Source organism: Streptomyces resistomycificus (genome assembly GCF_001514265.1).
GTDB lineage: Bacteria > Actinomycetota > Actinomycetes > Streptomycetales > Streptomycetaceae > Streptomyces > Streptomyces resistomycificus.
In genome coordinates this window covers 1-57,027 of the sequence record NZ_KQ948988.1, presented here as the reverse complement: position 1 = coordinate 57,027, position 57,027 = coordinate 1, and the positions used below count along the sequence as shown (strand labels likewise).

46 protein-coding genes and 1 pseudogene (1 of these 47 only partly in view) are annotated in these 57,027 nt (G+C 71.6%); 19 read left to right on the top strand and 28 right to left on the bottom strand.

What is annotated here, in order from left to right; genetic code table 11:
- A protein-coding gene (argF, locus tag AQJ84_RS00225) for an ornithine carbamoyltransferase (RefSeq protein ID WP_030041145.1) crosses the window boundary here: on the bottom strand, positions 1–903 show its 5' portion. Its footprint begins 105 nt before the window's first position; the window shows 903 of its 1,008 coding nt (coding positions 1–903); it begins with the start codon at positions 901–903; its stop codon lies beyond the left edge, outside the window.
- 61 nt (positions 904–964) lie between these two features.
- Positions 965–2,188 (bottom strand): arginine deiminase, encoded by a 1,224-nt coding sequence (locus AQJ84_RS00220; RefSeq protein ID WP_030041144.1) that lies wholly within the window; start codon positions 2,186–2,188, stop codon positions 965–967.
- A 133-nt stretch (positions 2,189–2,321) separates the two neighbouring features.
- On the opposite strand from AQJ84_RS00220, the gene AQJ84_RS00215 reads away from it, so the two are divergent.
- Positions 2,322–3,359 carry an SPFH domain-containing protein gene (locus AQJ84_RS00215; protein ID WP_053192925.1) on the top strand — a complete coding sequence of 346 codons (1,038 nt, stop codon included), beginning with the start codon at positions 2,322–2,324 and terminating at the stop codon, positions 3,357–3,359.
- A complete protein-coding gene (locus tag AQJ84_RS00210) occupies positions 3,356–4,249 on the top strand; it encodes an NAD(+)/NADH kinase (protein ID WP_030041143.1) in 894 nt (297 codons plus the stop codon). The genes AQJ84_RS00215 and AQJ84_RS00210 overlap by 4 nt, the downstream gene beginning before the upstream one ends.
- A gap of 97 nt (positions 4,250–4,346) precedes the next feature.
- On the opposite strand, the gene AQJ84_RS00205 is transcribed toward AQJ84_RS00210, so the two are convergent.
- The 4 genes from AQJ84_RS00205 to AQJ84_RS00190 all read right to left on the bottom strand — a co-directional run bounded on the left by AQJ84_RS00205 (position 4,347) and on the right by AQJ84_RS00190 (position 10,400).
- Positions 4,347–6,890, bottom strand: a complete 2,544-nt coding sequence (locus AQJ84_RS00205) for a polynucleotide kinase-phosphatase (protein WP_053192923.1) — start codon at positions 6,888–6,890, stop codon at positions 4,347–4,349.
- The gene (locus AQJ84_RS00200; RefSeq protein ID WP_030041142.1) at positions 6,887–8,365 is read right to left on the bottom strand and encodes a 3' terminal RNA ribose 2'-O-methyltransferase Hen1; all 1,479 of its coding nucleotides are present in this window, start codon (positions 8,363–8,365) and stop codon (positions 6,887–6,889) included. Before AQJ84_RS00200 ends, AQJ84_RS00205 begins: the two co-directional genes overlap by 4 nt.
- Before the next feature lie 144 nt (positions 8,366–8,509).
- Positions 8,510–9,385 (bottom strand): DUF4232 domain-containing protein, encoded by an 876-nt coding sequence (locus AQJ84_RS00195; RefSeq protein WP_030041141.1) that lies wholly within the window; start codon positions 9,383–9,385, stop codon positions 8,510–8,512.
- Between the two features lie 91 nt (positions 9,386–9,476).
- Positions 9,477–10,400 (bottom strand): LLM class F420-dependent oxidoreductase, encoded by a 924-nt coding sequence (locus AQJ84_RS00190; protein ID WP_030041140.1) that lies wholly within the window; start codon positions 10,398–10,400, stop codon positions 9,477–9,479.
- Positions 10,401–10,644: 244 nt separating this feature from the next.
- Between AQJ84_RS00190 and AQJ84_RS43375 the strand changes: the two genes are divergently transcribed.
- Positions 10,645–10,818, top strand: coding sequence for a hypothetical protein (locus AQJ84_RS43375; RefSeq protein ID WP_164873085.1), 174 nt, complete (start codon positions 10,645–10,647; stop codon positions 10,816–10,818).
- A 683-nt stretch (positions 10,819–11,501) separates the two neighbouring features.
- Here the strand turns inward: AQJ84_RS43375 and AQJ84_RS00180 are convergent.
- The 4 genes from AQJ84_RS00180 to AQJ84_RS00165 all read right to left on the bottom strand — a co-directional run bounded on the left by AQJ84_RS00180 (position 11,502) and on the right by AQJ84_RS00165 (position 14,128).
- Positions 11,502–11,960, bottom strand: coding sequence for a DUF6099 family protein (locus AQJ84_RS00180; RefSeq protein ID WP_030044885.1), 459 nt, complete (start codon positions 11,958–11,960; stop codon positions 11,502–11,504).
- A gap of 187 nt (positions 11,961–12,147) precedes the next feature.
- Entirely contained in the window at positions 12,148–12,474 is a 327-nt protein-coding gene (locus AQJ84_RS00175) for a nucleotide pyrophosphohydrolase (protein ID WP_030044886.1), read from the bottom strand.
- The gene (locus AQJ84_RS00170) at positions 12,471–13,658 is read right to left on the bottom strand and encodes an AAA family ATPase (protein WP_053192768.1); all 1,188 of its coding nucleotides are present in this window, start codon (positions 13,656–13,658) and stop codon (positions 12,471–12,473) included. The genes AQJ84_RS00175 and AQJ84_RS00170 overlap by 4 nt, the downstream gene beginning before the upstream one ends.
- Positions 13,659–13,732: 74 nt before the next feature.
- Positions 13,733–14,128 (bottom strand): cell division protein SepF, encoded by a 396-nt coding sequence (locus AQJ84_RS00165; RefSeq protein WP_030044889.1) that lies wholly within the window; start codon positions 14,126–14,128, stop codon positions 13,733–13,735.
- A 186-nt stretch (positions 14,129–14,314) separates the two neighbouring features.
- Here AQJ84_RS00165 and AQJ84_RS00160 point away from each other — a divergent pair, with 186 nt between their 5' ends.
- Positions 14,315–18,385 carry a bifunctional nitrate reductase/sulfite reductase flavoprotein subunit alpha gene (locus AQJ84_RS00160; RefSeq protein WP_059198784.1) on the top strand — a complete coding sequence of 1,357 codons (4,071 nt, stop codon included), beginning with the start codon at positions 14,315–14,317 and terminating at the stop codon, positions 18,383–18,385.
- A 135-nt stretch (positions 18,386–18,520) separates the two neighbouring features.
- Positions 18,521–20,239: a hypothetical protein gene (locus AQJ84_RS00155; RefSeq protein WP_374935434.1), complete on the top strand. Its 1,719-nt coding sequence runs from the start codon at positions 18,521–18,523 to the stop codon at positions 20,237–20,239.
- Here AQJ84_RS00155 and AQJ84_RS00150 read toward each other — a convergent pair.
- Positions 20,220–20,735 carry a YceI family protein gene (locus tag AQJ84_RS00150; RefSeq protein ID WP_030044892.1) on the bottom strand — a complete coding sequence of 172 codons (516 nt, stop codon included), beginning with the start codon at positions 20,733–20,735 and terminating at the stop codon, positions 20,220–20,222. The genes AQJ84_RS00155 and AQJ84_RS00150 overlap by 20 nt on opposite strands.
- Before the next feature lie 111 nt (positions 20,736–20,846).
- Here AQJ84_RS00150 and AQJ84_RS00145 point away from each other — a divergent pair, with 111 nt between their 5' ends.
- The gene (locus AQJ84_RS00145) at positions 20,847–21,347 is read left to right on the top strand and encodes a MarR family winged helix-turn-helix transcriptional regulator (RefSeq protein WP_053192772.1); all 501 of its coding nucleotides are present in this window, start codon (positions 20,847–20,849) and stop codon (positions 21,345–21,347) included.
- 190 nt (positions 21,348–21,537) lie between these two features.
- Here the strand turns inward: AQJ84_RS00145 and AQJ84_RS00140 are convergent, their stop codons facing one another.
- A complete protein-coding gene (locus AQJ84_RS00140; protein ID WP_030044894.1) occupies positions 21,538–22,170 on the bottom strand; it encodes a sigma-70 family RNA polymerase sigma factor in 633 nt (210 codons plus the stop codon).
- 115 nt (positions 22,171–22,285) lie between these two features.
- Positions 22,286–23,053: a hypothetical protein gene (locus tag AQJ84_RS00135; protein ID WP_053192774.1), complete on the bottom strand. Its 768-nt coding sequence runs from the start codon at positions 23,051–23,053 to the stop codon at positions 22,286–22,288.
- Positions 23,054–23,242: 189 nt separating this feature from the next.
- Here AQJ84_RS00135 and AQJ84_RS00130 point away from each other — a divergent pair, with 189 nt between their 5' ends.
- Positions 23,243–23,734, top strand: a complete 492-nt coding sequence (locus AQJ84_RS00130) for a DUF4396 domain-containing protein (RefSeq protein ID WP_030044895.1) — start codon at positions 23,243–23,245, stop codon at positions 23,732–23,734.
- A gap of 51 nt (positions 23,735–23,785) precedes the next feature.
- On the opposite strand, the gene AQJ84_RS00125 is transcribed toward AQJ84_RS00130, so the two are convergent.
- Positions 23,786–25,096 (bottom strand): phytase, encoded by a 1,311-nt coding sequence (locus AQJ84_RS00125; RefSeq protein ID WP_053192776.1) that lies wholly within the window; start codon positions 25,094–25,096, stop codon positions 23,786–23,788.
- Between the two features lie 200 nt (positions 25,097–25,296).
- On the opposite strand from AQJ84_RS00125, the gene AQJ84_RS00120 reads away from it, so the two are divergent.
- Both AQJ84_RS00120 and katG read left to right on the top strand, forming a co-directional pair.
- Complete coding sequence (locus AQJ84_RS00120) at positions 25,297–25,734, top strand: Fur family transcriptional regulator (protein WP_030044897.1); 438 nt, start codon at positions 25,297–25,299, stop codon at positions 25,732–25,734.
- 34 nt (positions 25,735–25,768) lie between these two features.
- Positions 25,769–27,985 (top strand): catalase/peroxidase HPI, encoded by a 2,217-nt coding sequence (gene katG / locus AQJ84_RS00115; RefSeq protein ID WP_030044898.1) that lies wholly within the window; start codon positions 25,769–25,771, stop codon positions 27,983–27,985.
- A gap of 84 nt (positions 27,986–28,069) precedes the next feature.
- Here the strand turns inward: katG and AQJ84_RS00110 are convergent, their stop codons facing one another.
- Positions 28,070–29,176: an NAD(P)/FAD-dependent oxidoreductase gene (locus AQJ84_RS00110; RefSeq protein ID WP_053192778.1), complete on the bottom strand. Its 1,107-nt coding sequence runs from the start codon at positions 29,174–29,176 to the stop codon at positions 28,070–28,072.
- A gap of 234 nt (positions 29,177–29,410) precedes the next feature.
- On the opposite strand from AQJ84_RS00110, the gene AQJ84_RS00105 reads away from it, so the two are divergent.
- Both AQJ84_RS00105 and AQJ84_RS00100 read left to right on the top strand, forming a co-directional pair.
- Positions 29,411–30,880 (top strand): sugar porter family MFS transporter, encoded by a 1,470-nt coding sequence (locus AQJ84_RS00105; protein ID WP_051870279.1) that lies wholly within the window; start codon positions 29,411–29,413, stop codon positions 30,878–30,880.
- Between the two features lie 74 nt (positions 30,881–30,954).
- On the top strand, positions 30,955–31,332 hold the full coding sequence (locus AQJ84_RS00100) for a DUF952 domain-containing protein (protein WP_030044902.1): 378 nt from the start codon (positions 30,955–30,957) through the stop codon (positions 31,330–31,332).
- A gap of 130 nt (positions 31,333–31,462) precedes the next feature.
- On the opposite strand, the gene AQJ84_RS00095 is transcribed toward AQJ84_RS00100, so the two are convergent.
- Complete coding sequence (locus AQJ84_RS00095) at positions 31,463–32,350, bottom strand: NAD(P)-dependent oxidoreductase (RefSeq protein WP_030044903.1); 888 nt, start codon at positions 32,348–32,350, stop codon at positions 31,463–31,465.
- Between the two features lie 256 nt (positions 32,351–32,606).
- Between AQJ84_RS00095 and AQJ84_RS00090 the strand changes: the two genes are divergently transcribed.
- Entirely contained in the window at positions 32,607–35,846 is a 3,240-nt protein-coding gene (locus tag AQJ84_RS00090) for a BTAD domain-containing putative transcriptional regulator (protein ID WP_030044904.1), read from the top strand.
- Between the two features lie 92 nt (positions 35,847–35,938).
- Complete coding sequence (locus AQJ84_RS00085; protein ID WP_051870280.1) at positions 35,939–36,811, top strand: YihY/virulence factor BrkB family protein; 873 nt, start codon at positions 35,939–35,941, stop codon at positions 36,809–36,811.
- Here the strand turns inward: AQJ84_RS00085 and AQJ84_RS00080 are convergent.
- The 3 genes from AQJ84_RS00080 to AQJ84_RS00070 form a co-directional block, all read right to left on the bottom strand.
- Positions 36,798–37,640: an RNA polymerase sigma factor SigF gene (locus AQJ84_RS00080; protein WP_030044906.1), complete on the bottom strand. Its 843-nt coding sequence runs from the start codon at positions 37,638–37,640 to the stop codon at positions 36,798–36,800. The two genes, AQJ84_RS00085 and AQJ84_RS00080, sit on opposite strands and share 14 nt — an antisense overlap.
- A gap of 112 nt (positions 37,641–37,752) precedes the next feature.
- Positions 37,753–39,507: a thiamine pyrophosphate-dependent enzyme gene (locus tag AQJ84_RS00075; RefSeq protein WP_030044907.1), complete on the bottom strand. Its 1,755-nt coding sequence runs from the start codon at positions 39,505–39,507 to the stop codon at positions 37,753–37,755.
- 14 nt (positions 39,508–39,521) lie between these two features.
- Entirely contained in the window at positions 39,522–41,090 is a 1,569-nt protein-coding gene (locus AQJ84_RS00070; protein ID WP_374935435.1) for an FMN-binding glutamate synthase family protein, read from the bottom strand.
- A gap of 173 nt (positions 41,091–41,263) precedes the next feature.
- On the opposite strand from AQJ84_RS00070, the gene AQJ84_RS00065 reads away from it, so the two are divergent.
- The 4 genes from AQJ84_RS00065 to AQJ84_RS00050 all read left to right on the top strand — a co-directional run bounded on the left by AQJ84_RS00065 (position 41,264) and on the right by AQJ84_RS00050 (position 45,009).
- Positions 41,264–41,620 carry a hypothetical protein gene (locus AQJ84_RS00065; protein ID WP_030044910.1) on the top strand — a complete coding sequence of 119 codons (357 nt, stop codon included), beginning with the start codon at positions 41,264–41,266 and terminating at the stop codon, positions 41,618–41,620.
- Positions 41,621–41,808: 188 nt separating this feature from the next.
- Positions 41,809–43,494, top strand: coding sequence for a ribonuclease J (locus AQJ84_RS00060; RefSeq protein ID WP_030044911.1), 1,686 nt, complete (start codon positions 41,809–41,811; stop codon positions 43,492–43,494).
- Positions 43,495–43,596: 102 nt separating this feature from the next.
- Entirely contained in the window at positions 43,597–44,325 is a 729-nt protein-coding gene (locus AQJ84_RS00055) for a polyamine aminopropyltransferase (RefSeq protein WP_030044912.1), read from the top strand.
- Positions 44,326–44,475: 150 nt separating this feature from the next.
- Positions 44,476–45,009, top strand: a complete 534-nt coding sequence (locus tag AQJ84_RS00050) for a TerD family protein (protein WP_030044913.1) — start codon at positions 44,476–44,478, stop codon at positions 45,007–45,009.
- 192 nt (positions 45,010–45,201) lie between these two features.
- Here the strand turns inward: AQJ84_RS00050 and AQJ84_RS40365 are convergent, their stop codons facing one another.
- The 7 genes from AQJ84_RS40365 to AQJ84_RS00020 all read right to left on the bottom strand — a co-directional run bounded on the left by AQJ84_RS40365 (position 45,202) and on the right by AQJ84_RS00020 (position 51,562).
- Positions 45,202–45,363, bottom strand: coding sequence for an MmyB family transcriptional regulator (locus AQJ84_RS40365; RefSeq protein WP_374935433.1), 162 nt, complete (start codon positions 45,361–45,363; stop codon positions 45,202–45,204).
- A 171-nt stretch (positions 45,364–45,534) separates the two neighbouring features.
- Positions 45,535–46,875: an NtaA/DmoA family FMN-dependent monooxygenase gene (locus AQJ84_RS00045; protein ID WP_030044914.1), complete on the bottom strand. Its 1,341-nt coding sequence runs from the start codon at positions 46,873–46,875 to the stop codon at positions 45,535–45,537.
- Between the two features lie 119 nt (positions 46,876–46,994).
- The gene (locus AQJ84_RS00040) at positions 46,995–47,693 is read right to left on the bottom strand and encodes a nitroreductase (RefSeq protein WP_030044915.1); all 699 of its coding nucleotides are present in this window, start codon (positions 47,691–47,693) and stop codon (positions 46,995–46,997) included.
- 237 nt (positions 47,694–47,930) lie between these two features.
- The gene (locus tag AQJ84_RS00035) at positions 47,931–48,668 is read right to left on the bottom strand and encodes an NADPH-dependent F420 reductase (RefSeq protein ID WP_030044916.1); all 738 of its coding nucleotides are present in this window, start codon (positions 48,666–48,668) and stop codon (positions 47,931–47,933) included.
- 109 nt (positions 48,669–48,777) lie between these two features.
- The gene (locus AQJ84_RS00030; protein ID WP_053192780.1) at positions 48,778–49,371 is read right to left on the bottom strand and encodes a TetR/AcrR family transcriptional regulator; all 594 of its coding nucleotides are present in this window, start codon (positions 49,369–49,371) and stop codon (positions 48,778–48,780) included.
- A 246-nt stretch (positions 49,372–49,617) separates the two neighbouring features.
- Positions 49,618–50,457 (bottom strand): helix-turn-helix transcriptional regulator, encoded by an 840-nt coding sequence (locus tag AQJ84_RS00025; RefSeq protein ID WP_030044918.1) that lies wholly within the window; start codon positions 50,455–50,457, stop codon positions 49,618–49,620.
- A 355-nt stretch (positions 50,458–50,812) separates the two neighbouring features.
- Positions 50,813–51,562 (bottom strand): SDR family oxidoreductase, encoded by a 750-nt coding sequence (locus AQJ84_RS00020; protein WP_030044919.1) that lies wholly within the window; start codon positions 51,560–51,562, stop codon positions 50,813–50,815.
- Between the two features lie 318 nt (positions 51,563–51,880).
- Between AQJ84_RS00020 and AQJ84_RS45035 the strand changes: the two are divergent.
- Positions 51,881–52,000 (top strand): annotated as a pseudogene (locus AQJ84_RS45035) (hypothetical protein); the annotation flags it as partial.
- 250 nt (positions 52,001–52,250) lie between these two features.
- Here AQJ84_RS45035 and AQJ84_RS00015 read toward each other — a convergent pair.
- Together AQJ84_RS00015 and AQJ84_RS00010 are read right to left on the bottom strand one after the other, a co-directional pair.
- Positions 52,251–53,603 carry a class I SAM-dependent RNA methyltransferase gene (locus tag AQJ84_RS00015; RefSeq protein ID WP_053192782.1) on the bottom strand — a complete coding sequence of 451 codons (1,353 nt, stop codon included), beginning with the start codon at positions 53,601–53,603 and terminating at the stop codon, positions 52,251–52,253.
- A 57-nt stretch (positions 53,604–53,660) separates the two neighbouring features.
- A complete protein-coding gene (locus AQJ84_RS00010) occupies positions 53,661–55,709 on the bottom strand; it encodes an APC family permease (RefSeq protein ID WP_030044920.1) in 2,049 nt (682 codons plus the stop codon).
- A 455-nt stretch (positions 55,710–56,164) separates the two neighbouring features.
- On the opposite strand from AQJ84_RS00010, the gene AQJ84_RS00005 reads away from it, so the two are divergent.
- Positions 56,165–57,027, top strand: an 863-nt coding sequence (locus AQJ84_RS00005; protein ID WP_211276878.1) for a homocysteine S-methyltransferase family protein, incomplete at its 3' end; no start/stop codon positions are given.

Genomic DNA, 57,027 nt, shown 5'->3' with positions numbered 1-57,027 from the left:
CAGCGACCTCAGGCCGTGGCTCTCGAAGATCTCGCGCCCGACCTTGGTGCCCAGGTCGTGGAAGGCGGGCAGGCAGTGCAGGAACCGCACGTCCGGGTTGCCGGTGGCGCGCAGGACGTCCATGGTCACGGCGTACGGGGCGAGCGCGGCGATCCGCTCGGCCCAGACCTCCTTGGGCTCCCCCATGGAGACCCACACGTCGGTGGCGACGAAGTCGGCGCCGACGACCCCCTCGGCGAGCTTCTCGGTGAGGGTGATGCGGGCGCCACTGGTCTCGGCGAGCTTGTGGGCCTGCCCGATGATCTCCTCGGAGGGCCAGTACGCCTGGGGAGCGACGATCCTGACGTCCATGCCGAGCAACGCGCCGGTGATCAGGTAGGAGTTGCCCATGTTGAAGCGGGCGTCGCCGAGGTAGGCGAAGGCGATCTCCTTGACGGGCTTGGCACTGTGCTCGGTCATCGTCAGAACGTCGGCCAGCATCTGGGTGGGGTGCCAGTCGTCGGTGAGGCCGTTGTAGACCGGCACGCCCGCGTACGCGGCGAGCTCCTCGACGCCGGCCTGGCTGTCACCGCGGTACTCGATCGCGTCGAACATCCGGCCCAGCACCCGTGCGGTGTCCTTCACGGACTCCTTGTGGCCGATCTGCGAGCCCGACGGGTCGAGGTACGTCGTCGAGGCGCCCTGGTCGGCGGCGGCGACCTCGAACGCGCAGCGGGTGCGCGTCGAGGTCTTCTCGAAGATCAGCGCGATGTTCTTCCCCCGCAGGTGACGCGTCTCGTCCCCGGCCTTCTTGGCGGCCTTCAGCTCGGCGGCCAGCTCGATCAGACCGAGGAACTCCTGCTCGGTGAAGTCGAGCTCCTTGAGGAAGTGGCGCCCGGCGAGGGCGGTCGGGACTGTCGCCATGGGGGGCGCTCCAGGGATACGAGAACAAATACCCTGGAAGTCTATACGACGAGCAGCATTTCTATACGGCCGCCCGTTCGACCGGGCAGCTCATGCAGCGCGGCCCGCCCCGGCCCCGTCCCAGCTCGCTACCCGGGATCTCGATGACCTCGATGCCCTGCTTGCGCAGGTGGGTGTTGGTGGTGGCGTTGCGCTCGTAGGCGACGACGACTCCCGGCTCGACGGCCAGCACGTTGCAGCCGTCGTCCCACTGCTCGCGCTCGGCCGCGTGCACGTCCTGGGTGGCGGTCAGCACCCGGATCTCGCTGAGGCCGAGCGCGGCGGCGATCGCGCGGTGCATGTGCTCCGGCGGATGGTCGGTGACCTTGAGCTCCTTGTCGCCGACGCCCGGCTCGATGGTGTACGAGCGGAGCATGCCGAGCCCGGCGTACTGGGTGAAGGTGTCGCCGTCGACCATCGTCATCACGGTGTCGAGGTGCATGAAGGCCCGCCGCTTGGGCATGTCGAGGGCCACGATGGTCTCGGCCGAGCCCGCGGCGAACAGCTTGTGGGCGAGCATCTCGACGGCCTGGGGCGTGGTGCGTTCGCTCATGCCGATGAGGACCGCCCCGTTGCCGATGACGAGGACGTCGCCGCCCTCGATGGTGGACGGGTAGTCCGCCTGCCCCTCGGACCAGACGCGGAACGTCTCGTCACGGAACAGCGGATGGTGCCGGTAGATCGCCTCGAAGTGGACGGTCTCGCGCTGCCGGGCCGGCCAGCGCATCGCGTTGATGGAGACCCCGTCGTATATCCAGGCGGAGGTGTCACGGGTGAAGAGGTGGTTGGGCAGAGGGCCGAGCAGGAACTCGTCGAGTTCCATGACGTGGAAGCGCACGGAGGTCGGCTCCGCGTGCGCGTCGAGGAACTCCCGCTTGGTCATGCCGCCGACCAGCACCTCGGCCAGTTCACCGGCGGGCAGGGTCTCGAAGGCGGCCCGGAGGTGATCGGTGGCCAGTACTCCGTACTCCTTCTCGTCGAAGACCCGGTCCAGGACGAGCGTTCTCGCCGCGGGCACCTCCAGGGCCTCGGCGAGCAGGTCGCCGAAGAGGTGGACGTCGACGCCGCGGTCACGCAGCACGTCGGCGAACCCGTCGTGCTCGGCGCGCGCCCGGCGCACCCACAGCACGTCGTCGAAGAGGAGAGCGTCCTTGTTGCTGGGGGTGAGCCTTTTGAGCTCGAGATCCGGCCGGTGAAGGATGACGCGGCGCAGCCGCCCGGCCTCGGAGTCGACATGGAATCCCATGCCTCCATCCTGACCATCGACGGGCGTCTTGACCCGTCGCTCACGTGATTCCACCCCCTCTTGTTTTCGTCCCATTGACGTTAAGCACACTCCCCCCTTATCGTCGAACAGACGAAAAACGAGGGGATCTCTCATGGCCGACATCACCCGGCGCCTCGGCTGGCGCCATCTGCGCGGCGCGCCCACGGCCCACATCCGGCACCACCGCGCGGGCAGGCTGGTACACGACGGGCCGGGGCTGAGCTTCTGGTTCCGGTCGCTGACCGCCGCGCTGTCGGAGGTACCGGTGGACGACCGGGAGTTGGCGATGACCTTCCACGCCCGCACCGCCGACTTCCAGGACGTGGCGGTGCAGGCCACCGTCACCTACCGGATCAGCGACCCGGCTGTCGCCGCCGCCCGCCTCGACTTCTCCGTGGACCCGGACACCGGCGTGTGGCGTGGCGCCCCGCTGGAACAGCTCGGCACCCTGCTCACCGAGACGGCCCAGCAGCACGCGCTGGACGTCCTGGCGCGCACCCCGCTCGCGGCCGCGCTGGTCGACGGTGTCACCTCGGTGCGCGAGCGGATCGCGGCCGGACTGGCCGCCGAGCCGCGACTGCCCGCGACCGGCATCGAGGTGGTCGCCGTACGCGTGGTGGCGCTGCGTCCGGAGCCGGAGGTGGAACGCGCGCTGCGCACGCCGGCCCGCGAGCAGATCCAGCAGGAGGCGGACCGGGCGACCTACGAGCGCCGGGCGGTGGCGGTGGAGCGGGAACGGGCCATCGCCGAGAACGAGCTGGCCAGCCAGATCGAACTCGCCCGCCGCGAGGAGCAGTTGGTCGACCAGCGCGGCACCAACACCCGCCGGGAGGCCGAGGAACACGCGGCGGCGGACGCGGTGCGGGCCCAGGCGGAGGCGGACCGTGCGGTGAAGCTCGCTCAGGCGGAGGCGGCCCGTGCCGTACAGCTCTCCCGGGCCGAGGCGGAAGGGGCCCGGGAGGTCGGTGAGGCACGGGCTCAGGCGCAGGCCGCGTGGTTGCGGGTGCACGCGGAGGTCGACGTGGCGACGCTGCACGCGCTCACCGGGGCACGGGTCGCGGAGAACCTGCCGCGTATCGAGAGCGTGACCGTGTCGCCTGACGTGCTGACGGGCCTGCTGGCCAAGCTGGCCGCGCAGGAGCGGGCGTGAGCCTGGCGCCCCGGGTCGTGTTCGTCCGTCGCACCACGGAGTACGAGGAGTTGGTGGCCCGGCACGGCACTCACGGCCAGGCCGCGTTCTTCCTGTCCTCCCGGGGCCGGGACATCACGGAACTGGCCGAGCGGCACCGCCGCACCCGGCAGGCGCTGGCCGAGGTCGGCGCCGCGGTCCCGCTGACCTGGCGTCAAGCCCGGGTGGAGCGAACCGACCTGGACCGTTTCCTGTTCGCGCCCGAGGACGTGGTGGTCGTCGTCGGACAGGACGGGCTGGTGGCGAACGTGGCCAAGTACCTGGCGGGCCAACCGGTGATCGGCATCGACACGGATCCGGGGCGCAACCCGGGTGTGCTGGTAAGGCACCGTCCCGCCGACGCGAGCGCGCTGATCCCGGCGGCCCTGACCGGCCACGTGGACGAACTCACCATGGTCGAGGCCGTCGCCGACGACACCCAGCGGCTGGTCGCGCTCAACGAGATCTGTCTCGCGGCCGTCGGACATCAGACGGCCAGATACCGCCTGGGCCTGGAGGGCGACGGGGGTGTCGTCGAGGCCCAGGCCTCCTCCGGGGTGCTGGTGGGGACGGGGACCGGGGCGACCGGATGGATCCGGTCGGTGTGGCAGGAGCGGAACAGCACCCTGTCCCTGCCCCACCCCACGGAGGACCGCCTGCTCTGGTTCGTCCGCGAGGCCTGGCCGTCGCCGGCCACCGGTACCTCGCTGGTGTCCGGCGAACTCCCGGCCAACGCCTTCCTGCACCTCACCGTCGAGTCCGAGCACCTGATCGCCTTCGGCGACGGTATGGAGTCGGACGCGCTGGAACTGCGGTGGGGACAGTCGCTGCGGGTGGGTGTCCGCCGGGAGCGGTTGCGGTTGGTCGGATGAGAGGGGGAGTGTGCGGGCGGGGCGAACACCCCTCGCGCACAAGGCGGGTGGGCGGGCCTTCGCGTCGCCCACCCGCACGTGTCGCCGGCGGTTCGGCTCACAACCGAGGGTCCACCGGCTCCGACTCCAGCGCCAGCACCCCGAACACCGCCTCGTGCACCCGCCACAGCGGCTCGCCCTCGGCCAGACGGTCAAGCGCCTCCAGGCCGAGCGCGTACTCGCGGATCGCGAGGGACCGCTTGTGGTTCAGGAAGCGGCCGCGGAGCCTGCTGAGGTTGTCCGGGCGGGTGTACTCCGGGCCGTAGATGATCCGCAGGTACTCGCGGCCGCGGCACTTGATGCCGGGCTGGACCAGGCGGCCCTGCTCGGTGCGGACCACCGCGCCGACCGGCTTGACGACCATGCCCTCGCCGCCCCGGCCGGTCATCTCCAGCCACCAGTCGACGCCCGCCCGGACCGACTCCGGGTCGGCGGTGTCGACGTACAGGCGCCGGGTGGTCTGCAGCAGGCCGGTCGGGTCGTGCTCCACCAGGCGGTCCAGCAGTGCCAGTTGTTCGTCGTGCGGGAGACCGGCGAGGCTGCGGCCCTGCACGGCGAGGATCTGGAAGGGCGCCAGGCGGACGCCGTCGAGGCCGTCCGTGGTCCAGCAGTAGCGCCGGTAGGCGTCCGTGAACTTCGAGGCGGCGTCGGCCCGTTCGCGCTGGCGGGCCAGCAGGTCCGACACGTCGACGCCGCGTGCCACCGCGCCTTCCAGGGCGGCCAGCGCACCCGGGAACACCGCTCGGGAGGCGGCGCCCACGGCGGCGTACTGACTGCGCAGCAGACCGGCGGCCTTCAGCGACCACGGCATCAGTTCGGCGTCCAGCAGGACCCAGTCCGTGTCGAGTTCGGCCCACAGGCCCGCCTCGTCGATCGCCGACCGCAGGCGGTCGAGGATCTGTTCGGTCACCGACTCGTCGTCGAAGAACGGGCGGCCGGTGCGCGTGTAGAGCGAGCCGGTCGGGCCGTCCACGCCGAAGCGCTTGCGGGCCGCGTCCGCGTCCCGGCACACCAGGGCCACCGCCCGCGAGCCCATGTGCTTCTCCTCGCACACGACCCGCGCGACGCCGTCCTCCTGGTACTGCGCGAAGGCCTCGGCCGGGTGCTCCAGGTAACCCTCGACGTGGCTGGTGGCCGTCGGTGCCATGGTCGGCGGCAGGTACGGCAGCAGGCGCGGGTCCACCGCGAAACGGCTCATGACCTCGAGGGCCGCCGCGCCGTTCTCCTCCCGCACCGACACCCGGCCCGCGTGCCGTGTCTCCACGATCCGCCGCCCGTGCACGTCCGCGAGGTCGAGCGGGCGTCCGTCGTGCCCGCCCGGCGCCTCGCTGCGCAGCGGCTTCGTCGGCTCGTACCAGACCTGCTCGGCCGGTACGTCGACCAGTTCGCGCTCCGGGTAGCGCAGCGCGGTGAGCTTGCCGCCGAAGACGGCACCGGTGTCCAGGCAGATGGTGTTGTTCAGCCAGGTCGCCTCCGGCACCGGGGTGTGGCCGTAGACCACGGCGGCCCGGCCTCGGTAGTCCTCCGCCCACGGGTAGCGCACCGGCAGCCCGAACTCGTCGGTCTCGCCCGTGGTGTCGCCGTACAGCGCGTGCGAGCGGACCCGGCCGGAGGTACGGCCGTGGTACTTCTCCGGCAGACCGGCGTGGCACACCACGAGCCGGCCGCCGTCGAGGACGTAGTGGCTGACCAGTCCGTCGAGGAACTCCCGCACCTCGGCGCGGAACTCCTCGCTCTCGCCCTCCATCTGCTCGATGGTCTCGGCGAGGCCGTGGGTGTGCTGGACCTTGCGGCCGCGCAGGTGACGGCCGTACTTGTTCTCGTGGTTGCCGGGCACGCACAGGGCGTTGCCCGACTTCACCATGGACATCACGCGGCGCAGCACGCCCGGGCTGTCCGGGCCCCGGTCGACGAGGTCGCCGACGAAGACCGCGGTGCGGCCGTCCGGGTGGACGCCGTCGGCGTAGCCCAACTTGCCGAGCAGCGCCTCAAGTTCCAAGGCGCAGCCGTGGATGTCGCCGACGATGTCGAAGGGACCGGTGAGGTGGGTCAGGTCGTTGAAGCGCTTCTCGGTGACGACGGTGGCGTTCTCGGTGTCCTCGACGCCCCGCAGGACGTGCACCTTGCGGAAGCCCTCGCGCTCCAGGTGGCGCAGCGATCGCCGCAGTTCGCGGATGTGCCGACCGATCACCCGGCGCGGCATGTCGGCCCGGTCGGTGCGGGCCGCGTTGCGCTCGGCGCACACCTCCTCCGGCACGTCGAGCACGATGGCGATGGGCAGCACGTCGTGCTGCCTGGCGAGTTCGATCAACTGCCGACGGGACTCCTGCTGCACGCTGGTGGCGTCCACGACCGTACGGCGGCCCGCGGCCAGGCGCTTGCCCGCGATGTAGTGCAGGACGTCGAAGGCGTCCCGGGTGGCGCTCTGGTCGTTCTCGTCGTCGGAGACCAGCCCGCGGCAGAAGTCGGAGGAGATGATCTCGGTCGGCTTGAAGTGCCGTCGGGCGAAGGTGGACTTGCCGGACCCGGACGCGCCGATGAGCACGACGAGGGAGAGGTCGGTGACGGGCAGGACACGCCCCTTGGTCTGCGTCTCGGTCATGCCGCCTTCGCCTCCTTCTCGGTCGTGTGCGGGGCTGCGCTCAGGGAGAAGACAGCCATCTGGGTGGGCGGTCCCACCTCGGGGTCGTCGGGTCCCACGGGCACGAACTCCACGTCGTAGCCGTGCCGTTCGGCGACCGCGGCCGCCCAGGCGCCGAACTGCGCGCGGGTCCACTCGAAGCGGTGGTCGCTGTGCCGGACGTGTCCGGCCGGCAGGCTCTCCCACCGCACGTTGTACTCGACGTTCGGTGTGGTCACCAGCACCGTGCGCGGGCGGGCCGAGCCGAACACCGCGTACTCCAGGGCGGGCAGCCGCGGCAGGTCGAGGTGCTCGATCACCTCGCTGAGCACGGCGGCGTCGTACCCCTTGAGCCGGTTGTCGGTGTACGCCAGCGAGCTCTGGAACAGCCGGACACGCGAGGCCAGCCGCTCCCCCATGCGGTCCAGCTTCAGCCGCCGGGAGGCGATGGTGAGCGCCCGCATCGACACGTCGGTGCCGACGATCTCGGTGAACCGCGCGTCCTTGAGCAGCGCCTGGACCAACTGGCCCTGTCCACAGCCGAGGTCGAGCACCCGGGTGGCACCGGACGCCTGGAGCGCCGTGATGATCGCGTCCCGGCGCTGCACGGCGAGCGGGGTCGGCTTCTCCTCCGTCTCGGCCTCCGCCGCGACCGCGTTGTCGATCTCCTCGACCTCGCTGTCGTCGGCCTCGGCCAGCCGCACCAGTTCGAGCCGTTCCATCGCCTGCCGGGTCAGCGACCAGCGGCGTGAGAGATAGCGGCTGGTGATCAGCTTCTGCTCGGGGTGCTCGGACAGCCAGCCCTCACCGGCCCGCAGCAGCTTGTCGACCTCGTCGGAGGACACCCAGTAGTGCTTGGCGTCGTCGAGGACGGGGAGCAGGACGTACAGGTGACGCAGTGCCTCGGCGAGGGTGAGCCCGGTGGACTCCAGGACGAGACGGACGTAGCGCGAGTCGCCCCATTCCGGGAACTCGGCGTCCAGCGCCACCGGTTCGGCACCGACCGCCCAGCCGAGCGGCTCGAAGAGCTTGCGGACGAGTTCGGCGCCGCCGCGGGCCGGCAGTGCGGGCACCTCGATACGCAGCGGCCGGGTCTGCACGGCGGCCTCGGGCCTGGCGGTGCACACGCCGCGCATCGCACTGGAGAAGACGCCGCTCAGCGCCACGGCGAGCAGTGAGGAGGCGGCGTACGGGCGGTCGTTGACGTACTGCGCGAGCGCGGCGTCCGGGGCGCCGCCCCGGCCCTTGCCCTTGCCCCGCCGGACCAGTGCCACCGCGTCGACCTCCAGCAGCAGCGCCGCCGTGCAGCGCTCGGCGTCCGCCTCGGGGTAGAGGACGTGCGCCTTGCCGTAGGACGTGGAGAACGCCTGCGCCTTGTCGGGATGCTTGTGCAGCAGGAAACCGAGGTCGGTGGCGGGGCGTTCGGGGGTGCCGGTGGTACTGATCGTCAGGAACATGTGGAGGCCTCTCCGGCCGGTGGTCGTGATCGGGTGTCGTACACGCGGGAGCCCCCAGGGATGGTGATCCCGGGGGCTCGGCAGGATGACCGTCCTACGATCCCACAGCCCTGCCGACCGGCGCTTTCGTTTATTCGGGAGCCGCTACCGCCCCTCCGCCGTCCAGGGTCCGACCCCGAGCTTTCCGGTGCTCCCGAGGTCGAGGTGCGGTGTCACCAGCACCGGTGCGGCGCCGGACTTCGCCCGCACCCTGACGTAGGGGGCGTTGACGGCGGGGAGGCCGGCCTCGGTCGTGTTGCGCCACGTCAGTCCGGCCCGGGCGCGCTCGCCGGGCTTCAGGGTGACGGGCCGCGGCGGGTCGTCGGAGCCGGTGCCCGACAGCCCGCCGCCGCCTTTGAGGATCCGGACGCCGTCGACCGGCTTTCGGTCCTCGCCGAGGACGGTCAGCTGCGGGTAGCCCTCGACGCGGTAGTCGGCGGTACCGCAGTTCTCCAGCCACAGGCCGACGACCCGCAGCCCCATCGCGGCGTCCCCCTCGTCCGTCGTGATCCGGACCCCGGAGGACGGGCAGTCCCCCGGATCGGCCGGAGCCTCGGCGGCGGGGACGCTGGTGACCCGGGAGACCTTCACCCGCGTGACGTCGTGGACACCCGGCGCCAGGGGCGGCATCTCGACGGTCCGCCGCACGGTCCGGGCGGGGCCGACGTCACGCACGGTCTGCTCCAGGTTGGTCATCACCTCGCCCGCGGCCGTCGTGAAGTCGAACAGCACGGTGTACGTCAGGGTCTCGGCGCTGTCGTTGGCGACCTCGTAGGCGGCGGAGAGGCCGGAGGTGTCACCGGCCGGAGTGGGGCCGGTCAGACCGGTGACGCGTACGCCGTCCAGTCCCGGATCGGAGAACGTGGCCTGTGGCGACGCGCCGGCTCCGGTGTTTTGGGAACCGGCGCGTTCCGATCCGCAGCCGGTCGTCAGCACAACGGCGGCGACGAGGACCGGCAGCAAGGGGATGGCTCTTCGCATCGGGCCACCCCATCAGTACGCGGCCGTTCCGCCTGTGGCGGAGGTCACAGTTCCGGCCACAGGCCTGTCACAGCGTCTGCTGTGACGACGACTACGACAGCTGGGACTGGACCTGCGAGGAGATCAGCTCCAGGTGGTCCAGGTCGGACAGGTCGAGGATCTGGAGGTAGATCCGCTCCGAGCCGACCCCGGCGTAGCGGCCGATCTTGTCGACGACCTCGGAGGGGGTGCCGGCGAGGCCGTTGGTCTTCAGTTCCTCGACCTCACGGCCGATGGCGGCGGCGCGGCGGGCGACCTCCTGGTCGTCCTTGCCCACGCAGACGACGAGGGCGTTGGAGTAGGTGATCTCGTCGGCCCCGCGGCCGGCCGCCTCGGCGGCGTCGCGCACCCTGCCGAACTGGCGCTCGGCCTCCTCGATCGTGCCGAAGGGCATGTTGAACTCGTCGGCGTACCGCGCGGCCAGGCGCGGGGTACGGCTGGCACCGTGGCCGCCGATCAGCACCGGGACCTTGCCCTGCGCGGGCTTGGGCAGTGCGGGCGAGTCGGTGAGGTCGTAGTACGTGCCGTGGAAGTCGTAGGTCCGGCCGACCTCGGTCGCCCACAGACCGGTGACGATCTCCAGCTGCTCCTCCAGGCGCCCGAACTTCTCCTTCGGGAAGGGGATGCCGTACGCCGCGTGCTCCTCCTCGAACCAGCCCGCGCCCAGGCCCAGTTCGATCCGGCCGCCCGACATCTGGTCGACCTGGGCGACCTGGATGGCGAGTACGCCGGGCAGCCGGAAGGTTCCCGCCGTCATCAGCGTGCCGAGCCGGATGCGCTTGGTCTCGCGGGCCAGTCCGGCGAGGGTGATCCAGGCGTCGGTGGGGCCGGGCAGGCCGTCCACGTCGCCCATCTTCATGTAGTGGTCGGAGCGGAAGAATGCGTCGAAGCCCAGGTCTTCGGTGGCCTTGGCGACGGTGAGAAGAGTGTCGTACGTGGCGCCCTGCTGGGGCTCGGTGAAGATGCGCAGATCCATGTCTCCATCCTGCACGCCGGCATCCCGGTCAACCGCACCGGTCCCACCCGCCACACCGCTGCCCGCGCGGGTGAAATCCGTCAACGCCGGGCGCGGGGACCGATATCGCCAGTGACCCGGTACGGCGGTGATCGTTTCCCGGGCGGAGCCGGACCGCCCGGCGCCCGCACCGGACGGTCGCCGCCGGAGCGTCGTCCGTCGCCCGCGTCGGCCCCCTGTGGGGCCCTGGGCCGAGGAGGCCGTCATGTCCGAAGAGTTTGTGCCACCCCAAGCGGGGAGCGGGCAGCCCAAGGGCCTGCTCCAGCAGATGGAGGAGCTGATGGCGTCCCTGAACGCGGATCTGTCGGCACTGGACGCGGACATGCAGTCGGCGGGCGGCGCCGGCCGACTGCCGTTGGAGGACGGCGAGGCCGGCTGAGAGTCGGCACGGGCGGGACGGGCTCGGGGCGGGGCGTGGGCGGGGGCGGGTCGAGGGGCGGATGCCGGGCGTGGGCGGGGACGGGTCGAGGGCTGGACGCCGGGCGTGGGCGGGGACGGGTCGAGGGGCGGGCGCCGGGCGTGGGCGGGGACAGGTCGAGGGGCGGATGCCGGGCGTGGGCGGGGACAGGTCGAGGGGCGGATGCCGGGCGTGGGTTGGGGTGGGCCGAGGGCTGGACGCCGGGCGTGGGCGGGGGCGGGCGGGGTGGGTCGAGGGGCCGGACGCCGGGCAACGACACGGCCCGTCGAGGGGACCGCGGATGGACGCCGGGCCCGCCGGCACAGGCGGTCGGGGGGCCACGGGCGCCGGCACGGTCAGCCCATGCGGCCCCGCGCCGACCACGGACGCCAGCGCCGAAAATCCTCGCACCGCCGGCCGAGGCCGGGCCCCGGCGCCGCCGGGCTTCGGGTCCGCGGATGACGGTCGGTGCGAGCGCAGACGGCCCACGTGTTCACCGGCGGCGGCCGGGCAGGAGCACCCACGGGCGTCCTCTCCGCGGGCGGCGGCCGAACACGAGCCTCACGGCCGGCCTGCTCGCCATCCGCGGGCGGGCGACGGCCGGGAGCGCCGTCGCCCCCTGCCCACCACCCGCGTGGAGCGACCGGCGGGGCGCCGGCCGCTCGTCACGCCGGTAGCGCCTCGTCCCGGTCCGCCAGCCTGCGGAGCATCTGCAGGACCCGGTCCCTCGACTCGTCCGCCGCGTCGATGGCCTCCATGCACTGCCAGTACGTGCTCTCGTCGGCGGCGGCGCAGGCGAGGCCGACGAGGGCTATGCCGACCTCGCCGAGCAGGCCGCCGAGGCAGAGCAGGGCCTGACGGGCGTCGCCCAGTTCGGTCAGCTGGGCGGCGCGGAGGTGTTCGGTGTCGATGTCGGGGCGGTCGAGGACACCGCAGCCCCGGCCCGCCAGCTCGGTCAGCCCCAGCGCCTCGCCCCGCAGTTCCGGAGGGCCGGCGACCGCCAGGCGGCTGCCTATCGCCTGGGCGAGTGCCTGTGCCTGCCACACCTCCGCCATGACGACCGGCGCCTCACCGCCCCCTGCCAGGGCGCGTCTGCTCGTCACGATCAGCCGCACAGCGTCCATCCGCTGCCCCCGTCTGTCCCGACGCGCTCGTGGCACGTCCGCCCGAACTCCCTTGTTCACTACCCAGAGTGAGGGAGCTTGAGACGTAAAGCCAGAGGAAGGCGGAAATCTTCGGACAACGAATCGATTTCGGTCCGCCTGTCGACTGCGGAGAGTGAAAGCGGACGCAGCCGCTCCCTTAATTGGTCTACGACGCCGGAAACCTCCGCTCGTTGCGGTCGATCTTCGCGTCCAGCGCCGCCAGCGGATCGATGCCGAGCACCTCGCACAGTTGCAGCAGATAGGCGAGCACGTCGGCGACCTCGTCGGTGACACGGTGCGCGGTGTCGGGGTCGGCCATGACGCCGGCCGACTCCTCCGGCGTCAACCACTGGAAGATCTCGACCAGTTCGGACGCCTCCACACTGAGCGCGGCGACGAGGTTCTTGGGGGTGTGGTACGGCTGCCAGTTGCGCGCGGCGGCGAACTCAGCCAGCCTGCGCTGCAGTTTCGCCACGTCGAGGGGTTCGGTCACGGGTCCAGGTGTACCACCGTGACGCCGGCCACCCCGGCGGCCCAGGACGCGTCGCTCACCGCGCCGACCAGCCGGATGTGCCCGCGGTCGCACATGCGGGCGGCCAGTCCCAGCAGTTCGGTCCGCTGCCGTGGGTCGAGGGCCCGGTCGAGGTTGTCGGCGAGCACCGTGAGGGTCTGCATGGCCGCCGGGACCTCGCCGGCCGGGTCGACCTCCAGCACCCCGGGCCCGGTGAACAGCACCAGGGCGAGCGCGAGGTACCTCAACTCGCCGTCGCCCAGCCGCCCGAGCCTCGTCCTGACCCCGTCACCCCGGTCGAGCAGCGCCTGCACGGCCCCGTCGGCCAGCGGTTCGGCGAACAGGTCCGTGACCGGGCCCACGCACCCCGCGCGCACCGCGGCGACGAGCTGCGTGTGACGTCGTGCGCACTCCGCGCGGGTGCGCCACAGCACGTCGGCGAGATTTCCGCAGCCGCCGAGCAGCCGGCCGGATCCGGCCGGGACGGGGACGCGCATCCGGCCGGGCCGAGGGTCGCAGGCGAAGACGGAGCGCAGGGCGACGACCATCTGTTCGGCGGTGGCGAGCACCCGGCGCTGCCCGTCCGTCTTGCCCGCCACCCGCAACGGGAGCAGGGCGGTGGCGAGCCGGTCGTCGGGCAGCGGGGCGCGGGTGACGGGCGCCGATCCCGCGGTGTGCCAGGCGGCCTGGACGGTGCGGCGCGAGGGATCGCGCAGGGCGGTCTGCAGGAGCACCAGGCCGTCCGTCGACAACCGCTCGCCCACGATGCGCAGTTGGGGTTCCACCTGGATCGCGACGTCCAGCCGGACCGGGCCCTCGGGGCCGTCGGCGGTGCAGCCGATACGGAAGCCGCGCCGACGCTGGGCATCGGGCCGGGCCCGGTCGGGGACGCAGGCGACCGGGTCGGAGAAGACCTCGCCGACGGCGGCCCCGCCACCGAGCCGGGCGAGGGCCTCGTACGCCCGCAGCGCGGTCGTCTTGCCGCAGCCGCTCGGCCCGGCGAGGAGGGTGAGCGGGCCGAGCGGGAAGCGGGCGCGCCGGTGTCCGGCGAAGGCGGACAGCCGCAGCTCGGTGACGCACGGCCGCTCCGGACGGCCGCCCCCGGACGGCGCCGGGGAGGGTAAGGCGGACGGGGACGACGCGGAGGACGAGCAGGACACGGTCATATGCGGACCGTAGGACTCCGCCGCGAGGCGAACCGTTCCGCCCTCGGCACCTTCCTACGATCGGGGGACCGGACTCAGGTGCCGGGCACCCCCACGCCCTCCATCAGGCCGGTCACCTCGGTACCGGCCGGCGTGAGAAGGAACACGTTGCGGTCGACGCGGTGCATTCCGCTCGCCAGCCCGAAGACGACGCCCGTGCTGAAGTCGAGCACCCGCTTGGCTACGTCGGTCTCCGCGCTGGTGAGGTCGAGGAGCACGGGAATGCCCGCCATCAGCGTCTCGGCGACCTCCCGGGCGTCCGCGAACACGTTGACCCGCAGGACGACGAAGCGGCGCCGGGCCTCGGTCACGGCCTCGGGCATGGCGCGGTGGCCGACCGAGGACGGCCAGGCGTCCCGGCCCCGCAGCGGCACGACCTGGGCGAGCCCCTCCCACTGTTCGTCGGTGACATCGTGGCTGTTCACCGGCATGCTCCGTCCATGGCTCGCACTGCTGTCTGCATCGCACAATTCTTACTCAAGGTCACCCGTTCGGCTTAACAGCGACACGCTCCGCGACCCCTCACAGCGTCCCCGGGGCGGTTGTGTGACGGGCGTAACCCCTGATGATCAAGGCGTGTGACACAGGCGTAACGGGCAATTCGTACGGTTGTCGGCATGACGACGACCCCCCGGACGCAGCAGGTACGCACGGTCTGCTCGTACTGCGGTGTGGGCTGCGGCATCCTGCTCGACGTCGGGAAGGGGCCGGACGGGCGCCGTACGGTCCTCAAGGCGTCCGGCGACAAGGCGCACCCGGCGAACGCCGGCCGGCTGTGCACCAAGGGCGCGACCACGGCCGAGCTGCTCGCCGCGCCCGGCCGGCTGACCACCGCCCTGGTGCGCGACGACCGCGGCGAGGAGCCGGTGCCGGTGCCGACGGCCGACGCGATCACCGAGACCGCGCGCCGGCTGCGCTCGATCGTCGACGAGCACGGACCGGACGCGGTCGCCTTCTACGTCTCCGGGCAGATGAGCCTGGAGGCCCAGTACCTGGCGAACAAGCTGGCCAAGGGGTTCGTGGGGACCAACCAGATCGAGTCGAACTCACGTCTTTGCATGGCCAGCGCGGGCGCCGGCTACAAGCTGTCGCTGGGCGCCGACGGGCCGCCCGGGTCGTACGAGGACTTCGATGGGGCGGATGTCTTCCTGGTCATCGGGTCGAACATGGCCGACTGCCACCCGATCCTCTTCCTGCGGATGATGGAGCGGGTCAAGGCGGGGGCCAAGCTGATCGTCGTGGATCCCCGGCGTACCGCGACCGCCGCCAAGGCCGATCTGTTCCTGCAGGTCAAACCGGGTACCGATCTCGCACTCCTCAACGGCCTGCTGCACCTGCTGGTGGAGAACGGACACACCGACACCGACTTCGTCGCCGCGCACACCGAGGGCTGGGAGGCGATGCCGGAGTTCCTGGCCGACTATCCGCCGGCCGCCGTGGCGGAGATCACCGGGCTCGACGAGGACGACCTCCGCACGGCCGCGCGGCTGATCGGCGAGGCCGGTGAGTGGATGAGCTGCTGGACCATGGGGCTCAACCAGTCCACACACGGCACCTGGAACACCAACGCCCTGGTCAACCTGCATCTCGCGACGGGCGCCATCTGCCGTCCGGGCAGCGGGCCCTTCTCCCTCACCGGCCAGCCGAACGCCATGGGCGGCCGCGAGATGGGGTACATGGGGCCGGGGCTGCCCGGGCAGCGGTCGGTGCTCGTCGACGAGGAGCGGGCGTTCACCGAGGACGTGTGGGAGCTGCCGCCGGACACGCTCCGCAAGGACGGCGTCGGCAAGGGCACCGTCGAGATGTTCCGGAAGATGGCGGACGGCGAGATCAAGGCGTGCTGGATCGTCTGCACCAACCCGGTCGCCTCGGTCGCCAACCGCCGTACCGTCATCGAGGGCCTGGAGGCCGCCGAGTTCGTCGTCACCCAGGACGTGTTCGGCGACACCGAGACCAACGCCTACGCCGATGTCGTCCTGCCCGGCGCGATGTGGACCGAGGGCGAGGGCGTCTTCGTCAACAGTGAGCGCAACCTGACCCTGACCCCGGCGGTGACCGACCCGCCCGGGGAGGCGATGGCGGACTGGCGGATCATCGCGGCCGTGGCGCGGGAGATGGGGTACGAGAAGGGCTTCGCGTACGACAGCGCCGAGCAGGTCTTCGAGGAGATCCGGCGCTTCTGGAACCCTCTCACGGGCTGGGACCTGCGCGGCGTGACGTACGAGCGGCTGCGCTCGACGCCCGTGCAGTGGCCGGCGGCCGCCGAGGACGGACCCGACCGCAATCCGATCCGGTACGTGGGCGAGGACGGTCCGCGTTTTCCCACGGCGAGCGGGCGGGCCGTCTTTCACGCGCGGCCGCACCTGCCCGCCGCCGAGATGCCCGACGACGACTACCCGTTCGTCCTGAACACCGGGCGCGTGCAGCACCAGTGGCACACCCTGACCAAGACCGGGAAGGTCGCCAAGCTCAACAAGCTGAACTCCGGGCCGTTCGTGGAGCTGCATCCCGAGGACGCCCGGGAGTTGGGCATCGCGGAGGGCGACCGGGTGGAGGTGGCCTCGCGGCGGGGACGGGCGGTGCTGCCCGCGGTGGTGACCGACCGGGTGCGGCCGGGAGGCTGCTTCGCGCCGTTCCACTGGAACGACCTGTTCGGTGAGTACCTGAGTGTCAACGCGGTCACCAGCGACGCGGTGGACCCGGTGTCGTTCCAGCCGGAGTTCAAGGTGTGCGCGGTGTCGCTGACCCGGATCGCATCCCCGGCGGCGGAGGAGGCCGCGCCGGCGACGGGGCTCGCCGCCGCGGGGGCGCGGCCGGAGGTGGTCGTCCCGACGTCCGTCACGCCGGGTGCGGATCCCTTCGGGCTCGCCCCGGCACCGCCGCCCGTCCTCACCGCCCAGGAACGGCTCTATCTCACCGGGTTCCTCGCGGGCCTCGAATCCGGCGCCCCGGGCGTCCCGGTGCTCCCGCCGGACGCGCCGTTCAGTCCTGAGCACGCGCTGTGGGTGAACGGCGTGCTCGCCGGCATGTACTCCCGCACGGCGGCCGAGCCCCGGCGCCGGCCCGAGCGTGAGGTCGTCGTCCTGTGGGCCTCGCAGACCGGCACCGCCGAGGAGTTCGCCACGGCCGTGGCCGACCGGCTGTCCGCGAGCGGGCACACGGCGACGCTCGTCGGCATGGACGACACCGACCCGGGGACGCTGCCCTCCGGCGCCGACCTGCTGCTGATCACCAGCACCTTCGGCGACGGCGACGCACCCGACAACGGCTCCGGTTTCTGGGAGGCGCTGTCGCAGGAGCGGGCCCCGCGCCTGGAAGGGGTCCGCTACGCCGTCCTGGCCTTCGGCGACTCCTCGTACGACGACTTCTGCGGGCACGGGCGCCGGCTGGACGCCCGGCTGGACGAGCTCGGGGCGATGCGCCTGGCACCGCGCACGGACTGCGAACCGGACTACGAACCGTCGGCGGACGCCTGGCTGGACGAGGTGCTGAGCGCCCTGGCCACCGAGGACGACGTCCGGCAGCCCGCGGCCGATCCGCGGCCCCCGGTGCCGAAGCCCGCCCGCTCCCCCAAGCCCGCCCCCACCACCGCCCGCCTCGTCGGCAACCGGCTGCTCAGCGGGTCCGGCGCGGGCAAGGAGGTCAGGAGGTTCACCTTCGACACGAGCGGGACGCCGCTCGCGTACGAGGCGGGCGACGCGCTCGGGGTGCGGCCGGTCAACTCGGCCCCCCTGGTGCAGGAATGGCTCGCGGCCGCCGGGGTGGCGGGGGACGCCGCCGTGTCCGTCGAGGGCGTCGGCGAGGTGCCCTTCGCCGAGGCGTTGCACCGGCACCTGGACATCACGAGGATCACCCCCGACCTGCTCCGTTTCGTCGCCGAACGCGTCCGTGACGGCCGGGAGTTGCGCCGGCTGCTGCGTCCGGACAACAAGGACGGCCTGGCCCAGTGGAGTTGGGGGCGCCAGGCGGTGGACCTGCTCGCCGAGCACCCCGTGCGGGCGGGTGCGCAGGAGTGGGCGGACGTGCTCAAGAAGCTGCAGCCGCGGCTGTACTCCATCTCCTCCAGCCCGCTGGCCGACCCGCACCTGGTCTCGCTCACGGTGTCGGTGGTGCGCTATGAGAACCTGCACGGCCGCCCGCGCGGCGGGGTCTGCTCACCCTTCCTCGCGGACGCCGAACCGGACACGGCGGTGCCGGTGTTCGTACAGCGCTCCCCGCACTTCCGGCCGCCCGCCGACCCCTCGACCCCGATGGTGATGGTCGGCCCGGGCACGGGGGTGGCCCCCTTCGTCGGCTTCCTCCAGGAGCGGCGCGCGCTCGGTCACCGGGCACCCAACTGGCTGTTCTTCGGCGAGCAGCACCGGGCCACCGACTTCTACTACGAGGACGAGCTGACCGCGCTGCTCGACGAGGGTGCCCTGACCCGGCTGGACACCGCCTTCTCCCGGGACCAGCGCAACAAGGTGTACGTGCAGGACCGGATGCGTGAGCACGGCCCCGAGCTGTGGCGCTGGCTCCAGGACGGCGCCCACTTCTACGTGTGCGGCGACGCCTCCCGGATGGCGAAGGACGTGGACCGGGCGCTGCGGGACATCGCCCTCGCGCACGGCGGGCTGGACGAGGCCGAGGCAGCGGCGTGGGTGAAGCAGCTGGCGGCGGCGAAGCGCTACGTGCGCGACGTCTACTGAGGGAGCCCGTCGAGAGGCTGCCTTCGTCCGGCCGGTGTCGTCCGGTACGACCGCCTCTCACCGACCTCACACCGGGCTCTTCACCTCCGTCCGCACCCGGCTCACCGGGCGCGATTAGCGTCCGGTGGCGTGCTTGTGGCAGATACACGGCTGTCGGCGCCGGGCGGCCGGATCCAGCCGGCGGTGACCGTCACCCCGAGACCTCCCGCGCAGTGGCATCGCGTCCTGACGCTGCTGGCCGACGTCAGCCTCTTCATCGGGACACGGTCGGTGTGGGCGCGGGCGGCCGGGCACCTGCTGCCCGTGGCCGCGGTGATCTCCGCGTGCTACGCCTCGATCCTGGTGTGCGGGGTGCTGGCGCTGGTGGTGCGCCGGGAGCGGTCGCTGGCCCGGATCGACCTGTGCGTCCTGGTGACCGCGGTGGTCCTCGCGCTGTGCGCGCTCACGCTCTACCACCAGGGCTCCGACGAGGCGGACCTCACCGCGCAGGCCGCCCGTGAGCTGGTCGCCGGGCACGCCGTCTACGGGCAGTCGTGGCCCTGGCTGTTCGGGCACGGAGTCGCCCTCACCCCGACGGTGACCGGCGGCTACGACTTCACGTACGGCTATCCCCCGCTGGCCCCGCTGCTGACCGCGCCCCTGCTGTGGCTGGGACACGGCGGCACCCCCGCGACCGTCGTGGCCACGGTCGCGCTGGTCGTCGGCACGGTGGTGCTGTGGCGGCTGCTGCCCCGGCCGTGGCGGCCGGCGGCGACCATGGTGTGCCTCGGCTTCGGCATGCTGCCCGTGTACGGCCGGCTCGGCTACCCGGCGATCCTGGCGCTGGCCCTGCTGGTGCCGGTGGTGGTGCGCTGGCCGCGGATCGGGCGCGGCGGGCGGCTCGGGCCCGCCGGGCTGGCGCAGGCCGCGTGCCTGGGGGCGGCGTGCGCGGCCCAGCAACTGCCCTGGTTCCTGGCGCCGTTCCTGCTGGTGGGGATCCATGCCGTGCGGCGCGGGGAGCTGGGCGCGCGGGCCGCGGCGCTGGTGGTGCTGCGGGTGGTCGGGGTGGCCGTCACCGTGTGGCTGCTGATCAACGCGTACTTCGTCGTGAGCGAGCCCGGTGCCTGGTTCACCGGCATCGCGCTGCCGCTGACGCAGGGCGCGGTGCTGCACGGGCAGGGCCTGGTGGACGTCTCGCTCTACCTCACGGACGGCAGCGACCGGCTCGACTGGTACGGGCACGCGAGCCTGCTGCTGGCCGGGGCCCTCCTGGTGCTGTTCGTGCTGTTCGTACGGCGGTTGGGACCCGCGGCGACCGTCCTGCCGTGGTGCGCGTTCTATCTGGCGACCCGTTCGCAGGACGGCTACTACCTGATGATGACGCCGCTGTGGCTGGCCGCGGCGGTCACCGCTCCCCCGTCCGAGTTCGCCGGCGCGTGGCAGCCGGCGCCGGGCCCACTGTCCGGACCGCACCGCCGCCCGGCGCGGGTCGCGGCGGTCGTCCTGCTGCTCACGCCGGCCCTGGTGGGGTCGGCGCTGGCGGTGACCGGGACGCCGCCCCTGCGGATGCGGGTGGCCGGGGTGCACCGGGCCTCGGCGGCCGCGCTCTCCCGGCTGACCCTGCTGGTCACCAACGCGGGCGACAGCACGCTCACGCCCCACTTCACGCTCACCGCGGGACAGGGCATGGATCCGTACTGGACCGTCGTACGCGGGCCGGCCGCGCTGCCGGCCCACACGACGGCCCGCTACGAACTCCGGCCGCCCACCGGCACGTACGGCCTGCCCCGGCCGGGTGCGCGGATTCGCCTGCGTGCCTTCACGTCCTCGCCGCAGACGCTGTCGAGCACCTACGTCAGGCTGCGGCCCGGGTGAAGCGGAGCGTGGTGGTGACCGTGGTCAGGCCGCGCATCATGCCGAGCTGGTTCCAGCCCATGCCGAACTGCTCGCGGTCCACGGTGAACTCGGCGTCCAGCGTGAGGGAGTCGGCGCCCGCCTGGGCGAGGCGCGCGGTGAAGGACAGCGGCCTGCTGACGCCCCGCGCGGTCAGCTGGCCGACGACATGAACCGTCTCGTCCGCGCGGGGTTCGGCGCTGCGCACCGCGAGCGTGATCTCGGGGTGGTTGTCGGCGTCGAAGAAGTCGGCGGACCGCAGGTGGGTGTCGCGCTTGGCGCTCTTGGTGTCCAGGGAGGCCACGTCCACGGTGAGGGTGCCGACGGCCGACCCGTCGGGGCGCACCTCGCCCTGACCGCCCACGCCGGAGAAGGTGCCCTTCACGGTGACCAGGCCCCACATCGTCTTGTGCCGGAGGGCGACGGTCGAGGCGGTCGGGTCGAGCTGCCAGAGGCCGGTTTCCACAGCGACGGTCATGATCTTTTCCCTGCTGTCGGTGATTCAAATTTGGATAACCATCACGCTAGCGTGTCATCCAAATCTGAACAACCATCTGATTCAAAATTGGACAACAGGTACACTCAAGCCATGGCCGACCCCGACGAGCGCCCCGCCGACCAGCCCGAATGCCCTTCCGCGCAGGGCGCCGGGCTGCTGCCCGCCGAACTGCGCGCCTGGATGCTCATGCTGGCCTCGACCGGCGCCGTGGAGCAGCGGCTGCGCACCGTCGTCAAGGAACGGCTGGACGTCTCCCACGACGAGTTCCTGGTCCTGTGCCTGCTCGCCGAGCAGCCCGCGGGCCTGCGCATGTCGCGCATCGCGGAGCTCTTGGGCCGCCCCAAGACCCGCCTCACCTACCAGATCGCCTGTCTCCAGCACGCCGGTCTCGTCACTCGCAAGTCGGTCTGCGGCGACAAGCGGGGTGTCGAGGTCGCCCTCACCGAGAAGGCGCGCCGCCTGCTCGCGGAGTCCTCCGCCGTGCTGGCCGAGACGGTCCGCGAGGCACTGGACCGGTTCATCGGACCGGCCCAGTGCGAGGCGATGCGCGCGCTGCTGCCCGATCTGGCGGCGGAGACGCACGCCGAATAGCGCGCCGGTGCCGCCGGGAGCCGAGGGCGGCGGCCACGGGAGCCGAGGGCGGCGGCCACGGGAGCCGAGGGCGGCGGCCACGGAGCCGGGGCAGCAACCGCCGAGCCAGGGCGGCGACCACCGAGCCAGGGCAGCAACCGCCGAGCCGGGGCGGCGACCACCGAGCCAGGGCGGCGACCGTCGAGCTCGGTCAGGCCGCCAGTGCGGCCGGACGCGGGTGTTCTTCCGCCGCCGCCAGCAGGGCGACGAGGGTGGCGCGGGCCCGGGACACCCGGGAGCGGACCGTGCCGACCGGGCAGCCGGTCAGGGCGGCCGCCTCCTCGTAGGGCAGGCCCAGCAACTGGGTGAGGACGAACGCCTCGCGGCGCTCCCCGGGAAGCGCCGCCAGCAGGTCGGCCAGGGCGACGCCGTCGTCGAAGCCGGGCAGACCGCACGGCTGGGCCCGCTCCACGGCGAGCTGCCAGTCCGTCAGGTCGTGCAGCCGGGGCCGGGCCGCCGCGCTGCGGTAGCTGTCGATCACCGCGCGACGCGCGATGGACAGCAGCCAGGCCCGGGCCGAGGAGCGGCCCTCGAAGCGGTGCAGACTGGCGAGTGCCCGCAGGAAGGTGTCCTGGGCCAGGTCGTCCACGGCCTGCGGATCGGCGCAGAGATGGGCGACGTACCGCTGGACGTCGCGCTGCAGGGCGCGCACGAAGTGCTCGACGGCTTCGGCGTCACCCCCGCGGGCGGCGAGCGCCCACGCGGTGGCCGAGGCGTCCATGGCGTCCCTTGAATCCCGTTTGTCCCGATCGTGGGCAGCGCTGGGCAGGGCGGTGGTGATCACGTGGTGTCCTTCTCGGTCATCCGTGAGGGAGAGGGGATGCGGCCGTACGGCTCCCGCGTGGGTGTACGACCGCGGCCCGAGGCGCCGTGCGGCGACCTCGGGTGACCAGTTGCCGTCAGACGACAGCCGTCCCCGGTGGCGGACCCCGAGAAGTGATCGCGTGAACGAGAAGGAGCAGGCGCGGCGCGCGGTCCGAGTGACCACGGCGCCCCCGCGGACACGGGCGGTCAGGGGTGGCGGGCAGCGCCAGCAGCAGACGCAGCGGAGCGACCAGCCGCCCGGCGACGGCCCGCAGGATCCGGAAGGCGGCCCGCTCGCCGTGCGCGAGCCACAGGCCGCACAGCAGCGCGGCGAGGAGGTGGGCGGCGAGCATGCCGAACGAGGACGAGCCCCCGGCGGCGGCATGGTCCATGTGGCTCATGTCCATGTGGCTCATGGACGTGTGGCTCATGGACGTGTGGCTCATGTCCGCGTGGCTCACGCCCATGTGACGCATGCTCATGTGACCCGCATCCATGGAGTCCATGCCGTCCATGTGCATGGAGCCCATGTGGGCCGACTCCGCGTGCGCGGAGCCCACAGGGGAGCCCGCGTCCGAGGCCGTGGAGCCGCCTCCCGGCGCGCCGCTCGCCGACTGCGCGAGCGAGAACGCCGAGTGCAGGAGCGTCTGGGCGGTGACCGCGACGGCCACGACCAGCGGGAGCCCGCGCTCGCGTCCGGCCAGCCGCCAGCCGGCGGCACCGGTCGCGGCGAGGCCGGCGGCCAGCACCCAGGCGGGTACGTGACGGCCCGACATCATGACGTGGCCCAGGGCGGCGAGCAGCACACAGACGGCCGCGAACACCGCGGCCCGTACCGTGCGGCATCCCCACCCAGCTGTCATGGCGCCTCATCCTCGCATCCACGAGCAGATCGTCACGCAGGGGTACGGAAATCCCCCCGGCCCCGGACTCATCCCCCCGTCTGTGATCCACGACACGTCAGCACGCGCGGAATACCCCCGGGGGGTATAGGGTTCAGGGGTGGGGAATCCCGGGAACGGGACATGTACGGACGGAGACGGGTGAGACCCATGGACCACGCCCACGATCACACCGCCGACCGCACGACGGCTCACGGCGGGCCCGCGGGAGCCTCCTGGGCGACCGCGGTGAAGGCGACGCTGCACTGTCTGACCGGGTGTGTCATCGGCGAGATCCTCGGGATGGCCATCGGCACCGCCCTGCTCTGGGGCAATGTGCCGACCATGGTCCTCGCGATCACCCTGGCCTTTCTGTTCGGCTACTCGTTCACGCTGTTCGCGCTGCGCCGGGCGGAGCTGGACCTGAGGTCCGCGATCAAGGTGGCGCTCGCCGCGGACACCGTCTCCATCGCCGTGATGGAGTTCGTGGACAACCTCATCATCGCCCTCACCCCTGGGGCGATGGACGCCGAGCTGTCCGACGGACTGTTCTGGGGGGCGCTGCTGGGCGGGTTCGCGGTCGCCTTCCTGGTCACCGTGCCGGTGAACAAGTGGATGATCGGGCGCGGCAGGGGGCACGCGGTGGCGCACGCCCATCACTGATCGGGCGACCCCGCGGCCGCCGGGCCCGCCCCGGCGGCCGCGGAGTGGCACTCACCGCCCGGTGGCGTCCAGCACCGCTCCGAGGTCGACGAACTTGAAGCCGGTCGCCGTACGCGTACCGCCCTCACCGTCCTCCACCGCGGGAGTCTCCCGGCCGTCCTGGACGACGAGCAGGCCCCGCGGGTAGCGGTCGCCCAGCGGGGCGTTCAGTACGGCGGCCCCGTCGCACTCCTCCACCCCGTCGAGCGAGTCCGTCGCGGCGCCGATCCGGAAGCCGCCCTCGTACTCGTTGCCCTCGCTCAGCTCACGGTCGTACAGGGCGAAGGTGTCGTCGCCCTGCCCCGAGGCGATCAGATGACCGTCCCCGTCCCGCTCCTGGAGGAGCGTCAGCCCCTCGACGTCGGCCGACAGCCGCCTGCCGCCGTAGCCGGGGTCGGCGCCGGGCACGCACTCCTCGGTCGCCTCGTCGTAGGTTCCGGGGACGCCGTACTCCCGCACCCTGTCCACCAGCGCCGGCCTGCCGGTGAGGTCGGCGCGCAGCCGCCAGATGCCGACGTCCTCCTGACCGGCGTAGAGCGTGCCGGTGGCCGGGTCGACGACCATGCCCTCGACCTGCGGGAGCTCGCCGGGCTCCAGACAGGGGCTCCATGCCGTGCCGTCGGGCAGACGGAAGGAGGCGGGGAGGTCGAGGGTGCGGACCTTGCGGTAGCCGACCGTGCCGTTCGCGGCCGGCAGGAGTTCGAGCAGGGCCACAGTCGTGCGCTCGCGTCGGCTGACCAGCGCGTAGGTGCGGCCGCTGGACCTGTCCTTCCAGGTGGCCAGGCCGTACGCGGTGCGCTGGTCGTCGATCTCGGCCTCGTCGGCGGAGAAGACCGGGGCGGCGGCCGGGTCGGTGATGTCGGTCAGCGGACCGCCGGGGCGCGACGGGTCGACGCGGTAGATCCGCAGCCGGTCGCGGCCCCGGTCGCTGACCACCGCCACGTCGGCACGGCCGGCCCGCGTGCGCACACCCAGGGCGAGGTCGACGTTGTTGAAGCGGCCGGGGGCGGCACCCTCGGCCGGGGGCCGCGGGGCCGGCAGCGACTGCACCTGGCGGGCGTCCAGGTCGTAGACGCGCAGCCCGCCCTCCTTGGCGGTGGCCACGACCAGGCTGCGCGCGGGGTCGGCGGGATCGCGCCAGATGGCCGGGTCGTCGGCGTCGGAGTTGCCGCCGGCCTCGTCGTCGTAGAGGGCGGCCGTCTCACCGGCAGGGGTCACCACTGGCAGACCGTCCGCCCCCGCCAGGGGTGCCGTCAGGAGGGTCGTCAGCACGGTGGCCGAGGCGACGAGGGCGGCGCTTCGCGCGGTGCGGGGCGTTCTCACAGGCGCTTCCTTACCGTCGGAAGTGACAAGGACATGCAGATAGTGCGGGAGCCGACCCTCCTCCCCCAAGAGCACACCCGGCCAAGCACCAGACGTCCCAAGGGTTACCGGCAGGTGACGCGACGGCCCCCGACACGTCATCTGACTTGTACTGTTCCTTTTCTTGAACCATTCGTGTTTAAGGGGGTAGGTTGGTCGCCATGACTGCACCCCAGCCCCCGACGACCGCCGAGGAACTGCGCGGTGCCGGCCTGCGGGTCACGGCCGCCCGGGTCGCGCTGCTCGAGACCGTCCGGGGCGGTGACCACCTCGACGCCGAGGCGATCGCCTCCGGAGTGCGCGACAGGGTGGGCCACATATCGCTTCAAGCCGTGTACGAGGCCCTGCACGCGCTCACCGCCGCGAGCCTCGTACGCCGGATCGAACCGCCGGGCAGCCCCGCCCGGTTCGAGGGACGCGTCGGGGACAACCACCACCACCTCGTATGCCGGTCGTGCGGTGTCGTCGCCGACGTCGACTGCGCGGTCGGCCACGCCCCGTGCCTGACCGCGGCCCAGGACCACGGCTTCTCGGTCGACGAGGCCGAGGTCATCTACTGGGGCCAGTGCCCCGACTGTTCCACCGCCCCCAGTTCCTGAGCATGTGATCCACACCGTTCGGAAGGATTCCCCCATGACCGAGAACCACGACGCGATCGTCACGGACCAGAAGCCGGAGGAGACGGGCGGCTGCCCGGTCGCGCACGGGCGCGCCGCGCACCCCACCCAGGGTGGCGGCAACCGTCAGTGGTGGCCGGAGCGCCTCAACCTGAAGATCCTTGCCAAGAACCCGGCCGTGGCCAACCCGCTCGGTGAGGAGTTCGACTACGCGGCGGCGTTCCAGGCCCTGGACCTGGCGGCCGTGAAACAGGACATCGCCGAGGTGCTGACCACCTCGCAGGACTGGTGGCCGGCCGACTTCGGCAACTACGGCCCGCTGATGATCCGCATGGCCTGGCACAGCGCCGGCACCTACCGCATCAGCGACGGCCGCGGCGGCGCCGGCGCCGGCCAGCAGCGCTTCGCCCCGCTGAACAGCTGGCCGGACAACGCCAACCTGGACAAGGCCCGTCGCCTGCTGTGGCCGGTGAAGAAGAAGTACGGCCAGAGCATCTCCTGGGCCGACCTCATGATCCTCACCGGCAACGTCGCCCTGGAGCAGATGGGCTTCGAGACCTTCGGCTTCGGCGGCGGCCGCGTCGACGTCTGGGAGGCCGAGGAGGACGTCTACTGGGGTCCCGAGACCACCTGGCTCGACGACCAGCGCTACTCCGGCGACCGTGAGCTCGAGAGCCCGCTCGGCGCCGTCCAGATGGGTCTCATCTACGTCAACCCGGAGGGCCCGAACGGCAACCCGGACCCGCTCGCGGCGGCCCGCGACATCCGTGAGACGTTCCGCCGGATGGCGATGAACGACGAGGAGACGGTCGCCCTCATCGCCGGTGGTCACACCTTCGGCAAGACCCACGGCGCCGGCCCCGCCGACAACGTGGGCAACGACCCCGAGGCCGCCTCGCTGGAGGAGCAGGGCCTCGGCTGGAAGAGCACCTACGGCACCGGAAAGGGCGGCGACGCCATCACCTCCGGTCTGGAGGTCACCTGGACCGCCACGCCCACCCAGTGGAGCAACGGGTTCTTCAAGAACCTGTTCGAGTACGAGTACGAGCTGACCGAGTCCCCGGCCGGCGCCAAGCAGTGGGTCGCCAAGGACGCCGAGGCGATCATCCCCGACGCGCACGACGCGTCGAAGAAGCACCTCCCGACGATGCTCACCACCGACCTGTCGCTCCGCTTCGACCCGGTCTACGCGGAGATCTCGCGCCGCTTCTACGAGCACCCCGACCAGTTCGCGGACGCCTTCGCCCGCGCCTGGTTCAAGCTGACCCACCGTGACATGGGCCCGAAGTCGCAGTACCTCGGCCCGGAGGTCCCGGCGGAGACGCTGCTGTGGCAGGACCCGCTGCCCGAGGCCGAGGGCGAGGTCATCGACGCCGGTGACATCGCGGCCCTCAAGGCCAAGCTCCTCGACTCGGGGCTCAGCGTCTCCCAGCTGGTGTCCACCGCGTGGGCGTCGGCCTCGTCGTACCGGGGCAGCGACAAGCGCGGCGGCGCCAACGGTGCCCGCATCCGGCTGGAGCCGCAGCGCGGCTGGGAGGCCAACGACCCCGACCAGCTCGCGACGGTGCTGCGCACCCTCGAGGACATCCAGCGGGACTTCAACACCGGCGCCAGGAAGGTCTCCCTGGCCGACCTGATCGTGCTCGGCGGTGCCGCGGCCGTGGAGAAGGCCGCCAAGGAGGGTGGCTTCGAGGTCCAGGTGCCCTTCACGCCGGGCCGCGTGGACGCCTCGCAGGAGCAGACCGACGTCGAGTCGTTCGCCGCGCTCGAGCCGACGGCCGACGGGTTCCGCAACTACCAGGGCAAGGGCAACCGCCTGCCGGCCGAGTACCTGCTGCTCGACAAGGCGAACCTGCTGGGCCTGAGCGCCCCCGAGCTGACGGTCCTCGTCGGTGGTCTGCGCGTCCTCGGCGCGAACCACGGGCAGTCCCAGCTGGGCGTCCTCACCACCACCCCCGGCGCTCTGACCAACGACTTCTTCGTCAACCTGCTCGACCTGGGCACGACGTGGAAGTCGACGTCGGAGGACCAGACCACGTTCGAGGGCCGCGACGCCGCCACGGGCGAGCTCAAGTGGGCCGGCACCCGTGCCGACCTCGTCTTCGGCTCGAACTCCGAGCTGCGCGCCCTCGCCGAGGTCTACGCGAGTGACGACGCGAAGGAGAAGTTCGTGAACGACTTCGTCGCGGCCTGGGCCAAGGTCTCCGACCTGGACCGGTTCGACCTCGTCTGATCACGGCCTCGGGGCCGGTCCGCAGCACGGGCCGGCCCCGACGGCTACGGGCCGGCCCCGACGGCTGTCCTGGCACGGGGAGCGTCAGGTGGCGGTGTACCCGAGCTGGCGGCGCATGTACGGGGTCATGAGGGTCTTCGCCTTGGCCATCACGGAGGTGCGGCCCCCGAGGACCGCGCTCTCGCCACCCGGTACCGGCAGCATGGTCACCCCGTCGGACGGGCCGAAGGGCACGATCAGCGGCGTGCGGTGGACGGGCCGGTAGAGGCGCGGCTCCTTGCGGTGTCTGCCGGGACTGCGCAGATGGGTGCGGATGTTCCAGGCGGCGAGGTCGGCCTGGGCGATCGCGAGCGGGGTGATCTTGAGCTCGGTGGCGTCGTTCACGTCACCGACCGCGAACACGTCCGGCCGTCCGCCGACCCTGAGCATCCGGTCGACCTTGACGTGCCCGGCCGCGTTCAGCCAGTCGCCGTGTCCGCCCAGCCTCAGCCAGAGGGTGTTGGGCGTGGTGCCGGTCGCCCAGAAGGAGAGGTCCGCGTCGACGAGGTTGCCGCGCGCGTCGCGGTACGTGCCGAAGTCGTTGCCGGGGGACATGAAGGCGTCCAGCCGTACGTCCACGTCGTGGGCCTCCAGCCAGGCCTGGGCCCGGCGTCCGGCCCGCGCGCTGCCCGTGGAGTCGAGCAGCGCCGTTCCCGCGTGGGCGAGCGTGACCCGGGCCTCCGGCCGGGCCAGGCGGATCTCGGCGCTGAGCTCGACGCCGGAGGGCCCGCCACCGACGACCAGGACGTGCTCGGCGCCGGCGATCCGCTGCTGGTGGGCGGCGAACGCCTTCCCGGCCTCCTCGGTGGTGGTGCCGTTGAAGCGGGCCGGCTCGGGATAGTCGGCACCGGTGGCGATCACCACCACGTCGTACGGCAGCCGCTCACCCGTCGCGAGGACGACCTGCCGCCCCACGGTGTCGACGCGGACCGCCTTGCCCGCGATCACCCGGCCGTGGCGCAGCAGTCGGTCGTACGGGATGAAGGGGGTCACCGACCACTCCGGACGCACCCCGGCGCGCAGGGAGGCGATGCGGTGGAAGAAGACCTCCTTGCGGTCCACCAGCGTGACCCGCGCCACCCCGTCCAGCCGCTTCGCCAGCCGAACGCCCGCGTAGCCCCCGCCGATCACCACTACGTCGCCGTCGTGCACATCAGTCTCCGTTGCCTGGAGGGGGAGGCGAGCGGCGTGACGCGTGGGCTCTCTCGGCCCCTCGACTGCCGATGAGCGTAACCTTTGAAGTTTAAAGTTCCTGTGGAGCCCTGTGCACGTTCCGTGAAGCGATGAGGGGCGTGTGTGTCGGCTCGCGATCGGTGTCCGCGAGCACCTGAGCACCGCGGTCTCGCGGGTACCCGGCGCCCTTCTCCCGACCGGCAGGAGGCGCCCATGGACGTCAGGCACGACAGCGGGAACGGCGGGACACGGACCGCCGAGGTGACGGAAGGCGCTCCCCCGGGGGTCTCCCGCAGGCTGCGGCTCGTCACCGTCGTCGCCACGTTCGGCGGGCTGCTCTTCGGCTACGACACCGGCGTCATCAACGGCGCCCTGCCCTACATGGCCGACGACCTCGGGCTGACCCCCCTCACCGAGGGCATGGTCACCAGTTCACTCCTGCTGGGCGCGGCCCTGGGAGCGGTGACCGGTGGCAGGTTGTCCGACGCGCGCGGCCGCCGCCGTACGATCCTGGCGCTCGCCGGGGTCTTCTTCGTCGGCGCGCTCGGCTGCACCCTCGCGCCGGACACGGCGGTGATGGTGGCGGCCCGGTTCGTCCTCGGCCTGGCGGTGGGCGGTGCCTCGGTGACGGTGCCCGTCTATCTCGCCGAGGTGTCCCCCGCCGAGCGGCGGGGTGCGCTCGTCACCCGCAACGAACTCATGATCGTGAGCGGCCAGTTGCTCGCGTTCACCTCCAACGCGGTCATCGCCCGGGTCGGCGGTGAGTCCGGAGGCGTGTGGCGCTGGATGCTGGTGATCGCCACCCTTCCGGCCGTCGTGCTCTGGTGCGGGATGCTGGTCATGCCGGAGAGTCCGCGCTGGCTGGCCTCCAAGGCCCGCTTCGGCGAGGCCCTGGAGGTGCTCCGGCAGGTGCGCTCCCGGCAGCGGGCCGAGGCGGAACTGGCCGAGGTGTCCGCGCTCGCCGCCGAGGAGGAGCGGGAGGGGCCGGGCGGCCGGCAGGGCAAGGGGGCCACACCGTGGCTGCGCAGGCTGATGTTCGTCGGCTGCGGCATCGCGATCGTGCAGCAGATCACCGGCGTCAACACGATCATGTACTACGGCACCCGGATCCTCACCGACGCCGGCTTCGCCTCCGACAGTGCCCTCACCGCGAACATCGCCAACGGTGTGATCTCGGTCCTCGCGACGTTCGTCGGCATCTGGCTGCTCGACCGGGTCGACCGCCGACCGATGCTGATGGCAGGTCAGATCGGTACCATCGCCGCCCTGTTGCTGATCGGCGTCTTCTCCCTGACGCTGCCCGCCGGCGACGGCCGCGCGTACGCCGTACTCGCCATGACCGTCACGTTCCTCGCCTTCCAGCAGGGCGCGATCTCTCCGGTGACCTGGCTGATGCTCTCGGAGATCTTCCCGACGCGGACGCGCGGCTTCGGGACGGGTGCCGCGGCCGTGGTGCTGTGGCTGACGAACTTCCTGATCGGGCTGGTCTTCCCCTCCCTGGTCTCCGGGATCGGGATCTCCCGCACGTTCTTCCTGTTCGTGGCGGCGAGCGTCCTCGCCCTCGCCTTCGTCAGGCGCTACGTTCCCGAGACCAGGGGCCGCACCCTCGAAACCCTCGAAGCCGAACTGCGGACCCGCTACCGGAATTCATTCGCGGTGCATCGGCCTTCAGGTCGGTGGTGAAACGAATCCGCAAGTCAATCCTGACCCGCGCCGCACCCCCGCCGGGCCCGGACCTCGAAGGAGCGCCCCCGCCCATGTCCAGCACCACCACGATCCACCACGCGGTGCCGCTCGCCGAATGGAACGCACGTCCCGATCTTCCGTACGCCCCCGCGTCCCTCGCGGAGGAAGGCTTCGTCCACTGCTCCCCCGACGAGGAGACCACGCTCGCCGTCGTCAACGCCTTCTACCGGGACGCGCCGCGGCCGCTGGTGGTGCTGGTCCTCGACGTGGACCGGATCGCCGCCAGGTGTGTGTGGGAGGCCGCCGCGCCCGTCCCGCCGCCCGGGGTCGCTGCGGGCACCCTGTTCCCCCACGTCTTCGGCCCGCTCGACCGCGACGCCGTCGAGCGGGTCCTGGAGGTCCGGTGGGACGACGAGGGCCGGGCGAGCGGGCTCGTGGAGACGGGCTGACGCCCGGTCGTAGCCGACGCCCGGCGGGCTGTCGCGGCGGTACAGCTCCCGGACACGCGGTCGGATGTTCAGGACCGGCACGTTCAGAACCGGCCCCTCCTCGACATCGCCAGGGGACCCGTACCGGTGGCTACCGGGCCGGGCGGCGGTATGCCTTGACGACGCTGGCGTAGCTGTTCTTCGCGTGGCCCTGCGCGATGACGCCCTCCATCAGCGCCTCGGAGTACCTGGGCAGTTCGGCGTCGACGCCGAGCGCCTCGCTCTCCTCGACGAGGTGCTTGAGCGCGCCGAGGTGCGTCTCGAGGGTGGCGTCGTTGGCCGGGAACCTCTCGTCCCCCGCGTCGATCTGCGCGGCGTAGTCGGCCGTGAACATCTTGATCGCGTCGAGCCACATGTGCGCCCAGGGCAGGAACTCCTGCGCCTTGACGCCACCGGTCTCCACGATGGCGACACCGTGCAGGAAGCTGTTCAGGGCGCCCCACATCAGGCCGAGCAGCGACACGTCGAACAGGGCGGGCTTGCCGTGGTCGGTGCCGAGGTAGGTGGTGCCGCCGCCGAGCAGCTTCAGCACGGGCTCGTGGGCGTCGAAGACGTCCTGGTCACCGGCGTAGAAGAGGACGGAGGTCGCGGCGCCGATCCCGGGCGGGGTGATCATGATGGCGCCGTCGAGGTACCGCGCGCCGTTCTTCTCGGCCCACCCGGCGGTGTGCCGGGCCTGCTCGGAGGATCCGGTGGTCAGGTTGACCACGGTCTTGCCGCGCAGCGCGTCACCCAGCGAGCCGATCACGTCGTGCACCACGTCGTACGTCGACACGCAGACGACCACGAGGTCGCTCGCGGCGACGGCGTCTGCCGGGGTGGCGGCCAGGGTGGCGCCGTCCGCGACCAGCCGGTCGGCCTTGTCGGCCGAGCGGTTCCACACGGTGGTGGCGTGGCCCGCCTTCAGGAAGGCGTCGGCCAGTGCCTGCCCCATCAGGCCGAGGCCGATCACCGACACCGCGGTGCGGTTGTCACCCATGAGTCTTTTCCTCCAGTACGAAACGGTGTGCCGAAACGGTGTGCCGAACAGAGCGGGCACGCGGGACGCGCCCCGTGGAGAGCGGTCCGGGCGGGGCCCGGGAGGTCGTGCGGTCGCCTCCCGAGGAAGCCTCGCGCACGCCCCTTCGGATTCGCTTCGGACGGCTTCGAATCGACTGCGAGAACGCCCTTCGGGCCTGTGGCCGGGGCCCGTTCGTCGCCGGTCACTCCGTGCGGTGCCCAGCTACGCTGAGATCATGGAATTCGGGGTCCTGGGACCGTTGGAGGTGTGCGCGCGAGAGGGGCGCGTGGTGCGGGTGCCCGAGGTCAAGGTCCGTATGCTCCTCGCCGATCTGCTCGCCCACCACGGGCAGATCGTGCCGGTGGGGCGGCTCGTCGAGGACCTGTGGGGCGGCTCGACGTTCACGGCACGGCCCACGGCGTCCCTGCAGGCCAAGGTGTCCCAGCTGCGGCGCGCCCTGGAGGACGCGGAGGAGGGCGGCCGCGAGCTGGTGGCGCACCGGGCGCCGGGCTACCTCCTGGACGTCCCCGCCGCCGCGCTGGACGCCGGGCGGTTCCGTGCCCTGGTCGCCGAGGCCCGTGCCACCGGGGACCCCCGGGCCCGGGCGGCGCTGTACACCGAGGCGTTGGCCCTGTGGCGCGGCCCCGCCTTCGCCGAGTTCGCGGACCATGCGTGGGTACGGCCGGCGGCGGCGAGCCTGGAGGAGGAGCGCCTGACGGCGGTGGAGGAACACGCGGAGGCGCGGCTGGAGTTGGGCGAGCACAGCCTGCTGATCGGCGAACTGACCGAACTGGTGGAGAGGCACCCGTTGCGGGAGGGCCTGCGGGGCGCGCTGATGTGGGCGCTGTACCAGGCGGGGCGCTCCTCGGACGCGCTCGACTGCTTCACCGAACTGCGGCGCCGGCTCGACGAGGAGCTGGGGCTCACGCCCGGTCCCTCGCTCCGGGCGCTGCAGCGCGCCATCCTGCGGCACGACCCGGAACTGGCCCGTCCCGAGCCGCCCGTCGCGGCGGTCGCGGGCCTGCCGGTCCGGCCGGGAGCGACGGCGTCGGCCTCACCTCTGGTGGGCCGTGACCAGGACGTGCGGACGATCCGGACGCTGCTCCTGAGGCGCCGTCTGGTGACCCTCACGGGGCCCGGAGGTGTCGGCAAGACCCGTCTCGCCCAGGCCACGGCCGAGAGCCTGACCGCCGAGTTCACAGATGGCGCCTGGCTGGTGGAGCTCGCGGACATCGGGGGTCCGGAGCGGCCCGCGAGCGTGGAGTCGCTGGCCGAGCAGGTGATGGTGGCGCTCGCGATCCGTGAGAACGCCTCGGACGACGACCGCAGGGGCCCGACGCACCGCCTCGCCGACGCGCTGGCCCCCCGGCGGCTGCTCCTCGTGCTGGACAACTGCGAACACGTGGTGGAGGCCGCCGCGCGGCTGACCGCCCTGCTGCTCGCCAGGGCCCCGCGCCTGCACATTCTGACGACCAGTCAGGAGCCGCTGCGAACCCGCGACGAGACGGTGCGCCCGGTGGCACCGCTGTCCCTGCCGCCGACGGACCAGCCGGGGCTCGAGGCGCTGACCTGCGCGGGTGCCGTACGCCTCTTCGTGGAGCGGACCACCGCCACGGACCCCGAGTTCGTGCTCGACGAGACCACCGCTCCCCTCGTCGCGGACGTGTGCCGGCGCCTCGACGGCATCCCGCTGGCCCTGGAACTGGCCGCCACCCGGGTCAGATCCCTGGGCATCAGGGAGTTGCACCACCGTCTCGACGACCGCTTCAAGGTGCTCAACAGCGGCTACCGGGACGCTCCTTCACGGCACCGGACGCTGCAGGCCACCCTCGACTGGAGCTGGGGCCTGCTCGCCCCCGGGGAACAGACCGTGCTGCGGCGGTTATCGGCCTTCGGTGAGGGATGCAGCCTGGAGGCCGCCGAAGACGTCTGCTCCGGTGGCGGTGTCTCCCGCTCCGACGTCCTGGACGCGCTGAGCCTGCTCGTGGAACGGTCCTTCGCCGTACGGATCGACGGCCCGGGCGGTCCGCGCTACCGGCTGCTTGAGTCCGTCGCGGTCTACGCGCGGGACAAGCTCGCCGGGTCCGACGAGCGCACGGAGACCGCGGCCCGGCACCTGCGCCACTACGTCCGCCTCGCCGAGCGGGCCCGGCCGCATCTGCACGAACGCGAGCAGTCCCGCTGGTTCCAGCTGCTGGACCTGGAGGCCGCCAACATGCAGCGCGCGCTGTGCGAGGCCGGCCGGGCCCGGGCCGCCCAGGACGCGCTGCGCCTGGTCAACTCCCTGACCTGGTACTGGTTCGTACGTGGCCGGCTCGGCGAGGCCCGCAGGGCGCTGGCGACAGCCCTGGACACGCCGGGCCCGGCCGTGCCCGAGGAGCGCCTGCAGGCGACGTTCTGGCACGCGGGCATCCGCCTGCTGCTCGGCGAGCACGACCGGGAGGGCGACACCCTCGGCGAGTACCCGGCCGGGTCCGCCGTGGAGTCGGCCAGGGCGGAGTGGTTCCTGGCGCACGCGCAGTGGGCGGTGGGGGCGCTGGAGGACGGCGAGCAGCGGGTCGAGCGCGTCCTGGGCCGCTTCCGTACCCTGCGCGACACCTGGGGCACCGCCGCCGCGCTCACCACCCGCGCCGGCTTCGCCCTGGCCCGCGGCGACCTGGAGGCGCTGCGCGACAACGCCGAGGAGGCCCGCGCCTGCTTCGCCGAACTGGGCGATCCGTGGGGCAGGTTGAAGACGGCCGACGTGCTCGGCAGGCTGGCCGAGATCAACGGCGACTACGACCTGGCGGCCCGGCTGCACCGCGAGAGCCTGCGGATCGCCCAGACCCTGGAGATGTGGCCCGAGGTGTCCGCGAAGCTGTCCGGCCTCGGCCGCATCGCCCTGCTCACCCAGCACTACGAGGAGGCCGACGACCTGCACACGCGGGCTCTGCGGCTGGCGGCCGAGCAGGGCGACCAGCCCGCCGAACAGTACGCCGCGCTGGGCCTCGCGCTGAGCGCCCGGCGCCAGGGCCGGCTGGACGCCGCCGAGGAGTGGCTGCGGCCCTGGCTCGCCTGGAACCGCCGGCGGGAGGACGCGCCGGGCCTGGCGCTGGTCCTGGCCGAGCTGGGCTTCATCACCGAACAACGCGGCGACGCCGAGCGCGCCCTCGCGTACCACTGGGACGGCCTCGCGGCCGCCCTGGCGACCAAGGACCCCCGCTCGGTGGCCCTGGCGCTCGAAGGGCTGGCGGGCGCGCACTCCCTCACCGGGGACCCGGAGCGGGCCGCGCGCCTGCTCGGCACGGCTGCGGCGACCAGGGAACGGGCCGGAGCCCCCCACCCCCCTGCGGAACAGGGCGACGTCGAGCGCATCTCCGCCCGGGTGCGCGCCGCCACCGACGAGACCACCTACGCCCGGGAGTTCACCCGCGGCACCCGCAAGGACCACGACGCCCAGGCCACGGTGGAGTCGGCGCACCCCGGCCCGCGGTGAGCCGAGAAGACCCTGACGCCGAAGCCGGCACCGCGCACTGGACGTCGTACCGGATGAGGTGATCCGAGGGGAAGGGTGAGAGCATCCGCGGCATGGACGATGCGGACGGTCACACGGCTCGGTGGCGGGCGGCGCTGCGCCGGACGCCGGTGGCCATCTGGAACGACGACGTCACGGACTGGGCCGCAGCGCTGACCTATTACGCGGTTCTGGCCCTGTTCCCGTTGCTGCTGGTGATCCTCTCGATCCTTGGTCTCGCCGTGCCCACGGCCGAGCCGGAGGTCATCGACCGCATGGCGCAGGCCGCTCCGGCCGCGTCCCGCCCGCTGCTGCACAGCGCCCTGCAGCAGATGGCCGAACAGTCGTCAGCGGCATGGACGTTGATCTTCGTCGGGGGGACCGGAGCCCTGTGGTCGGGATGCAGCTATCTGAGCGTCTTCCGCCGGGCCCTGTACGCCATGCAGCGAACCGACGCGGACCGGCCGGTCTGGCGCACCGCTCCGCGCATCATCGCCACGGCCCTCGTGCTGATCGCCCTGCTCCTGACGTCGACCCTCGCGTTGCTGCTCACCGGCAGCCTGGCGGGGCGTCTGGGCAGGGCCCTGAGTCTGGGGACCGGACCCCAGGACGCCTGGGACTCGCTGCGGTGGCCGGTCATGGCCGCCGTCGCCGTCGCCCTGGTGCTCGTCCTCTACCGTTCGGGCCCGGCGCCCTCCCGCCCGGTCGGCCGGATGGCGCCCGGCGGCACCTTGGCGGTCGCGCTCCTGCTGGCCGGCTCACTCGGGTTCGCCACCTACACCGCACACGTCAGCACCTACGACCGTCTGTACGGTTCGCTGGCAGGGGTCGTGGTCTTCCTGGTCTGGCTGTGGCTGTCCAACCTGTCTCTTCTGGTCGGCGCACAGTTCAACGCGGAGCTGGCGAAGCCGGTGCGCGAGGAACGAGCCGGCCTCACTGGGTGCTGAGCATGCCTTCGCGCAGCCGGGCCAGGAGGCGCTTGATCAGGCGCGAGACGTGCATCTGCGAGACGCCGAGGCGTTCGCCGATCTGGGCCTGGGTGAGTTCGTCGACGAAACGCCAGTGGATGATCTGCCGGTCGCGCTCGTCCAGCTCGGCGATCATCGGTGCGAGGGTGTGGAAGTCCTCGACCAGTCCCAGGGCCGCGTCCTCGTCGCCGATGAAGTCCGCCAGCGCGGCCTCGCCGTCCTCACTGCCGCCGATCGCCGCGTCCAGGGAGGCCGACCTGTAGCCGTTGGAGGCCAGTCGGGCCTCGACGACCTCCCCCTCCGGAAGGCACATCAGCTCGGACAGTTCCTTGGTCGTCGGGGTCCGGCCCAGTCGGCTGTGCAGTTCCTCGTTGGCGCGCGCCAGCTGGACGCGGGCTTCCTGCAGACGCCGGGGCACGTGCACGGCCCACGAGGTGTCACGGAAGAACCGCTTGATCTCGCCGACGATGTAAGGGACGGCGAAGGAGGCGAACTCCACCTCGCGGGACAGTTCGAACCGGTCGATCGCCTTGATCAGGCCGATCATGCCGACCTGGACGATGTCCTCCATCTCCTCCGGACCGCGGCTGCGGAACCGGCCGGCCGCGTAGCGGACGAGGGACATGTTCATCTCGATCAGCGTGTTGCGCGCGTACTGATACTCGGGCGTGCCCTCCTCCACGACCGTGAGCTGGTCGAAGAACAGCTTCGACAACTCCCGTGCGTCCTTCGGCGCGACCCTGGAAGGGTCCGCGATCTCCGGAACGTCCACTGCCTGCTCGGCGGTCTGCACGGTCGTTGTCGTCATGGCGCGCCCCTCCCGGTCGATCGGTCTCGTTCTGGCCGGTCCATGGTCCGGCGTCCGGCAAGCACGCGTCTACCCCGGCCTTCGACATGCATTCCTCGGACTTCCACACTTTTCAGTGCCCGCTCGGCTCTCCGTGGCTGCGCACGACCTCCTTCATCTTGGCCACCGCGAATCCCCAGCCCTGCTCGACCGTCGGCTTGGCGGGTACGGCGACCTCGTCGGGGTTGGTCAGGACGTCGAGCAGCACCGGGCCCTCGGTGCGAAACGCCCGGCGCACGCCGTCCTCGAGTTCGGCGGGGTCCGTCACGCGTATGCCGGTGATGCCCATGGCCTCGGCCACGGCGGCGAAGTCGGGATTGTCGAGCACGGTGCCGAACTCCGGCAGCCCCGCCTGCTCCTGTTCGAGTTTCACCATGCCCAGTCGCCGGTTGTCGAAGACGACGAGCCTGACGGGAAGGCGGTGGGTCTTCAGGGTCATGAGATCGCCGAGCAGCATGCTCAGCCCGCCGTCGCCGCAGAAGGCCACCACCTGGCGGTCCCGGTCCAGACACTGGGCTCCCAGTGCCTGCGGCATCGCGTTGGCCATCGAGCCGAGGTTGTAGGAACCGACCAGGCGCCGCTCACCGCGCATCTCGACGAAACGCGAGAGCCACACCGTGGCCATCCCCGTGTCGGAGGTGAAGACGGCGTCATCGGCCGCGACCCGGTCCACGACGGCGGCCAGCGCCTCGGGGCGGATGTCGTGCGCGCGGTTGTCCAGCGCGGAGCGGACGCGGCCCACGACGCTCCTGTCGTGCGCGGGATCGGCGAGCCGGGCCTGACCGCCGCGCCACCGGTCGAAGCGTTCGCGTGCCTTCTCCAGGTGCGAGCGGTCGCGTGCCCCTTCGGTCCCGTCTGCGAGGTGGCCCAGAAGGTCGCGCACGGTGGCGCCGGTGTCGCCCACCAGCCCGACCTCGACCGGTACCCGGCGCCCGATGTGGGTGGCCTCGGTGTCCACCTGGACGACCGTGCGGCCCTCGGGATACCAGTCCCGGTAGGGGAAGTCGGTACCGAGCAGCAGGAGGGTGTCCGCGTCGTCGAGGGCCGCCGCGGCGGCGGGGTTGCCGATCAGCCCCGTCTGGCCGACCTGGAAGGGGTTGTCGTGGCCCTCGAAGCCCGCCTTGGCCTTCAGGGTGAGCACCATGGGCGCGGCGAGACGGTCGGCGAGGGTGAGTACGTCCTCGCGGGCGGCACGGGCGCCTTCTCCGACGAGCAGGGTGACGCGTTCGGACCGGTCGAGGAGTTCCGCGGCTCGACGTACGGCGGACTCGTCCGGCCGGCTCACCGGAGCGTTCAGGGAGAACCGGGCCGGCCGGTCGGTGGTCAGTTCCCGTTCGCCCAGGTCCCCCGGCACGGTGAGGACGGCGACGCCCTTGCGGCCCAGCGCGTTGCGGACGGCCGTCTCGAGCATCTGCGGAAGCTGGTCGGGAGAGGTGACGGTCGCACGGAAGACGGCCACGTCGCTGAAGAGCGCGTCGTTGTCGACCTCCTGGAAGTAGTCGCTGCCGAGTTCGGCGAGCGGCACCTGGCCGGCGATCGCCAGCACGGGGGCGTGGCTCTTGGCCGCGTCGTACAGCCCGTTGAGGAGGTGGACGGAACCGGGTCCGACCGTGCCCATGCACACGCCGAGGGTGCCGGTGAGCTGCGACTGGGCGCTCGCGGCGAACGCGGCCGCCTCCTCGTGCCGGCAGCCCACCCATTCGAGGCCCTCGGTGGTGCGGATGGCGTCCGTCACGGGATTGAGCGCGTCCCCGACGACGCCGAAGACTTGGCGCACGCCGAGTTCGCTCAACGCGTCCACGATAAGGCGGGCAACAGTACGGGCCACTTGTGTCCTCCAGGTCACACGGTGAATCGGTCGGGGTCGGCGGCTTTCCAGTCGGCCGCCCACGAGGCGGGCGGCTCGGCGAGCAACTGCCCTGGCGCCAGCCACTCGTACAGCTCTTCGTAGGAACGTTCGGTGCAGGGGTCGACGCGCCGGCGGAGCATGTGCGGACGCAGTTCCGCGGGGTCGGTGACGCCCATGGACGCCATGATCTGCAGCGCGCCGGCCACGGTCGCCTCCTGGAAGCGCTGGACGCGTGGCGTCTTGTCCCGGACGTCGAGGGCGCGGGCCCGGCGCCGGTCCTGGGTCGTGACACCCGTGGGGCAGGTGTTGGTGTGGCACCGCTGAGCCTGGATGCAGCCGACGGCGAACATCATCGCCCGTGCGGCGTTGCCGTAGTCGGCGCCCTGCACCATGCGTTTGACCAGGTCGGTGCCGGTGGCGATCTTGCCGCTCGCACCGATCCTGACCCGGTCGCGCAGGCCCGCACCGACGAGGGCGTTGTGCACCGTGAGCAGCCCTTCGGTGAGCGGGGCACCCATGTGGTCCGCGAACTCCAGCGGCGCCGCTCCGGTCCCGCCCTCGGCTCCGTCCACCACGATGAAGTCAGGTGCCGTTCCCTCGTCCAGCATGGCCTTGCACACGGCGAGGAACTGCCGGCGTGACCCCACGCAGAGCTTGAACCCGGCGGGCTTCCCGCCGGACAGCTCCCGCATGCGGGCGATGAAGCGGACGAGTTCACGCGGGGTGGAGAACACCCGGTGGTACGGCGGAGAGACGACCGTCCGCCCTTCCGGCACCTCCCGGACCCGGGCGATCTCCGCGTCGACCTTGGCTCCCGGCAGCACCCCGCCGATACCGGGCTTGGCGCCCTGCGAGAGCTTCAGGGACACGCACCTGACGTGATCGTGCGCGGCCTTGTCCGCGAACTCGGCCGCGTCGAAGTCGCCGTCCTGGGTTCGGCAGCCGAAGTATCCGGTACCGATCTCCCACACGAGGTCGCCGCCCGGCCGCAGGTGGTACTCCGACAGGCCGCCCTCCCCCGTGTCGTGGGCGAAGCCTCCGGCGGCGGCACCCCCGTTGAGCGCGAGGACGGCGTTGGCGGACAGGGAGCCGAAGCTCATCGCCGACACGTTCAGGAGCGCCATGTCGTAGGGGTGGGCGCAGTCGGGACCGCCGATCCGCACCCGCGGTGGTGTCTGCGGCACCGCGCGGGGCGCCATGGAGGGAACGAGGAACTCGTGGCCGGGCTGGTACACGTCCCGTTCGGTGCCGAACGGTTCCTCCGCGTCGGTGCCCTTCGCGCGCTCGTAGACGATGCTGCGCACGTCCCGGTCGAAGGGCCGCCCGTCGTAGTTCCGCTCTATGAAGTACTGCTGGAGTTCCGGACGTATCCGCTCCAGAAGGAAGCGGGCGTGCCCCAGGACGGGATAGTTGCGCAGCACCGAGTGCCGACGCTGCAGCAGGTCCCAGGCACCCAGCAGGCCCAGGAGCGTGAGCGGGACGGCGGCGAGCAGCCAGGAGGGCGAGACCCCGGCCGAGGCCACGACGGCCGCGACGGCGGCGACCCAGATCAAGGCGATGATTCCCACGCGTGTCACCCCTCGCACCTTGCCCGGCACCCGGACTCCATGCGCCCGGGACCTCCCAAGAGACCTCAAAGTCGCCGGGCCGCCGGCGAAAGGGACCGTGGGCGCCCCTCTCGTCCGGTGGCGCCACCGCTCGGACAGCCGGGTGGCGGGTGAATATAATCAACCCCATGTCGAAGCCTGACGACCTGCTCGTTGACGTCGCGGCCCTGGTGGAAACCGGGCAGAGCAACCAGATGTCCCTGACCGTGGTCACCCGTGGTGCTGTCATCACCGGCCGGCTGGCGCCCGAGGCGGTGTGGAGGCAGCGGGTGTCGGACGTGCTGAAGGACTCCGACCTCCTGGGAGAGTTCGCCGCCGTTTTCGACACCCCCGTGAAGAACGATCCGCCCACGCATCTGCACTTCCATGTCGCCCGGATCCTGCAGGGCACGGTGGGGATCCCGGAGACGGGCGGGATGTACCGGGTCGCGATCGACGACGTCAGCGCGTGGACCGTGGGCGACTTCAGCTATTCCGACCGCTGAGCGGTCACGGCGACGGGAACCGCCTGAGGTCGGTGTCCGTGGGCCGGGGTTTCCCGGGCGGGATCAAGAAGCACCTCCGTCCCTCCCCCGGCCAGACCGTCCCGTTCGGGGGCACCGCGGCGCACCACGCCCGGCATCCACGGGCAGGCAGTGGATCAGCGCGGCGTACTCTTCGATAACGTGAGGGTATGAGCCATCCGCACCCAGAACTCAAAGCCGCCCCGCCCCTGCCTGACGGAGGGCTGAGGGTCACCGCCCTGGGCGGTCTGGGCGAAATCGGCCGGAACATGACCGTCTTCGAGCATGCCGGCAAACTGCTGATCGTGGACTGCGGTGTGCTGTTCCCGGAGGAGAACCAGCCGGGCGTGGACGTGATCCTGCCCGACTTCACCTCCATCCGGGACCGCCTCGACGATGTCGTCGCCATCGTCCTCACCCACGGCCACGAAGATCACATCGGCGGCGTGCCCTATCTGCTGCGGGAGCGGAGGGACATCCCCCTCGTCGGCTCCAAGCTCACCCTCGCCTTCATCGAGGCCAAGCTCAAGGAGCACGGGATCAGGCCCCGCACGGTGCGCGTGCGCGAGGGCGACCGGCGCGGCTTCGGCCCCTTCGACTGCGAGTTCGTGGCGGTCAACCACTCCATCCCCGACAGCCTCGCCGTCGCGATCCGCACCCAGGCCGGGATGGTGCTGCACACCGGTGACTTCAAGATGGACCAGTTCCCCCTGGACGACCGCATCACCGACCTGCGCGCCTTCGCCCGCCTCGGCGAGGAGGGCGTGGACCTGTTCCTCACCGACTCCACCAATGCCGAGGTCCCCGGCTTCACCACCTCGGAACGCGAGCTGAACCCCGCGATCGAACAGGTGATGCGCACCGCGCCGCGGCGGGTCATCGTCTCCAGCTTCGCCAGCCACGTGCACCGCATCCAGCAGGTCCTGGACGCCGCCCACCAGCACGGCCGCAAGGTGGCCTTCGTGGGCCGCTCCATGGTCCGCAACATGGGCATCGCCCGTGACCTGGGCTACCTCAAGGTGCCGCCCAACCTGATCGTGAACACCAAGGAGCTGGAGAAGCTCCCCGACCACAAGATCACCCTGGTGTGCACCGGATCGCAGGGCGAACCGATGGCCGCCCTGTCCCGGATGGCCAACCGCGACCACCAGATCCGCATCGGCAAGGGCGACACCGTCCTGCTCGCCAGTTCCCTCATCCCCGGCAACGAGAACGCCATCTACCGGGTGATCAACGGCCTGACGCGGTGGGGCGCCAACGTCGTCCACAAGGGCAACGCGAAGGTGCACGTCTCCGGGCACGCCAGCGCCGGCGAGCTCGTCTACTGCTACAACATCGTCAAGCCCCGCAACGTCATGCCCGTGCACGGCGAGTTCCGTCACCTGCGGGCCAACGCCGACCTCGCCATCCGCACCGGCGTCGACCCCGACCGGGTCGTCATCGCCGAGGACGGTGTCGTCGTCGACCTCGTCGACGGCCGCGCCTCCATCACCGGCAAGGTGCCGGCGGGCAACGTCTACGTGGACGGCATGGAAGTCGGCGGCGCCACCGAGGCGTCCCTCAAGGACCGGGTCACCCTCGCCCAGGAGGGCGTCATCACGGTCGTGGCCATCGTCGACGCCGACACCGGCGCCCTCGCCGAGGCCCCCGACTTCCTGGCGCGCGGCTTCGTCCACGACGACACCACCTTCGAGCCGGTCATCCCCGTCATCGAGAAGACACTGGCCACCGCCGCGGAGGAAGGCGTCGGCGACGCCCACCAGCTCGAACAGCTCGTCGCCCGTGCGGTGGCCAACTGGGCGTTCCGCACCCACCGCCGCAGGCCGTTGATCATCCCCGTCATCATCGACGCCTGACCGGGCCGCCACCCCGACTCCCCGCTCCCTCACGGGGGCGGGGCATGCGTCGCCACGCCGGCCACCGCCCCGTGCGGCCACGAACGTCAGAAAGGTGAACGGATGAGCCGGCGCCTGGAGGAGATCGACTGGCAACCGACACCGATCGGCGAGATCAGTCTGCGCCGACGCCGCCACCCGGTCTCGGGAGACGACGTGTACGAGGTGAAACTGGGCGACGAGTTCCTGATGTCCAGCCTCTTCACCACCGGCGAGATCGCGCTCGCCGAACTCGCCCTGGCACAACTGCCGGACACCGAACTGGACGTGGCCGTCGGCGGACTCGGACTCGGCTACACCGCCCAGGCGGCCCTGGACGACCCCCGGGTGCGCTCGCTGACCGTGATCGACGCGCTCGCCGAGGTCATCGGCTGGCACCAGCGGCACCTGGTGCCCCTCGGAGCCCGGCTCACGTCGGACGACCGCTGCCGCCTGGTCCACGGCGACTTCTTCGCGCTGGCCGCCGACCCCCGCGGTCTGGACCCCGAGGAGCCGGGCCGTCGCTTCCACGCCGTCCTGCTGGACGTCGACCATTCACCGCGCCAGGTGCTCCACCCGCGCCACGCGGCGCTCTACCAGCCCGCCGGGCTCCGGGCCCTCGCCGCTCACCTCCACCCGGGCGGGGTGTTCGCCCTGTGGTCCAACGACCCGCCAGACGACCGGTTCACCTCCGCCCTCACCGAAGTCTTCGCACGTGCAGCGGCCCATGTCGTCGACTTCGGCAACCCCCTGCAAGGCGGCACCTCGGCCAACACCGTCTACCTGGCCGGCAAGGCGCCGGACACGCCGTAGGAGGAACTCGGCGGGCACCGCGGCTGCCGCTCAGGTGAGGCGGAACACGGGAGCCTGCCGTACCGGGCTTCAACAGGTGGGTCGAGGGCCATACTTGACCATGGCGGGGACCACCCCGCGGTGGCTTGGCAGGGGAGAGGCGGCAATCCGGTGAGCGGCGACAGCCAGGGAGTGGGGAAGGTCGAGATACGGCTCAAGTGGGACCCGAGTCCCTGGGAGCAGCCGTCGCACCATCTCGACATCATCGCCACGACCTACTCGGCGGACGCCCCCTACGGGCGGCCTGTGTACGTCGTCCACTTCGACAGCCGCTCACCGGACGGCACCATCAACATGAGCCGGCACAGCCAGACCGGTCAGGGCCTCGGCTACGTCGAAGTGATGACCGTGGAGCTCGATCGACTCGCCTCCTCCTTCGCTCGGGTCGTCGTGGGTGTGGCGATCCACCAGAACAGCGGACCCAAGACCTTCGGCGACATGTCCAACGCCGGAGTGCTGGTGGTCGAGAGGTACAAGGAGCTTCTGAAGGACGACCTCACGCAGGTGTCCGGATCCACCGCGGCGACGGTCGCGGAGTTCACCCGGGACGCTTCCGGAGCCTGGGAGTTCCATGAGCTGGTCCGGGGGTTCGACAGCGACCCCGTGGTCTTCACCACGGAGATGGGCCGCGCCCCACGGCCCTGACCGACGGCGCCGCCGCGAGACGCGCGACGGCGGGGCGGTGTGCCCACACGATGTGGCTCGCAGATGTGGCTCGCAGCCGCTGCGGCAGAAGCCGCAGCCGGTAGCCGCAGCCGGTAGCCGCAGCCGGTCAGGACGAGGCGGGCCGCCGGCGCTCGGCCTGCGTTTCCCACTGCTCACCGGACTCGGGCGCCGTCATGTCGAGCAGGAGCATGGCGTCATGATCGGGGTGCCCGACTCGGCGGTGTAGGCGCCTAGGCGCTGGCCAGGGGTGCCTTCGAGGTGCACGCTCTGGCCGACCAGGGTGAGGACGCCGACCTGCGGGTGGTGGAAGGTCTCCTGTCCATGTCCGCTCACGGGGCACGCTCTCTGACCATCCACACCGCCCAGCCGGGCCCCCCGACGAAGAACGGCTCAAACTCCTCGCCAGCTGGGCGGCCACCCGTCGGACAGCATCAAACCCTCCCCATAACCTCTGCTCCGCGACGTTGCCCGTGGTCGCGGCAAACCTGACCTTTCCGGTGATGGTCATGACCGGGCCGGCCTCGTGAGGCGCGGGTCGAGGCCGTACTGCTCGTGGGCGCCGAGGTTCTCGCGCAGGGTGGGGCCTTCGTAGTCGTCGTGGAACAGGCCGCGTTCCTGCAGGATCGGGACGACCTGGTCGACGAAGGCGTCGAAGCCGTCGTGGTAGCTGTCGATGGCGATCGAGAAGCCGTCGCAGGCCCCTGCCTCGAACCACTGCTGCATGTGGTCGGCCACGTCGGCGGCGGTGCCGGCCACGACCGGGTGGTAGTCGATGACGCCGTGGGCGAGCACGTCGCGCAGGGTCCAGCCTTCCCGGGCCACTTCGAGGGCGCGGGCGGAGCGCGGGTCGTGCGGGCTGGGTATGGCGTCGGCCAACTGGTCCGCGGTCAGGGGCTCGTCGAGCTGGGCGGGGCCGAGCGGGAGGCCGATCATGGCGCCGAGGTAGCGGACGCGTTGGTTCAGGTCGACGACCTCGTCCAGGAAGCGGCGCCGTTCCAGGGCGGCCTGGCGGGAGGGGGCGATGGTCGGCATGAAGCCGGCGAGCATCTTCACCTCGTCCGGGTCGCGTCCGGCGCGCTTGACGGCGTCCCGCAGGGCCTTGCGCTGGGCCCGGGCGTCCTCGATTGTGTACGGGTTGGCGTAGACGCCGCTGGCGTAACGGCCCGCGAGTTCCAGGCCGTAACTGCCGCCGCCTGCCTGGAAGATGACCGGCTGGCCCTGCTCGGACGGGGGGATGGGCAGCGGGCCGCGGGAGGCGGCGTGCTTGCCCTGCAGGTTGACCGGCTGGATCTTGTCCATGTCGGCGAACCGCTTGCCGTCGACGTCGAGCAGCCAGGCGTCCTTCTCCCAGCTGCCCCACAGCCCCTGCACGATCTGGATGACCTCGTGGGCACGCTCGTACTTCTCCGCGCGCGGCGGGATCGTCGCGCCGAAGTTCGCCGCGGCGGCGGGGTCGGAGGTGGTCACCGCGTTCCATCCGGCCCGGCCGTTGCTGATCACGTCCAAGGCCTTGAACTGGCGGGCGAGATTGTAGGGCTCGGTGAACGTGGTGGAGGCCGTGGTGACCAGGCCGATCCGCTCGGTCTCGCGCGCGAGGACGGTCAGGATCAGCAGCGGGTCGATCATGTGGTGCGGGGCATGGTGGTCGAGGTCGACGTCCAGGACCGGGGTGTCGGCGATGAACAGCAGCTGGATCTTGCCGCGCTCGGCGGCCTGCGCGTACCGCACGAACTGGTCCATGTCCGTGTAGCTGTTCAGGTTCGCACCGGGCAGCCGCCAGGCCCCGGGTGCGGCCCCGTATCCGCCGCTGAACTGCATGCCCAGGATCATCTGTCGGCTTGTCATGGTTACTCCTCAGACGAGGCGATGAGAAACGGAGAATGTCTCCGATGCGGGCGCCGGGCCCGGGCCGGCCGAGTGGCGGCCCGGGCCCGCCCGCCGGATGCTTCCGGCGGGCGGAGTAACTACTGCCTGCCGAGGACTCCTGGGGTGTCGTGAAGGACCACGCTCCGCTGCAGCGGAACCCGCTCCGTGCGGAGCGTGTTCACCGGTGCCTCCGGGTCGGCCATGCCGAAGGAGATGCCGAACAGCAGCTTGAGCTCCGCGGGGACGCCCAGGAACTCGCGGACGGTGTCGGCGTAGACGCCGAGGACGGTCTGCGGGATGCCGGCCAGCCCTCGGGCCGCCAGCGAGAGCAGGAAGTTCTGCGCGTACATGCCGATGTCGCCGGCCGTCCGTACCCCGTCTCCGAGCGCCGGCATGAACAGGAACGCGGCGTGGGGAGCACCGTAGAACTCCAGGTTCTCGCGGACCGCCGCCCTCCTGCCGTCCCGGTCCGAGCGCTCGATGCCCCGGGCCCGGTAGACACTTGCGCCCAGGGCCTGCGAGCGTGCGAGGTAGAGGCCGTCGCCGTAGCCGTCGGTGAAGTCCGGGGAGGTCCGCCCCTCCTCCTCGGCCCGGAGTAGCTGTTTGGCCAGGGCGTCCCGCGCCGCACCCGAGACGACGTGCACTGACCATGGCTGGGTGTTGCTGTTCGAGGGCGCCGTCTGCGCGTCTTCCAACACGCCGCGGATGTCCGCAGGGGACAGGGCGGCGGCCAGGAACTGCCGGGGGGAGCGACGGGAGCGTGCGATGTCGGTGAAGGGTGATGCGGTGCCGGGCAAGGCAGTTCCTCTCCGTGGCGCGCAGTCATCTGCCATGCCGCGCTGCGCGGAGGCCGCCGCGGCTGCGGACGCGCCCTGCGGGTGCCGGCAGGCTTGCGGATGCTCGCAGGCAGCGGCGTGCCGAAGCTGCAGTCTGCAGCGCGGGGGACTGTGCGCTCTTCGTGTTCGTCTTCGTTCGTGGTGTGCCGGCGTTGCCGTCCTCGTGCCGTTGCGTGCACGAAGGCGGCGTCGGGTGACTCAGCGGTGGGCGGCGCGGTTCATCTCGACGACGTCCTCGACGGTGGGATTGGCACCGAGGGCGGCGATGCGTTCCGGGAGGCTGTCGCGGATGGCTGCATCCTTGACGCGGTCGGCCGCGGCCAGGGCCGCCGGCAGCTCGTCGAGGGTCAGTTCGGTGCAGTAGGCGGGGCTGTTCGGCTGCTGGCGCCAGGAGTCGGCCAGCGTGCCGGCGTCGTAGGGGTCGAAGCCGGTGTCGTCCACCAGGCTCATGGCCACCTTCCGCGCCTCCTCGGAGTCGCCGGCGACGGGGATGGCGAGGCGGCCGGGCGTTCCGGCCGGGACGCCCTTGGTCCGCTGGGTTTCGGCCAGCGCGGCGTTCCACGCCTTGACCACGGGGCGGCCGAGCAGCTCGGCGGTGTACACGCTCTCCACCTGGCCGTGGTCCACCGCCTCGATCGGCTCGCTGAGCATGCCGGGGTAGTAGTTCGAGGTGTCGATGACCACCGTCTCGTCGGGCACCGACGCGAACAGGTCCGCCAGCTGGCCCGCCACCCCGAACGGGATCGACAGGACGATGACGTCCCGGCCCTGGACGGCGTCGGCGAGCTCCGCCGCGCGGGCCCCGGACTCCAGCACCTCCGCCCGGACGGCCTCGGGGCCGCGGGCGTCGGCCACCTGGACGTCATGACCGGCCGTGCTGAGCTTGGCAGCGAGGTTCCCGCCGATGGCACCGGCGCCTATGACAGTAATTTTCATGATTTATCCCTTGGGAGGTTGTGCCACCCCTGAGGGCAGCACGATGCGATGGATGGATGGTGGTGCCGCCTGGCGTTGGGGGGCGGAGCGGGGCTGGGCGCCTGGCGGATTACGCCTGGGGGTCCTGCTGGCGGTAGCCGCTCGCGATGAGCGTGCGGAGCCGGTCGAGCGGCTCCTCCTCGGTGCCGGTGCCCTTGATCCAGGCAACGGAGCAGGCCGCGAGGAACAGGTCGTGCCCGCGCACCGACGCGCGCACGCGCCCCGCGAGCTGGGCGGCTCGCACGTACTGATCGGTGGCGGTGATGAGGATGTGGCAGGGAATGGTGAGCGGGTTGTCCGGCTCCTGCGCCCGGGCCGCGGCCATGAGCGGGTCCGGCAGCCCGCTGAAGGCGCTGAAGTACTCCTCCATCGCCCGCAGCCACTGCTCAAGCGCCTCGGCCGGGTCACCGAGTTGCTCGATGTCCGCCTGGCGGGCCACGAGTTCCTCGGAGCGGGTCTGCAGCACGGCCGCCAGCAGTGCCTCCCGCGTGGGGAAGTGCCGGTACAGGGTGCCGGGACCGACGCCCGCCTCCTTGGCCACCGCCTCGAGGGAGGTGCCGACCCCGTGCTGCAGGAAGTGACGCTGCGCGGTCTCCAGGAGGGCTGCGCGGTTGCGCTGGACGTCCGCGCGGGGCTTGCGTGCCCGCTGCTCACCGGCGCTCATGTGCCCTCCTGCCTGCCGTGATCCTGCGGCCGCATCAAAACGGATGCTGCCTCCGTACACGTTCGAGAGTAAAGCGGAGGCAGCGTCCGGTCAAACTGGCGGCCTGAGGGCGGAGCTCGGACATCGCAGGGGGCCGACATATTCGCTGTAGCCCGCAGGGCACAAGCCGTGCGGGCTGCACCATTCCAGGTGCCCTTGTCCGGCCTCTCCCGCGCCGACCCGGGGCCCAGTACCCGGTCCAGGACGTCAGGGGGTGAGCTGCTGGTGTCCGATGACGGAGAGCAGTTCGAGTTTGCTGTGGCTGTCCGTGCCGGGGCGAGTGGTCAGCACCACCAGGGTCTGGGCGCGGTTCTCGGTGAACAGGAGCTGGGCGTCGACATCGATGCGGCCGAGTTCAGGATGGAGGAGAGTCTTGCAATCCTCGTAGCTTTGCGCGACCTCCTGCAGTTCCCACATGCGGACGAACTCGGGGCTGTGCTCCTGGAGTTCGGCGAGAATCCGGGCGGCTCGAGAGGTGTCGCTACCGGCTGTCAGCGCGGCCCGCAGGCGCGCTGCATGGGCGCGGCCATGGTGTTCGTGGACCTCCTCGGGATACACCAGCCGCTCGGCCGGGTCCATGAACCAGCGGTAGTAGCCGCTGCTGGCCAAACCTGTGTGCCTGGTCTGGTCGCCGAGCAGCGCGACGGCCAACGGGTTCATCGCGAGGGTGTCGAGCAGGTCGGTCTGCACCAGGGCCGGGGAGTCGTCCAGGCGGTCCAGGACCCGCAGCAGGGTCGGGCTGACGTGCTCGGAGCGGTGGAAGCGGGCCGGGGCGTTGTGGCCGATGAGGGCGAAGAGATGGTCGCGTTCGTCCAGGGTCAGCCGTAGTGCCCGGGCGAGGGCTGTGGTGATTTGGACGGAGGGCTGCGGGGCGCGCTGCTGTTCCAGTCGGGCGTAGTAGTCGGTGGACATGCCGGCGAGCTGGGCGACCTCCTCGCGGCGCAGCCCCTGGGTACGCCTGCGCGGCCCCTCGACCAGCCCGACGTCGCGGGGCCGCAGTGCCTCACGCCGGTGGCGCAGGAATTCCGCCAGTTCCTTCTTGTCCATGCCGTCCATACTCGCCGCATCCCGCCCGGCTATCCAGAGACCGCCGATCCATGGCTAAGCCACTCCTCTCCCAGCCGCGCGAAGCCGCTCGTACGGCCGACGCCGAGGCCGCTCGCGGCGAGACGACCCGATGATCACCTGACCTGCATGACCCGCTGGGGAATTCACCGACTGTCGGCGGTACACCGCAGGCCGTCGGCATGGAAGGCGGCCTGCGGCGACGGGCTCCGTCGAGGACGCCTGCCGCTTTGGACGAGCCCAGGGCCTCGTCGCCCGGCAGCCTGGCCGATACGACGAGGTTCGTCGTGTGACGGCGCTCGCGTGCTGTTGTTTCCCGTCGGAAATAACAGGTCGGTCAGCTGCCGGCGATCATGGCGAGGACGTCGTCGTAGGTGCCGGTGGCCACCGCGTCGCGGATGAACCTGGCGCGCTCGACGACCAGCTCCTTCGCGTCGGGCTTCTCGCGCAGCAGGTCGAGGGCCTCGGTGAGGAAGTCGTCCAACGGCATGGAGTGTTCGTTGTCTTCCTGGCCCAGCAGCGTCGTGCGCACGCCTGGCGGGACCACCTCGATCACCTGGACGCCGGCGTCAGCACCGGCGAGTTGGATGCGCAGGCTCTCGGAGAAGGAGTGCAGCGCGGCCTTGGTCGCGCTGTAGGTCGGGGTGCTCTGATACGGGACGAACGCCAGCGCCGAGGTGACGTTCATGACGACCGCGTCGTCCTTGCCCGCGAGCAGGGGCAGGAAGGCGTACGTCATCCGGATCGTGCCGAGCAGATTGGTCGCGACGTGATCCTCTGCGACCTGGAGTTCGGCCGGGTCGAGGAGGTTCTCCCGCTGCATGACGCCGGCGTTGTTGACCAGGACGTTCAGCTCGGGGTGGCTCGCCGCCACGGTCTCACGGGCCCGGGCGATCGAGTCGGGGTCCGCGACGTCGAGGACGAGGGCGTCGATGCCCGGATGCTCGGCCGTGATCTCGTCGAGGAGTTCCTTGCGCCGTCCGGCGACGATCACCTTGTTGCCCGCCTCGTGCAGACGTACGGCCAGACCGAGGCCGATGCCCGAGGTTCCGCCGGTGATCAGGATCGTGTTGCCGGTGATCTTCATGGGGGTCTTGCTCCTTCGGTACGGCGGGCCGGTGACCGCCCGCAGCCTCGACCGTAGGGGCGCCCGCGAAGGGGCGGGAGAGGACGGTTCATCCATGGATCGGCGGTCTCTGGCTGAGCCGTAGAAGACGCCACAGCCGGTCAGCGCCTCCAGACCGGGCGCAGCGAGCCGCCCGAGGGTCCATGTGTGATCCCCAGTCGCTTGGTGGCCGTTCGGCGGTCAGCGGCTCGGCTCGTGTGCGTGACCGAAAGGACCTGAGGCGTGCGTTGCAGGCGGTCGTAGAGCAGTTCGTCGCGGTCCTGTCGGCTGCGGGCTCCCATGGCACACAGCACTTCGGTACCGCCGGAGATGAGATCGACGTGCGAGGTGTCGGGGCGCCGGGCCAGCGCGTTGGCGAGTTGCTACGACCCCATCGCCTGCCGCTGCACCCTGGCCAGCGCCGGCCACCCGCCCCCCGTCCTGCTCCGGACCGACGGAACCACACGCGCTCAAGGTCTGCCCAGGACCCCCGCTCGGCGTCGGCGCCATTACCGCCAGCGACGTGCAGAGGGCCGCAGAGCTCCAGCATGTGCACTCCGCCGACCAGCGCTGGGACGTATGACACCCCATCAGAACGAGTGTCATTTCAGCGTCAAGATATCGCCCGTAACGCCCACACCGCACATAATGCGCAGCCCAAAACCGCAGGTCAGGAGCCCTTTGCGACCGGCTCCAGGATCGCCACGCACTCCACATGATGGGTCATCGGAAACAGATCGAACACCCGCAACGTCCGCACCCTGTACCCCCCGTCCCGGAAGTACCCCAGGTCCCGAGCCAGCGCCGCCGGATCGCAGGCCACGTACGCGATCTTGCGGGCGCCCAGGGACGCCATGTGCTCGACGGTCTTCCGGCCGGCGCCCGCCCGCGGCGGGTCCAGGACGATCAGGTCGACCTCGGTGATACCGGTGCGCGGCAGCACGGCCTCGACCTTGCCCTGCTCGATTCGTACCCGCTCGAAGTCGGCGAGGTTGTGCCGGGCGTCCTCGACGGCGCGCTTGCCGGACTCGATGCCGAGGACCGCGCCCTGGTCGCCGAGGCGGTCGGCGAGGGCGCCCGCGAAGAGCCCCACTCCGCAGTACAGGTCCAGGGCCATGTCCCCCTTGCGGGGCAGCAGGCCCTGCATGACGGCCGTGACCAGGGTGTCCGCGGCCTTGGGGTGGACCTGCCAGAAGCCGCCGCTGCCGACCCGGTGGGTGCGGCCGTCGGCGCGCTCGCGGACGAAGGCCCGGCCGTGGACACGGTGGACACCGCCGTCCTTCTCCTCGACGCGCATCACGGAGACCGGCTTGTCCAGCTCGACCAGGGGCAGTCGGGCGCCCGGCCGGGGCTCCAGGATGACCATGCGGTCCTGCGATCCGGTCGCCGCGATCGCGTCCACGGACGCCATGCCCGCCCAGTCGCGCTTCTCGATGCCCAGTTCGGAGACACCCTCCGCGGCGATCATGCAGTGGTCGATCGGCTCGACCTCGTGGGAGCGGTGGCGGCGCAGACCGGCGTTGCCGTCCGCGTCGACGGCGTACTGCACGCGCGTCCGCCACTGCGGCACCTGGCCCGCGGGCAGCTTGTCGCCCTCGGCCGGCATCACCGTGCCGTCCCAGCCGGCCTCCTCGGGCGTGAGCCCGGCGAGCCGCTGGAGCTGCTCGGCGACGACCTCGCCCTTGAGGCGGCGCTGCGCCCCCGGCTTGGCGTGCTGCCAGTCGCAGCCGCCGCAGCGGCCGGGACCGGCGTAGGGACAGGGCGCCTCGACGCGGTCCTTGGAGGCGTCCAGGACCCGTACCGCGTCCGCCCGCAGGAAGCGGGCCCCCTCCTCGCCCTCGGTCACCCGCGCCACGACCCGCTCGCCGGGCAGCGTGTGCCGGACGAACAGCACCTGGCCGCCTTCGGTGCGGGCGACGCAGTGGCCACCGTGGGCGACGGGGCCGACCTCGACCTCGTACTCCTCCCCCACGAGTGACCGCGCCTGCGACCCCGCCTGCGATTTCTTCGGTTCTGCCTGCATGGCGGGGTGACTCCAGATGCGTAAGGGGGTGGAACGGCCGGACAACAGCCCACCAGTCTACGTGGGTGTTGACGACTCCTTGGTCCGCTCCTCCGCCGGCCCACGCCGCACCGCACCCGGCGCGTTCCACTCCTGCCGCCTGCGGGCCCGGTTCTTGGCCGCCTCGGAGGACTGGAGCTGGTAGGGCACCGAGGTCACCATCACACCGGGCGTGAACAGCAGACGGCCCTTGAGCCGCAGCGCGCTCTGGTTGTGCAGCAGGTGCTCGTACCAGTGACCGACCACGTACTCGGGGATGATCACGGACACCGCGTCCCGCGGCGATTCCTTCCGCAGACTCTTCACGTACTCGATGACCGGCCGGGTGACCTCGCGGTACGGCGAGTCGAGAATCTTCAGCGGTACGTCGATCCCGCGCCGCTCCCACTCCGCGCGCAGCGACTTGGTCTCGGCCGGGTCGACGTTGACGCTGAGCGCCTCCAGGGTGTCCGAGCGCATCAGCTTGGCGTACGCCAGTGCCCGCAGCGTCGGCCGGTGGATCTTGGAGATCAGCACGACCGAGTGCACGCGCGACGGCCGTACGCTGTCGTCGCTCGGGCCTTCGGGGGCGGCGATCTCCGCGGCCACCCGGTCGTAGTGCTTACGGATGGCCGTCATCGTCGCGTAGAAGATGACCATGCCGAGCAGCGCGACCCACGCGCCGTGCGTGAACTTGGTGACGAGGACGACGATCAGCACCAGGCCCGTGAAGAAGGCACCGAAGGCGTTGATCGCACGGGAGCGGACCATGTGGCGGCGCTTGGCCTGGTCCTTCTCGGCTGCCAGGTGGCGGTTCCAGTGGCGGACCATGCCGGTCTGGCTGAGCGTGAAGGACACGAACACGCCGACGATGTAGAGCTGGATCAGACGCGTCGAGTCGGCCCCGTAGATCCACACCAGGAGTCCGGCCGCGCCGGCGAGCAGCACGATGCCGTTGGAGAAGGCGAGCCGGTCGCCGCGGGTGTGCAGCTGGCGCGGGAGGTAGCGGTCCTGGGCGAGGATCGAGCCGAGCAGCGGGAAGCCGTTGTACGCCGTGTTCGCGGCCAGGAACAGCACCAGCGCGGTGGCGGCGGCCAGCACGATGAACAGGAAGCTGCCCTTGCCGAAGACGGCCTCGGCGACCTGGGAGATCACCGGGTTCTGGACGTAGTCGGAGCCGAGCGCGACACCGTTGTGGACCAGGTCGACGGCCGGGTTCTCGGCCATGCGGACCTTGGTCACCGCCGCCAGCGCGATGATGCCGCAGAACATGGTGACGGCGAGCAGGCCCATCGCCGCGAGGGTGCTCGCCGCGTTCTTCGACTTGGGCTTGCGGAAGGCGGGAACGCCGTTGGAGATCGCCTCGACGCCGGTCAGCGCGGCACAGCCGGAGGAGAAGGCGCGCAGCAGCAGGAAGACCAGGGCGAAGCCGGCCAGGCCCTGGTGCTCGGGCTTGATCTGGTAGTCCGCCGTCGGCGCCCGCATGGTGTCGTCGAGGACCAGGCCGCGGAAGGCGCCCCACGCGATCATGACGAAGACGCCCGCGACGAAGACGTACGTCGGGATCGCGAACAGCGAGCCCGACTCCTTGACCCCGCGCAGGTTCATCAGGGTCAGCAGCACGATCACGGCGGTCGCGCAGAGCACCTTGTGCTCGACCACGAAAGGCACCGCGGAGCCGAGGTTCTCGATGCCGGAGGAGATGGAGACGGCGACGGTGAGGACGTAGTCGACGAGCAGGGCGCTGGCGACCGTGAGGCCCGCCTTGGGCCCGAGGTTGGTGTTGGCCACCTCGTAGTCGCCGCCGCCGCTCGGGTAGGCGTGCACGTTCTGCCGGTAGGAGGCGACCACCGTGAACATCAGCACGACGACCGCGACGGCGATCCAGGGGCTGAAGTGGTACGCCGACACACCCGCGATGGAGAGGACCAGCAGCACCTCTCCCGGCGCGTACGCCACTGAGGAGAGCGGGTCGGAGGCGAAGACGGGGAGTGCGATGCGCTTCGGCAGGAGCGTTTCCCCGAGCCGATCACTGCGCAGTGCGCGCCCGATCAGAATCCGTTTGGGCACGTCGGTCAGTTTGGACACAACAGAGGATCGTAGGCGTTCGAACGCGAGGCCGCCCACCCGCCACCCCACTTAGGCAGCCGACCCGCTTCCCGGCTGCCCTGCCGCCCCGCTCTGTCTGCTCTCCGAGTGAAATCGCGAGGCGGTGCGGCTGCGGATTCCGTGGGCCCGGCGACCGCCATGCCTATATGACTGGATCCCATCCGTTTCCCAGGCTGTTGCCGCCCCGCTGGAGGGTCCATGCACACCACCGCTGAGCTGATCGGCGCCGCCGGCACCCTCGTCGGCCTCGGAATCCTCACCCTCATCAGTGTCAGGAGCATCAGCCGCCGCTGATCGCCGTGTCGGGCTCCCCGCCCCGCCCGACGGATCTCCTTGGCGACAGCGATGAGGGTGGCGAGTACCGTGGCATCGAGTCTGCCGGTCGTCCTCCGGCAGCTAAGCCGACAGCCGTCGCACCTCAAGGGAGCCCTTTCATGGCCTCTGTGCCGCTGACCCCTTCCGCCGACAGCCGGACCCGTGTGTCCGCACTCCGAGACGCGTTCGCCTCCCGTGTGGTGGTGGCCGACGGAGCGATGGGCACCATGCTGCAGGCTCAGGACCCGACGTTGGAGGACTTCGAGAACCTCGAGGGCTGCAACGAGATCCTGAACCTGACCCGCCCGGACATCGTCCGCTCCGTCCACGAGGCGTACTTCGCCGTGGGCGTCGACTGCGTGGAGACGAACACCTTCGGGGCGAACCACGCCGCCCTCGGCGAGTACGACATCGCCGACCGCGTGTTCGAACTGTCCGAGGCGGGCGCCCGCATCGCCCGCGAGGCCGCCGACGCGTTCACCGCGTCGACCGGGCAGCAGCGCTGGGTCCTCGGCTCCATGGGCCCCGGCACCAAGCTCCCCACCCTGGGCCACGCACCCTTCACCACCCTGCGCGACGCCTACCAGCAGAACGCCGAGGGCATGATCGCGGGCGGCGCCGACGCGCTGCTCGTCGAGACGACGCAGGACCTCCTCCAGACCAAGGCGGCCGTCCTGGGCGCCCGCCGGGCCCTCGACACCCTCGGCGAGGACCTCCCGCTGATCGTCTCCGTCACCGTCGAGACGACCGGCACGATGCTGCTGGGTTCGGAGATCGGTGCCGCGCTGACCGCGCTGGAGCCGCTGGGCATCGACATGATCGGCCTCAACTGCGCCACCGGCCCGGCCGAGATGAGCGAGCACCTGCGCTACCTGGCCCGCCACTCCCGCATCCCCCTGTCCTGCATGCCGAACGCCGGCCTGCCCGTCCTCGGCAAGGACGGTGCCCACTACCCCCTGACGGCTCCGGAACTGGCCGACGC

What these genes read in the sequence shown, in the direction of transcription:
- AQJ84_RS00220 (WP_030041144.1), bottom strand. Translation starts at nt 2,188, where the DNA reads ATGGGATTCCATGTCGACTCCGAGGCCGGGCGGCTGCGCCGCGTCATC.
- AQJ84_RS00215 (WP_053192925.1), top strand. Translation starts at nt 2,322, where the DNA reads ATGGCCGACATCACCCGGCGCCTCGGCTGGCGCCATCTGCGCGGCGCG.
- AQJ84_RS00205 (WP_053192923.1), bottom strand. Translation starts at nt 6,890, where the DNA reads ATGACCGAGACGCAGACCAAGGGGCGTGTCCTGCCCGTCACCGACCTC.
- AQJ84_RS00200 (WP_030041142.1), bottom strand. Translation starts at nt 8,365, where the DNA reads ATGTTCCTGACGATCAGTACCACCGGCACCCCCGAACGCCCCGCCACC.
- AQJ84_RS00195 (WP_030041141.1), bottom strand. Translation starts at nt 9,385, where the DNA reads ATGCGAAGAGCCATCCCCTTGCTGCCGGTCCTCGTCGCCGCCGTTGTG.
- AQJ84_RS00190 (WP_030041140.1), bottom strand. Translation starts at nt 10,400, where the DNA reads ATGGATCTGCGCATCTTCACCGAGCCCCAGCAGGGCGCCACGTACGAC.
- AQJ84_RS43375 (WP_164873085.1), top strand. Translation starts at nt 10,645, where the DNA reads ATGTCCGAAGAGTTTGTGCCACCCCAAGCGGGGAGCGGGCAGCCCAAG.
- AQJ84_RS00180 (WP_030044885.1), bottom strand. Translation starts at nt 11,960, where the DNA reads ATGGACGCTGTGCGGCTGATCGTGACGAGCAGACGCGCCCTGGCAGGG.
- AQJ84_RS00170 (WP_053192768.1), bottom strand. Translation starts at nt 13,658, where the DNA reads ATGACCGTGTCCTGCTCGTCCTCCGCGTCGTCCCCGTCCGCCTTACCC.
- AQJ84_RS00165 (WP_030044889.1), bottom strand. Translation starts at nt 14,128, where the DNA reads ATGCCGGTGAACAGCCACGATGTCACCGACGAACAGTGGGAGGGGCTC.
- AQJ84_RS00160 (WP_059198784.1), top strand. Translation starts at nt 14,315, where the DNA reads ATGACGACGACCCCCCGGACGCAGCAGGTACGCACGGTCTGCTCGTAC.
- AQJ84_RS00150 (WP_030044892.1), bottom strand. Translation starts at nt 20,735, where the DNA reads ATGACCGTCGCTGTGGAAACCGGCCTCTGGCAGCTCGACCCGACCGCC.
- AQJ84_RS00145 (WP_053192772.1), top strand. Translation starts at nt 20,847, where the DNA reads ATGGCCGACCCCGACGAGCGCCCCGCCGACCAGCCCGAATGCCCTTCC.
- AQJ84_RS00135 (WP_053192774.1), bottom strand. Translation starts at nt 23,053, where the DNA reads ATGACAGCTGGGTGGGGATGCCGCACGGTACGGGCCGCGGTGTTCGCG.
- AQJ84_RS00130 (WP_030044895.1), top strand. Translation starts at nt 23,243, where the DNA reads ATGGACCACGCCCACGATCACACCGCCGACCGCACGACGGCTCACGGC.
- AQJ84_RS00120 (WP_030044897.1), top strand. Translation starts at nt 25,297, where the DNA reads ATGACTGCACCCCAGCCCCCGACGACCGCCGAGGAACTGCGCGGTGCC.
- katG (WP_030044898.1), top strand. Translation starts at nt 25,769, where the DNA reads ATGACCGAGAACCACGACGCGATCGTCACGGACCAGAAGCCGGAGGAG.
- AQJ84_RS00105 (WP_051870279.1), top strand. Translation starts at nt 29,411, where the DNA reads ATGGACGTCAGGCACGACAGCGGGAACGGCGGGACACGGACCGCCGAG.
- AQJ84_RS00100 (WP_030044902.1), top strand. Translation starts at nt 30,955, where the DNA reads ATGTCCAGCACCACCACGATCCACCACGCGGTGCCGCTCGCCGAATGG.
- AQJ84_RS00095 (WP_030044903.1), bottom strand. Translation starts at nt 32,350, where the DNA reads ATGGGTGACAACCGCACCGCGGTGTCGGTGATCGGCCTCGGCCTGATG.
- AQJ84_RS00090 (WP_030044904.1), top strand. Translation starts at nt 32,607, where the DNA reads ATGGAATTCGGGGTCCTGGGACCGTTGGAGGTGTGCGCGCGAGAGGGG.
- AQJ84_RS00085 (WP_051870280.1), top strand. Translation starts at nt 35,939, where the DNA reads ATGGACGATGCGGACGGTCACACGGCTCGGTGGCGGGCGGCGCTGCGC.
- AQJ84_RS00080 (WP_030044906.1), bottom strand. Translation starts at nt 37,640, where the DNA reads ATGACGACAACGACCGTGCAGACCGCCGAGCAGGCAGTGGACGTTCCG.
- AQJ84_RS00065 (WP_030044910.1), top strand. Translation starts at nt 41,264, where the DNA reads ATGTCGAAGCCTGACGACCTGCTCGTTGACGTCGCGGCCCTGGTGGAA.
- AQJ84_RS00060 (WP_030044911.1), top strand. Translation starts at nt 41,809, where the DNA reads ATGAGCCATCCGCACCCAGAACTCAAAGCCGCCCCGCCCCTGCCTGAC.
- AQJ84_RS00055 (WP_030044912.1), top strand. Translation starts at nt 43,597, where the DNA reads ATGAGCCGGCGCCTGGAGGAGATCGACTGGCAACCGACACCGATCGGC.
- AQJ84_RS00045 (WP_030044914.1), bottom strand. Translation starts at nt 46,875, where the DNA reads ATGACAAGCCGACAGATGATCCTGGGCATGCAGTTCAGCGGCGGATAC.
- AQJ84_RS00035 (WP_030044916.1), bottom strand. Translation starts at nt 48,668, where the DNA reads ATGAAAATTACTGTCATAGGCGCCGGTGCCATCGGCGGGAACCTCGCT.
- AQJ84_RS00030 (WP_053192780.1), bottom strand. Translation starts at nt 49,371, where the DNA reads ATGAGCGCCGGTGAGCAGCGGGCACGCAAGCCCCGCGCGGACGTCCAG.
- AQJ84_RS00025 (WP_030044918.1), bottom strand. Translation starts at nt 50,457, where the DNA reads ATGGACAAGAAGGAACTGGCGGAATTCCTGCGCCACCGGCGTGAGGCA.
- AQJ84_RS00020 (WP_030044919.1), bottom strand. Translation starts at nt 51,562, where the DNA reads ATGAAGATCACCGGCAACACGATCCTGATCACCGGCGGAACCTCGGGC.
- AQJ84_RS00015 (WP_053192782.1), bottom strand. Translation starts at nt 53,603, where the DNA reads ATGCAGGCAGAACCGAAGAAATCGCAGGCGGGGTCGCAGGCGCGGTCA.